General features: G+C 47.4%; 46 protein-coding genes (2 of these 46 only partly in view). 33 read left to right on the forward strand and 13 right to left on the reverse strand.

Translation table 11 applies throughout. The features are described from left to right. On the forward strand, positions 1-228 hold the end of the coding sequence (locus ACXAFQ_RS08575; RefSeq protein ID WP_474820062.1) for a mechanosensitive ion channel family protein. The gene continues 663 nt to the left of window position 1, outside the view; the window shows 228 of its 891 coding nt (coding positions 664-891); its start codon lies off the left edge, out of view; it ends in the stop codon at positions 226-228. Between the two features lie 15 nt (positions 229-243). Here ACXAFQ_RS08575 and ACXAFQ_RS08580 read toward each other — a convergent pair whose 3' ends face one another. Further along, positions 244-789, reverse strand: a complete 546-nt coding sequence (locus tag ACXAFQ_RS08580; RefSeq protein ID WP_474820067.1) for an HNH endonuclease — start codon at positions 787-789, stop codon at positions 244-246. 250 nt (positions 790-1,039) lie between these two features. Between ACXAFQ_RS08580 and pnp the strand changes: the two genes are divergently transcribed. Beyond that, positions 1,040-3,160: a polyribonucleotide nucleotidyltransferase gene (gene pnp, locus ACXAFQ_RS08585; RefSeq protein ID WP_474820071.1), complete on the forward strand. Its 2,121-nt coding sequence runs from the start codon at positions 1,040-1,042 to the stop codon at positions 3,158-3,160. Positions 3,161-3,235: 75 nt separating this feature from the next. Next, positions 3,236-3,526: a DUF1244 domain-containing protein gene (locus ACXAFQ_RS08590; protein WP_474820073.1), complete on the forward strand. Its 291-nt coding sequence runs from the start codon at positions 3,236-3,238 to the stop codon at positions 3,524-3,526. 53 nt (positions 3,527-3,579) lie between these two features. On the opposite strand, the gene cdd is transcribed toward ACXAFQ_RS08590, so the two are convergent. Continuing rightward, positions 3,580-4,023: a cytidine deaminase gene (gene cdd, locus ACXAFQ_RS08595; RefSeq protein WP_474820371.1), complete on the reverse strand. Its 444-nt coding sequence runs from the start codon at positions 4,021-4,023 to the stop codon at positions 3,580-3,582. 107 nt (positions 4,024-4,130) lie between these two features. On the opposite strand from cdd, the gene nlpI reads away from it, so the two are divergent. Together nlpI and ACXAFQ_RS08605 are read left to right on the forward strand one after the other, a co-directional pair. Continuing rightward, the gene (gene nlpI / locus ACXAFQ_RS08600; protein WP_474820076.1) at positions 4,131-5,021 is read left to right on the forward strand and encodes a lipoprotein NlpI; all 891 of its coding nucleotides are present in this window, start codon (positions 4,131-4,133) and stop codon (positions 5,019-5,021) included. Between the two features lie 12 nt (positions 5,022-5,033). Then, complete coding sequence (locus ACXAFQ_RS08605) at positions 5,034-6,521, forward strand: tetratricopeptide repeat protein (RefSeq protein ID WP_474820078.1); 1,488 nt, start codon at positions 5,034-5,036, stop codon at positions 6,519-6,521. A gap of 21 nt (positions 6,522-6,542) precedes the next feature. On the opposite strand, the gene cysZ is transcribed toward ACXAFQ_RS08605, so the two are convergent. Then, positions 6,543-7,286 carry a sulfate transporter CysZ gene (gene cysZ / locus ACXAFQ_RS08610; protein ID WP_474820081.1) on the reverse strand — a complete coding sequence of 248 codons (744 nt, stop codon included), beginning with the start codon at positions 7,284-7,286 and terminating at the stop codon, positions 6,543-6,545. Positions 7,287-7,560: 274 nt separating this feature from the next. Here cysZ and smc point away from each other — a divergent pair, with 274 nt between their 5' ends. Genes smc through ligA form a run of 3 tightly spaced genes read left to right on the forward strand, consistent with a single transcriptional unit; the run spans position 7,561 to position 14,341 of the window. Continuing rightward, positions 7,561-11,031, forward strand: coding sequence for a chromosome segregation protein SMC (smc, locus tag ACXAFQ_RS08615; protein WP_474820083.1), 3,471 nt, complete (start codon positions 7,561-7,563; stop codon positions 11,029-11,031). A gap of 21 nt (positions 11,032-11,052) precedes the next feature. Next, positions 11,053-12,249, forward strand: coding sequence for a cell division protein ZipA (gene zipA, locus ACXAFQ_RS08620; RefSeq protein WP_474820087.1), 1,197 nt, complete (start codon positions 11,053-11,055; stop codon positions 12,247-12,249). A gap of 49 nt (positions 12,250-12,298) precedes the next feature. Continuing rightward, complete coding sequence (gene ligA / locus ACXAFQ_RS08625; protein WP_474820091.1) at positions 12,299-14,341, forward strand: NAD-dependent DNA ligase LigA; 2,043 nt, start codon at positions 12,299-12,301, stop codon at positions 14,339-14,341. A gap of 30 nt (positions 14,342-14,371) precedes the next feature. On the opposite strand, the gene ACXAFQ_RS08630 is transcribed toward ligA, so the two are convergent. Then, a complete protein-coding gene (locus ACXAFQ_RS08630; protein ID WP_070124098.1) occupies positions 14,372-14,899 on the reverse strand; it encodes a DUF2062 domain-containing protein in 528 nt (175 codons plus the stop codon). A 33-nt stretch (positions 14,900-14,932) separates the two neighbouring features. Here ACXAFQ_RS08630 and ACXAFQ_RS08635 point away from each other — a divergent pair, with 33 nt between their 5' ends. The 6 genes from ACXAFQ_RS08635 to ACXAFQ_RS08660 all read left to right on the forward strand — a co-directional run bounded on the left by ACXAFQ_RS08635 (position 14,933) and on the right by ACXAFQ_RS08660 (position 22,201). Beyond that, positions 14,933-17,317: a DNA internalization-related competence protein ComEC/Rec2 gene (locus tag ACXAFQ_RS08635; protein ID WP_474820096.1), complete on the forward strand. Its 2,385-nt coding sequence runs from the start codon at positions 14,933-14,935 to the stop codon at positions 17,315-17,317. Positions 17,318-17,459: 142 nt separating this feature from the next. After that, complete coding sequence (msbA, locus tag ACXAFQ_RS08640) at positions 17,460-19,208, forward strand: lipid A export permease/ATP-binding protein MsbA (protein ID WP_474820098.1); 1,749 nt, start codon at positions 17,460-17,462, stop codon at positions 19,206-19,208. A gap of 8 nt (positions 19,209-19,216) precedes the next feature. After that, a complete protein-coding gene (gene lpxK, locus ACXAFQ_RS08645) occupies positions 19,217-20,215 on the forward strand; it encodes a tetraacyldisaccharide 4'-kinase (protein WP_474820375.1) in 999 nt (332 codons plus the stop codon). Further along, complete coding sequence (locus ACXAFQ_RS08650; protein WP_474820102.1) at positions 20,215-20,409, forward strand: Trm112 family protein; 195 nt, start codon at positions 20,215-20,217, stop codon at positions 20,407-20,409. The genes lpxK and ACXAFQ_RS08650 overlap by 1 nt, the downstream gene beginning before the upstream one ends. Next, entirely contained in the window at positions 20,406-21,167 is a 762-nt protein-coding gene (gene kdsB, locus ACXAFQ_RS08655; protein WP_474820106.1) for a 3-deoxy-manno-octulosonate cytidylyltransferase, read from the forward strand. Before ACXAFQ_RS08650 ends, kdsB begins: the two co-directional genes overlap by 4 nt. Before the next feature lie 2 nt (positions 21,168-21,169). Then, a complete protein-coding gene (locus tag ACXAFQ_RS08660; RefSeq protein WP_474820108.1) occupies positions 21,170-22,201 on the forward strand; it encodes a Kelch repeat-containing protein in 1,032 nt (343 codons plus the stop codon). Here the strand turns inward: ACXAFQ_RS08660 and rimO are convergent. Next, positions 22,191-23,645: a 30S ribosomal protein S12 methylthiotransferase RimO gene (gene rimO, locus ACXAFQ_RS08665; RefSeq protein ID WP_474820110.1), complete on the reverse strand. Its 1,455-nt coding sequence runs from the start codon at positions 23,643-23,645 to the stop codon at positions 22,191-22,193. The genes ACXAFQ_RS08660 and rimO overlap by 11 nt on opposite strands. A gap of 155 nt (positions 23,646-23,800) precedes the next feature. On the opposite strand from rimO, the gene ACXAFQ_RS08670 reads away from it, so the two are divergent. Further along, positions 23,801-24,343 (forward strand): DUF2919 family protein, encoded by a 543-nt coding sequence (locus tag ACXAFQ_RS08670; RefSeq protein WP_474820114.1) that lies wholly within the window; start codon positions 23,801-23,803, stop codon positions 24,341-24,343. On the opposite strand, the gene ACXAFQ_RS08675 is transcribed toward ACXAFQ_RS08670, so the two are convergent. Both ACXAFQ_RS08675 and tcdA read right to left on the reverse strand, forming a co-directional pair. Then, a complete protein-coding gene (locus ACXAFQ_RS08675; protein WP_070124090.1) occupies positions 24,294-24,701 on the reverse strand; it encodes a hypothetical protein in 408 nt (135 codons plus the stop codon). The two genes, ACXAFQ_RS08670 and ACXAFQ_RS08675, sit on opposite strands and share 50 nt — an antisense overlap. A 45-nt stretch (positions 24,702-24,746) precedes the next feature. Next, positions 24,747-25,520, reverse strand: a complete 774-nt coding sequence (gene tcdA, locus ACXAFQ_RS08680; protein WP_474820118.1) for a tRNA cyclic N6-threonylcarbamoyladenosine(37) synthase TcdA — start codon at positions 25,518-25,520, stop codon at positions 24,747-24,749. A 224-nt stretch (positions 25,521-25,744) separates the two neighbouring features. Here tcdA and ACXAFQ_RS08685 point away from each other — a divergent pair, with 224 nt between their 5' ends. The 4 genes from ACXAFQ_RS08685 (at position 25,745) to ACXAFQ_RS08700 (ending at position 30,567) form a co-directional block, all read left to right on the forward strand. Then, on the forward strand, positions 25,745-26,710 hold the full coding sequence (locus tag ACXAFQ_RS08685) for a glutathione S-transferase family protein (protein WP_474820120.1): 966 nt from the start codon (positions 25,745-25,747) through the stop codon (positions 26,708-26,710). Beyond that, on the forward strand, positions 26,703-27,533 hold the full coding sequence (locus ACXAFQ_RS08690) for a pirin family protein (protein ID WP_474820124.1): 831 nt from the start codon (positions 26,703-26,705) through the stop codon (positions 27,531-27,533). The genes ACXAFQ_RS08685 and ACXAFQ_RS08690 overlap by 8 nt, the downstream gene beginning before the upstream one ends. Positions 27,534-27,688: 155 nt before the next feature. Further along, positions 27,689-29,110 (forward strand): mannose-1-phosphate guanylyltransferase/mannose-6-phosphate isomerase, encoded by a 1,422-nt coding sequence (locus ACXAFQ_RS08695; RefSeq protein WP_474820129.1) that lies wholly within the window; start codon positions 27,689-27,691, stop codon positions 29,108-29,110. After that, the gene (locus tag ACXAFQ_RS08700) at positions 29,107-30,567 is read left to right on the forward strand and encodes a phosphohexomutase domain-containing protein (protein ID WP_474820134.1); all 1,461 of its coding nucleotides are present in this window, start codon (positions 29,107-29,109) and stop codon (positions 30,565-30,567) included. The genes ACXAFQ_RS08695 and ACXAFQ_RS08700 overlap by 4 nt, the downstream gene beginning before the upstream one ends. Before the next feature lie 53 nt (positions 30,568-30,620). Here ACXAFQ_RS08700 and ACXAFQ_RS08705 read toward each other — a convergent pair whose 3' ends face one another. Both ACXAFQ_RS08705 and ACXAFQ_RS08710 read right to left on the reverse strand, forming a co-directional pair. Then, positions 30,621-31,040 (reverse strand): DUF3429 domain-containing protein, encoded by a 420-nt coding sequence (locus ACXAFQ_RS08705; protein ID WP_474820137.1) that lies wholly within the window; start codon positions 31,038-31,040, stop codon positions 30,621-30,623. Positions 31,041-31,102: 62 nt separating this feature from the next. Continuing rightward, the gene (locus tag ACXAFQ_RS08710; protein ID WP_070124084.1) at positions 31,103-32,383 is read right to left on the reverse strand and encodes a citrate synthase; all 1,281 of its coding nucleotides are present in this window, start codon (positions 32,381-32,383) and stop codon (positions 31,103-31,105) included. A 666-nt stretch (positions 32,384-33,049) separates the two neighbouring features. Here ACXAFQ_RS08710 and sdhC point away from each other — a divergent pair. The 9 genes from sdhC to ACXAFQ_RS08755 all read left to right on the forward strand — a co-directional run bounded on the left by sdhC (position 33,050) and on the right by ACXAFQ_RS08755 (position 45,127). After that, a complete protein-coding gene (sdhC, locus tag ACXAFQ_RS08715) occupies positions 33,050-33,424 on the forward strand; it encodes a succinate dehydrogenase, cytochrome b556 subunit (protein ID WP_070124083.1) in 375 nt (124 codons plus the stop codon). Next, positions 33,418-33,765, forward strand: coding sequence for a succinate dehydrogenase, hydrophobic membrane anchor protein (gene sdhD, locus ACXAFQ_RS08720; RefSeq protein ID WP_070124082.1), 348 nt, complete (start codon positions 33,418-33,420; stop codon positions 33,763-33,765). The genes sdhC and sdhD overlap by 7 nt, the downstream gene beginning before the upstream one ends. A gap of 1 nt (position 33,766) precedes the next feature. Next, positions 33,767-35,539, forward strand: a complete 1,773-nt coding sequence (gene sdhA, locus ACXAFQ_RS08725) for a succinate dehydrogenase flavoprotein subunit (protein ID WP_474820142.1) — start codon at positions 33,767-33,769, stop codon at positions 35,537-35,539. 14 nt (positions 35,540-35,553) lie between these two features. Further along, complete coding sequence (locus ACXAFQ_RS08730; RefSeq protein ID WP_070124080.1) at positions 35,554-36,264, forward strand: succinate dehydrogenase iron-sulfur subunit; 711 nt, start codon at positions 35,554-35,556, stop codon at positions 36,262-36,264. Positions 36,265-36,467: 203 nt separating this feature from the next. After that, complete coding sequence (locus tag ACXAFQ_RS08735; protein WP_474820144.1) at positions 36,468-39,290, forward strand: 2-oxoglutarate dehydrogenase E1 component; 2,823 nt, start codon at positions 36,468-36,470, stop codon at positions 39,288-39,290. 10 nt (positions 39,291-39,300) lie between these two features. After that, complete coding sequence (gene odhB / locus ACXAFQ_RS08740) at positions 39,301-40,818, forward strand: 2-oxoglutarate dehydrogenase complex dihydrolipoyllysine-residue succinyltransferase (protein WP_474820148.1); 1,518 nt, start codon at positions 39,301-39,303, stop codon at positions 40,816-40,818. A gap of 136 nt (positions 40,819-40,954) precedes the next feature. After that, positions 40,955-42,121: an ADP-forming succinate--CoA ligase subunit beta gene (gene sucC, locus ACXAFQ_RS08745; protein ID WP_070124077.1), complete on the forward strand. Its 1,167-nt coding sequence runs from the start codon at positions 40,955-40,957 to the stop codon at positions 42,119-42,121. Continuing rightward, complete coding sequence (gene sucD / locus ACXAFQ_RS08750; RefSeq protein ID WP_070124076.1) at positions 42,121-42,993, forward strand: succinate--CoA ligase subunit alpha; 873 nt, start codon at positions 42,121-42,123, stop codon at positions 42,991-42,993. Before sucC ends, sucD begins: the two co-directional genes overlap by 1 nt. A gap of 247 nt (positions 42,994-43,240) precedes the next feature. Continuing rightward, positions 43,241-45,127 carry a methyl-accepting chemotaxis protein gene (locus tag ACXAFQ_RS08755; RefSeq protein ID WP_474820379.1) on the forward strand — a complete coding sequence of 629 codons (1,887 nt, stop codon included), beginning with the start codon at positions 43,241-43,243 and terminating at the stop codon, positions 45,125-45,127. A gap of 261 nt (positions 45,128-45,388) precedes the next feature. Here the strand turns inward: ACXAFQ_RS08755 and ACXAFQ_RS08760 are convergent, their stop codons facing one another. After that, a complete protein-coding gene (locus tag ACXAFQ_RS08760; protein WP_139138954.1) occupies positions 45,389-45,589 on the reverse strand; it encodes a hypothetical protein in 201 nt (66 codons plus the stop codon). Between ACXAFQ_RS08760 and ACXAFQ_RS08765 the strand changes: the two genes are divergently transcribed. The 5 genes from ACXAFQ_RS08765 (at position 45,583) to ACXAFQ_RS08785 (ending at position 53,536) form a co-directional block, all read left to right on the forward strand. Next, positions 45,583-48,387 carry a TonB-dependent receptor gene (locus tag ACXAFQ_RS08765; protein WP_474820159.1) on the forward strand — a complete coding sequence of 935 codons (2,805 nt, stop codon included), beginning with the start codon at positions 45,583-45,585 and terminating at the stop codon, positions 48,385-48,387. The genes ACXAFQ_RS08760 and ACXAFQ_RS08765 overlap by 7 nt on opposite strands. 276 nt (positions 48,388-48,663) lie before the next feature. After that, positions 48,664-49,482 (forward strand): patatin-like phospholipase family protein, encoded by an 819-nt coding sequence (locus ACXAFQ_RS08770; protein WP_474820164.1) that lies wholly within the window; start codon positions 48,664-48,666, stop codon positions 49,480-49,482. An 84-nt stretch (positions 49,483-49,566) separates the two neighbouring features. Then, entirely contained in the window at positions 49,567-50,076 is a 510-nt protein-coding gene (locus ACXAFQ_RS08775) for an RNA methyltransferase (RefSeq protein ID WP_474820168.1), read from the forward strand. 592 nt (positions 50,077-50,668) lie between these two features. Beyond that, on the forward strand, positions 50,669-51,562 hold the full coding sequence (locus ACXAFQ_RS08780) for a PEP-CTERM/exosortase system-associated acyltransferase (RefSeq protein ID WP_474820172.1): 894 nt from the start codon (positions 50,669-50,671) through the stop codon (positions 51,560-51,562). An 84-nt stretch (positions 51,563-51,646) separates the two neighbouring features. Then, positions 51,647-53,536, forward strand: coding sequence for an alpha-amylase family protein (locus tag ACXAFQ_RS08785; protein WP_474820175.1), 1,890 nt, complete (start codon positions 51,647-51,649; stop codon positions 53,534-53,536). 124 nt (positions 53,537-53,660) lie between these two features. Here the strand turns inward: ACXAFQ_RS08785 and ACXAFQ_RS08790 are convergent, their stop codons facing one another. The 3 genes from ACXAFQ_RS08790 to ACXAFQ_RS08800 form a co-directional block, all read right to left on the reverse strand. Then, positions 53,661-55,148, reverse strand: coding sequence for a tryptophan halogenase family protein (locus tag ACXAFQ_RS08790; RefSeq protein ID WP_474820178.1), 1,488 nt, complete (start codon positions 55,146-55,148; stop codon positions 53,661-53,663). Next, complete coding sequence (locus ACXAFQ_RS08795) at positions 55,148-56,635, reverse strand: tryptophan halogenase family protein (RefSeq protein ID WP_474820182.1); 1,488 nt, start codon at positions 56,633-56,635, stop codon at positions 55,148-55,150. The genes ACXAFQ_RS08790 and ACXAFQ_RS08795 overlap by 1 nt, the downstream gene beginning before the upstream one ends. Before the next feature lie 154 nt (positions 56,636-56,789). Next, positions 56,790-57,671 carry the end of a TonB-dependent receptor gene (locus ACXAFQ_RS08800; protein ID WP_070124066.1) on the reverse strand. 2,022 nt of this gene lie beyond the right edge of the window, so only the last 882 of its 2,904 coding nucleotides appear in the window; its start codon lies off the right edge, out of view; the stop codon is at positions 56,790-56,792.

Raw genomic sequence — 57,671 nt, forward strand, 5'->3', positions numbered from 1 at the left:
AAAAGCCTTATCGAGCGCCATATGGAAGCCGAGTTTATTGATATCGACCCGGATATTGCCATTGAAACCAATCAGTTTGCTAAGTTACGTATCACCGTGTCGTTGTTTTGTCCCATCGAGGAAGCACATAAATTGCAGCAACAGATTTCAGAGGATTGGATGAGTCTGTGGCACGTGGCGGTTGGTCACAACAGCAAGCCTGCGCTAAAAGCAGGCTTTGATGAGTAATCTCGGAAGCTTAAGCTAATCCCACTCCCGTTGGTGAGTGAAATAATTGCTTAGGAATGCCATCTGGTCGGCAAGTATCCGACGGTTCATTAAGTAAAAACGCTCGTAGAGGTTTGGTCTAAAAGGCACGGCCAACAGCGGCATATTGGCTTCTTCCGGCGTGAGCGCGCCTTTAGCATGGTTGCAACGCTGGCAAGCAGTAGCCACATTTGTCCACTTGTCCTCGCCACCACGGGAGCGGGGAATGATGTGGTCGCGGGTGAGCTGGCTGGGACTAAAATGCTGTCCGCAATAGAGACAAAGGTGATTGTCACGTCTAAAAAGGTAGCGGTTGTTTAATGCAACTTTACCGTTTACATCGGTAACCTTACCGTCGCAGGCGATAATGCTGGACAGGCTAAGGGTGCTTTGTAAACCGGCATTGTTCCAACCACCGTGGAGTGTACAGGCAGTGGCTCCCAATTCGAATAAGACTTTATTTTGGCAATACAGCCTGGCTGCTTCCTCGGGCTGAACCCATTCCTGAGGCATACCGGCTTTATTCAGTCGAAGTACCAGCATTAAGACATCTCCTAATCTGTAACACTATTCAAGCTTACGGATTTATATGTCAATATGATGAAAAAACGAACAAAAGCCAAGGTTTTTCGTAGAAAACCCCGTTGGATTCGATGTGATAACACATTAATGTCATTAAATTCGTTGTGACAACAGTTTACACATTTGATAATGGCATTAGATGGACTTCGCGGCTATACTATGCGCCGCGTTTAAAAGCGAATATATATCTAAAGAAAATAAAGGACATATAGTGACTCCTATTACTCATTCTTTTCAGTATGGTCAGCATACTGTAACTCTGGAAACTGGCGTAATCGCACGTCAGGCAACTGCAGCAGTCATCGCCAGCATGGACGACACCTCCGTAATGGTAACTGTAGTTGGTAAAAAAGAAGCGAAAGCGGATCAGGATTTCTTTCCGCTGACAGTTAATTATCAAGAAAAAGCCTACGCAGCCGGTAAAATCCCGGGTGGCTTTTTCAAACGTGAAGGTCGTCCGTCAGAGGGTGAAACCCTGACTGCACGTCTGATCGACCGTCCAATCCGTCCACTGTTCCCAGAAGGTTTCTTCAACGAAGTACAAGTTGTTGTTACCGTTCTGTCTGCAAACCCGGAAATCCCAACTGATATCATTTCTTTGATTGGTACTTCTGCGGCGCTGGCAATCTCTGGTATTCCTTTTAACGGTCCTGTTGGTGCAGCCCGTGTAGGTCACAAAGACGGCGAATATATTCTGAATCCTCGATTCTCAGAGCAGCCTGAAAGTGAGCTTGACCTGGTTGTTGCCGGTACTGAAAGTGCAGTACTGATGGTTGAATCGGAAGCCAGCGTACTGTCTGAAGACGTCATGCTGGGTGCGGTAATGTTCGGTCACGAACAGTCGCAAGCTGTTGTTGAAGCGGTTAAAGCATTTGCTGCTGAAGTGAACACCCCTGCATGGGACTGGGCACCGAAAGCTGAAAACACTGAGCTGAAAGCGAAAGTGAAAGAACTGGCAGAAGGCGGCATGACGGCGGCTTACCAGATCTCTGACAAGCTTGAGCGTAAAGATGCAGTCACCAAGGTGACTGAAGAAGCGCTGGCGCAAATTCTTGAAGCGAACCCAGAACAAGATGCGAAAGAAGCCTCTGATCTGCTGCACGACCTGGAAAGTGACGTAGTACGTTCACGCATCCTGGCTGGTGAGCCGCGTATCGATGGTCGTGATCCGGCTATGGTTCGTGCTCTTGACGTTGCGACTGGCGTACTGCCACGTACGCATGGTTCTGCTGTTTTCACCCGTGGTGAAACCCAAGCACTGGTTGTTGCTACGCTGGGTACAGAACGTGACGCACAGATGATTGACGAACTGCAGGGCAAGCGTGACAGCAAGTTCATGCTGCACTACAACTTCCCTCCATACTGTGTGGGTGAAACCGGCATGATCGGTTCACCAAAGCGTCGTGAAATCGGCCACGGTCGTCTGGCGAAGCGCGGTATTCAGGCGGTTATGCCTTCTGAAGAAGAATTCCCGTATGTAGTGCGTGTGGTTTCTGAAATCACTGAATCTAACGGTTCGTCTTCTATGGCGTCTGTATGTGGTACCTCTCTGGCCCTGATGGACGCGGGTGTACCTATTAAGTCGTCTGTTGCGGGTATCGCGATGGGTCTGGTGAAGAGCGACGAAAACTTCGTGGTTCTGTCTGACATTCTGGGTGACGAAGATCACCTGGGTGACATGGACTTTAAAGTAGCCGGAACTACCGAAGGTATCACTGCGCTGCAGATGGATATCAAGATCGAAGGTATCACCAAAGAAATTATGCAGATTGCCCTTAAGCAGGCTAAAGAAGCCCGTTTACACATTCTGAGCGTAATGGATAAGGCGATCACCGGTCACCGTGAAGAGCTGAGCGAATTCGCTCCGCGCATCTACACCATGAAGATTGATCAGGACAAGATCCGTGACGTCATCGGTAAAGGTGGTGCGATGATTCGTTCTATCACTGAAGCGTCTGACACCAACATCGAAATCGAAGATGATGGTACTATTAAGATCTTCGCAACTGAGCGTGCTAAAGCAGATATCGCTATCGGCATGATTGAAGGCGTAACGGCTGAAATCGAAGTAGGCAAAACCTACAACGGTAAGATCACCCGTATCGTAGACTTCGGTGCATTCGTAGAAGTATTGCCTGGTAAGGAAGGTCTGGTTCACATTTCACAAATCGCTCACGAGCGTGTGAACAAAGTAACCGACTACCTGAAAGAAGGCGAAATGGTTGACGTGAAAGTAATGGAAATCGACCGTCAGAACCGCGTACGTCTGAGCATCAAAGAGCTGCTTGAAAAGCCAGCTCCACAGGCTAAAGAAGAAGACAAAGGCGAGTAATATCGTCAGTCTTCTAGCTGAAAGTATCATGATGTAAGGGCGCTGTTATAGCGCCCTTTTTTATTGGAGAAGAATATGACCAACGAGCAACAAACCCGCATTGAGGCGGCTACATTTCGTCGTTTACTGGAACATTTGGACGACAACAAGCAGGTACAGAATATTGAGCTGATGATTCTGGCGGATTTTTGTCGAAACTGTCTGGCGAAGTGGTACGCAAAGGCGGCAGCTGATGAAGGGATTGAGATGGACTACGATACCGCCCGCGAGGTTATTTATAAAATGCCTTACAGCGAGTGGAAAGAAAACCATCAACTGCCCGCCACTGAAGAGCAACTTGCGGCACTGAATGCGAAAAGCAAATAGCCGGTATTATTCGAACGCCACAAATCGATTATCAAAAGCCTGACAATGCACTGTCAGGCTTTTTCTTTGCCAGCGCTTAAATTGCTGAACCGAAAAGCGTGAGGTAATAGTTCGCCAACGGTAAAGGTTTCCTGTTGACCACCGTCGGTGACCATAATAACCGGGGTCTCATCATCGGCAAACTCAGCAATTTTCTGGCGACAGCCCCCACAGGGAAAACATAAGCTCTCGTTGGGACTGGATATAACAATCGCTGTTATTTTTTTAGCGCCGCCAGCCACCATTGCACCAATAGCGGTGGCTTCTGCGCACTGGCCTAGGGGATAAGCTGCATTTTCCACATTACAGCCTGAAAAGATGTTGTCGCCGGTGGTAAGAACCGCTGCGCCGACATGAAAGCCGGAGTAGGGGGCGTGGGCGTTCTCCCGGGCGGTTTGGGCAGATTCTATTAGTTGTGTTATTCTTTTATTTTCCATGACATTTCTCTTGTGACGCAGGCTTTACTTTTTAATGTAAATCAGCGATGGTGTCAGCCATCGTTTGCTGTCAGGAAGACAGTCTCCCGCATCCTTGTTTTTTTATAGTGAGTAGACACATTTTTAACATGCGTAAAGTCATTAGTCTCATCTTTTTTTCTTCTCTTACTGTCGCTCTATCTGGTTGTGCCAGCCAGCCTGTGCCGGAACAGAAAGCTGAAATGGGTAACTTATTGCTGGCAGAACCCGCGCCGGTAAATCCGCGCTCACAAATGGCCATTGCCCGTTATAACCAAATTCTGGCTAATGCATCAATTCCTGAAGAAGACAGAGCCGAGTTGCTTTATCAACGCGGCATGCTTTACGACAGTGTAGGGTTAGGCGGCTTAGCGCAGTACGATTATTCTCAGGCGCTGCAGCTGAAACCCGATATGGCAGAAGCCTACAATTCCATGGGGATTCACTTCGTTCAGCAACTAGACTTCATTCAGGCTTATGAAGCGTTCGACTCAACGTTAGATATTGATCCGGAATACGATTTTGCTTTTCTGAATCGGGGCATTGCGCTTTATTATGGTGGTCGTGCCGATTTAGCGGTTGATGATCTGGCAAAGTTCCAGGTTAAGGACCAAAGCGACCCGTTTCGCGTATTGTGGACCTATTTTGCCAAGCATGATGTGAATGCTGAAGAAGCGCAGGCGTATTTACTCAAAGCAAGCAGCCAATTAAACCAAAATCACTGGGCGGTGAAGTTGGTCGAATTGTTCCTCGGTTCGGCCTCAGAAAACGACCTGCTCAACTCTCTCATTGAAGGTATTTCGAGTCAAAAAGAATTGACCGACCGCTTATGTGAAGCCTATTTCTATTTAGGGAAGTATCACTCGGCGCTAGGAAATAAAGGCATTGCTTCCAATTACTTCAAACTGGCACTTAGCACTAACGTATACGATTATGTAGAGCATCGTTATGCCAGAATTGAACTCAACCGCCTTCGCCAGTCTACCGACGCTGCGGAATAACAACGTTCTTTTATGCGTGGATTCATTGTTGCCCTGCTGGCAATTCTGTTAGTAGCGGCTGACACCAGTCACGACAGTAAACAGCTCCTGCTTAATGCCGAATATGCCGAGAAGCCTGCGCCCATTTTGTGGGAAGCCGCGCGAAACGGCAGTGAGGTTGCTGAGACTCGTTTGGTTGCCTGGGCGTCGCTGAATAATTCTGAATATTGGTTGAACAAGCTCGTTGCACTGGATAATGCCGACGCGGCCTGGGCGTTGTATCAGCTTATAGGTGATGATGAGAAAAGCGACCGGTTAATGGGACTCGCTGCCATCGGCAATGTGCCCGAAGCACAGTTGGCCTACGGCATGGCCACCGAAGATCCGCAAAAGCGGGAAACCTGGCTTAAACGGGCCGCGAAGCAGGGCTACCTGCCTGCACAGGCTGCATTAGCGGATTGGTATATGCTCAATGAGCAGCCTGAAGAAGCCCGAGCCTGGCTCAGGATCACGGCGAATGATTATCCGCAAAGTGCGTTTCAGTATGGTCGTTTGTTGTGGGACGATGGAAATCGCGATGCAGCCCGGAACTGGATAGAGCAGGCTGCAGATGGTGGCCACGTTATGGCGGAAAAAGTAAAACGAGTGCTGGCAGACTATGCGCCGTTTAAAGCCGGAAATGTCCGGGCCCGTAACTGGCAGAATACAGATTGTGCGCAGCGAGTAGGGGTGTTCGCCACCTCGCTTTCCACTATTGTTAAAGCCGATGAGCTGGTCGGGGCATTTCGTAAAGATCGGCGTTTTAATAATTTAGCGGTGTGCTTAGATACTCCCGTTTGGCTCGAAAAAGGCAGTCTGGATTGCCAGGCTGAATATAAAGGTCAGCCCCGCCTTGGCTGCGATGTACGGCCTTTGGCAAATGCCGTTGAAAAACGTCAGCTCACCCATGCAATCGTGGTGTCTGAACAAGGCAAGGCCAATGTGAATAATGGCGTAATGTTCCTTGATCTTATCGATTCGTACGCGGTATTAGTGCACGAGTTGGCGCACTTTGCCGGTTTCGTTGACGAGTATGCACTGGGGAAAAACGCGGCTGAGCGCTACTGTGGCAGCGGCGATGCACCTAATTTAATATTTGATGGCAAGCTCACCTACGCGCCGTTGTCTACCCTCGATAATTGGCAAAAACTGCAACCGGGAGTAGGAATTTGGCCAGCACAAAGTTGTGCTCGCAGCGACATACGTGCTTATAAGCCCTCAGGCCATATCACGTTTCTTGAACATCACGATAGTGGCGATATCCCTCCCATTTACATGGCCTTGTGGCGGCAACAGCTCACACGACCAGCGGCACAGCGCCCAATATTCATGAATTTATTTCAGGCATTTCAAAAGGCAGGGCAGACGCCTCAGGCCAGTAAATGGCTTAACCGATATAATGGGTTTCTTGGGGCGTCAAATGATGAAGAAAGCAGCCAAAAAACAGATATTGAGCAGGAAGATCTTCCGGCTCAATTCTGATAGCAAATTTAGTGTTAATAATTAACGTTGGTCGAAGTCTGGTTTAAGGTGGTCAACCCACATGGCGGTGGCACCACAGATGGCAACCGGCATAACAACGAAATTAAGCAGCGGTACCAGAGAAAACAGGCTCACACCTACGCCAAACGAAAAACACTTGGTCTTGTGTTGCCCGAGATGGTATCGCATCACGCGAAAAGGCACTTTGTGGTTATCGTAAGGGTAATCACAATATTGAATTGCCATCATCCAGGCATTAAAAGCAAACCACAACAATTGTCCAATTACTGGCAGTAACAGAAACAAAAACAGAAATACGATGGCGCGGGGCAGGTACCAAACCAGTTTAGCGAGCTCTCTTCCTAACATGCGAGGCACGTCTTTAATCAACGACCAAACGCCTTCGTCGCCAATTGATTTTCCAGACAAATGCCGTTCTACTTTTTCTGAAAGAATGCCATTGAATGGGGCGGCTATCCAATTCGCTAAGGTGCCGAAAATGAGTGCGAAAATCAGTAATACCGAGACCACGGCAACAGGCCAAAGAATAAAAGTAATAAAGCTTTTTAGCCAGCCAAGCCACTCGGGGATCAGGCTCATTAACCAGGTGATCCCTTCACCAATTTGCCCATAAAGAAAGTAAAACGCCACTGAAAAAAGCAGCAAATTCACAATCAGGGGAATAAATACAAATCGCTTGAGGCCTTTGGTTGTGATCAGGCTGAAGCCGGAAAGAAAGTAACTGAAACCACTTTTACTCTGCATCTTAACTCCTGTAGAGGTTTAGGGGGTATTAAACGGGCACCACCGAACAAGTGATAACTAAGCCAACATATTATACCTGCCTGATTTTACAAAGCTAAAACCCAATTGTTACAGCGTGTTAGTTTTGGTAGAGTCAGGGCATAATAATAATGTGAGCTTTCTCATACCGTGAGTTTTCACGATAATTGGGTGAAAAAACGTCGATGCTGATTTTTCCGGCATGTTTCTATCGCAATGATGTTTCTCTTGGGTGTCATTTAACCCGGGAGCATGCATGCGTCTGAAGAAAATCAAACTCGCTGGTTTTAAATCTTTCGTCGATCCTACCACTATTCCTTTTCCCGGCGACATGACCGCCATTGTTGGCCCTAATGGCTGCGGAAAATCAAACGTTATCGATGCAGTACGTTGGGTTCTCGGAGAAAGTTCTGCGAAAAATCTCCGTGGCGACGCCATGACCGATGTTATTTTTAATGGCTCATCGGCGCGAAAGCCGGTAGGGCAATGCTCTGTGGAGCTGGTGTTCGATAACAGTTCTGGTCGGATAGGCGGCGAATATGCTCAGTATAACGAACTGGCGGTACGCAGGTTGGTTACCCGGGAAGCACAGTCACATTATTTTCTAAACGGGACGAAGTGCCGTCGTCGTGATATTACTGATTTATTTCTAGGTACCGGACTCGGGCCCCGTAGTTACGCGATTATCGAGCAAGGAATGATTTCCCGTTTAATCGAGTCTAAACCACAGGAATTGCGCGTCTTTATTGAAGAAGCAGCAGGGATTTCAAAATACAAAGAACGCCGTCGGGAGACTGAAAACCGCATTCGTCATACCCAAGACAACCTGGAACGCCTTGAAGATGTGCGTGGTGAACTGGGCAGGCAACTGGAGAAACTGCAACGACAGGCTGCCGCAGCCCAACGATATAAGGCACTTAAAGCGTCGGAGCGTAAATTAAAAAGTGAGCTTTCTGCACTTCGCTGGTTAAAGCACAGTGATCACATTGAAAAAGTGGAAGGTGAAAAGGCCCAACTACAAAATGAACTCGACGCCCTGATTGCGCAGCAGCGTGGCGACGAAGCCGGTATCGAAACCTATCGCACCCAGGCCGAAGAGATAAAAGCGACGCTGGATGATTTGCAGCAAAATTTGTTCACCGTGTCTACACAAATCACCCGTATTGAACAAAACGCGTTGCACAGTCAGCAGCGTGAAACACAAATTGATGCGGAACTTGAAGGACTGAAAGAACGCCGTGCGCTGTTAGCCGTTTCCTTACAAGAGGCCAGAAATGCTCTCGCTATGGCCACGCAAACACTGGAAGCTTCAGAGCCTGAGCTATTGATGCTAGAAGAAACCATTGATCAAGCCGCGGAGCAGGAATCGCTGGCTGAATCTGCGCTTCGGGAGTTTAACCAAAAACGCCGCGAGCAAGAAAATCTTTATCACGGTTTAAAGCAGAAAGTGCAGGGGCTACACAGCCAAATTCAGTCTACAACCACCATGCAACTTCGCACCACTCAACGTATTGGTGAGTTAAACGAAGAACTATCAGCCTTGCAAGACGACACCCTGGATGCAAAACAGGATGAAGCCCAACGTGGCCTGGCTATTTATGAAGAGCGGCTTGCCATAGCCGAGGATGAAATCAATCTGGCTCAGGAAGCGCACCAAACTGCTAGAGATACGCACCAACAAGCGCAGGCACAGTTCACCGATGCTCAGCGATATTTGCATCAACTTGAATCGCGGTTTGCTGCTTTGGAAAGTTTACAAGAGTTGGCGGCGTCAGAAGCGGCTGCATTGCCCGCTGGTGTGGCTAAGCTTTGGCAGTCTGTTAAAGTAAAACCCGGCTATGAGCCGTTGATGGAGCAAGTTTCCGTATGGCTTAACGATCCACTGGTTGCAGAAGAATATTCACTGGAAACGATCATTGCCTCGGTGGATTACTTTCCTACCGGCCATCGTTTGTTCGCACTTTCCCTACAGGATACAACCCGCACTGGTACCCTGGCTGAAATTATCGACGGAGATTATGTACCTGCCTGTTTTTATCGCATTCGGCTGGTTGAAACGCTTTCCCAAGGCCGCGATCTGTTACCGTCTCTTGAACCTCACGACTCGGTAATATGCGCAGACGGCAGTTGGTTGGGGAAAGACTGGCTTATTCATAAAACGGCGCAGGAAGAGACCGCAGGCGCGATACAGCGATTGGCTCAAATGCGTATGCTGGAAAACGATATTGCGTTGTCTACGGATAAAGTCACCGCTTGTAAACAGGCGCTTGAGATTGCTGAGGAGCGGTTAACGACCCTGGCGCGGCAAGTCGATGAGAACCGTCAACAACACGTACAACTGCAACAACAATTACAACAGCAACGTCACCAACTCGATTTATTTATTCAACAAGCTGAGCAACTGGCTTACCAGCAGTCAAAAACGAACGAAGAACTCGCCCGTCAGCAGCTTAATTTGGCGCGGGATGATGAACAGCTCGAAACGTTCACAGAACAACTTGAAGATCTCGAAATGCAGTTGATGGATGCCGAAGAAGAAGAGCAGTCGGCACGATACAACCGGGAGTCGTTGGAGCAACGTCTACGGGATAGCCGTCAAAGTGCTGAGCAGCAGAAATCCCGTAAACATCAGCTCGAGCTCACCGTTCAGCAACAGCGAAATCAGCAGGAAATGTATCGCCAACAGGTTACGCGTAACGATGCTCAACTGGTTGAGTATCAGCAGCGAGAAGTGGAATTGGATAGGGAAAAACAATCACTTAGTCAACCTTTGGCGTTGCAAGAAGAGCAACTGCAACAACTGCTCATTCAGCGTGAAGATATCGAAGCTGCGCGGATTGAAAAACAAGAATCGTTAACTGAGATGGAAGGCCTGCTACGAGAGGCACAGCAAGGTCACCAAGGGCTGGCAATTAAAATTCAACAGCGTCAGTCTGTCATCGATGGTTTGAATATTGAAATTGAAGGTGCCCGGGTAAGAGCGATGTCTGTGCTCGAGCAACTGCAGGAAACGGGGCAGTCGTTAAAAGAAATATTGCCAGAATTAAGCGACGATGCCGATGAGCAAAGCTGGCAGCAGGAGCTCGATAAAACGTCTGCTGCAATTAGCCGTTTAGGGGCTGTGAACCTTGCCGCGGTGGAAGAGTATGAAACGCAGGCTGAACGTAAACAGCACCTCGACACGCAATTTGATGATTTGGTCTCGGCGCTGGATACATTACAAACGGCAATCCGCAAGATAGATAAAGAAACCAAAACCCGATTCTCAGCGACCTTTGAACAGGTTAATGACGACTTGAAACAACTGTTCCCGAAGGTATTCGGCGGTGGTTCTGCGTATTTGGCGCTAACCGATGACGATTTGCTTGAAACAGGCGTCACTATCATGGCCCGTCCACCGGGCAAGAAAAATAGTACAATTCACCTGTTAAGCGGTGGAGAAAAAGCCTTAACCGCTTTATCATTGGTGTTTGCAATTTTCCGGCTTAATCCGGCGCCCTTCTGTTTACTCGACGAAGTGGATGCGCCGCTGGATGACGCCAACGTGGGGCGTTTCTGTAAACTGGTATCAGAAATGTCGAAATCGGTGCAATTTATCTATATCACCCACAATAAGATTGCGATGGAAATGGCAACCCACTTAACCGGTGTTACCATGGCTGAGCCAGGTGTATCACGTATGGTAGCAGTGGATGTTGATGAAGCCATGGCCTTCGTCGAAGCATAAAAAAAAGGGCGAACGAATTAAATGGATGAACTACGTTTATCACTCCTTATCTTTGGTACTTGCTTTATCATTGCTGTGCTTGCGCACGGTATTTGGAAAATTCGCAAGAATAAGACTCAAACCCGTAAAGAGCGAATTGAACCCCGTCAATGGCATGATGATTCTCATCAGCGTTCTCGCGATGTTCAGGAAGAGTGGCCGGAACAAGACGATACCAATGAAGAGCAAAAAAATTACGATGACTTAGGTCTTGGCGAGGTACGTGTGGTGTCCTCTACAAAGCCCGCGCCAACGAATTCAGACATCACTGCGGATGAAGATTTTCTCGACATCAATCCGCAGGATACGTCAGAAGATGCTTCTGAGGAACCCGTAAAGCTTTACGGTTCTGTTGTCACAAATCCTAAGCCGCACATAAAGTCAGGTCGCCCGGTTAATGGTGAAGATTTGACTGATGAAGGGATACCTGAGCCACCAGGATTCCTTATTCGCAAAGATGCGTCGGCAGAGAACCACACAGGTACAACGACTGCGGAAACTGAGCAACAAAATTCGGTGCCTGCTGACGATTTTCAGCTCGACCCTCAGTCAGTGCCAGACGATGGTGCTGATGCCGACGAGCAGTACGACAGCGATGCAAAGCGTTCATCACGTAAACGTGGCACAGTTCGCCGTCGCCAGGAGCCGAATTTCGGCGATGATCAGATGAACATTGATTTTGATGAAACCCAGGTCGCCGGCGCGGCGTCACAGCCTGCCGCTGATGAAGCACCGCTGAGTGAATCTGAGCAGGAAGTACTTGTGATCAATGTTCGCGCGCCGGAAGAGTCGACAATTTCCGGTGCTACACTGTTGCCATTGTTGCTCACGCTGGGCTTTAAATTTGGTGATCAGGATATTTTTCATCGCCACGTGAATTCTAATGGTAAGGGCCCTGTATTATTTAGCTTAGCCAATATGTTCAAGCCGGGTGTGTTCGATATCGATAATCTGGAAACGTTCTCCACCCAAGGCGTGTCGCTGTTTATGATTTTGCCCATTGAAGGGGATGCCCATCAGGTCTTTAACATGATGCACAATGCAGCACGCAAAATTGCCGATGAATTTAACGCACAAATCCTCGATGGGCGGCGAAGTGTACTAACGAAACAAGGGTTACAGCAGTACATGGAGAAAATCCGCGAATTTGAACGTCGGCGAATGATTACCCGCACATGATTTACCCGCTGCCGCATTATTGCGGCAGCTTTTTTTGTAAGAGATCTTTATGTCTGAAAACCCATCTGTTGATAGTCGTATTGCTAACCTTCGCGATACGATTAACGAATATAACACCCAATATTATGTGCAGGATGCGCCTTCAGTGCCTGACGCTGAATATGACCGCCTGTTCAAAGAATTAAAAGCCCTCGAAGCTGAACATCCCGATCTCATCACCCCGGATTCTCCCACCCAGAAGGTAGGAGGTGCACCGCTTTCTGCTTTCGATCAGGTCACCCATGAAGTGCCTATGCTGTCTTTGGATAACGCATTTGATGAGGCATCTTTAAATGCGTTCGAAAAGCGTATTGGCGATAGACTTAAAGATCATAAAAAATTGATTTATAGCTGTGAGCCAAAACTCGACGGCTTAGCGGTAAGCATATTGTATGAAGACGGCTTATTGGTACAGGCCGCGACCCGTGGTGACGGGCAGGTGGGCGAGAACATTACCCAGAATGTTAAAACCATTGGAAACGTACCGCTGCGTCTGAAGGGGGATAATATCCCGGCTCGCATTGAGGTACGGGGTGAAGTGTTCATGCCTAAGGCGGGCTTTGATAAATTGAATGAGCGCCAGCGTGCCGAAGGGGGAAAGGTGTTTGCCAACCCGCGTAATGCCGCTGCCGGCAGCCTTCGACAGCTTGACAGTCGCATTACTGCAAAGCGCCCGCTCATGTTCTATTGCTATTCATTAGGTGTCGTGACGCCAGATGATTTTGCCCTGGCAGAGCTGCATAGTGAACGATTGAAATCGCTGGGCGAGTGGGGGTTACCTTTGTGCCCGGAAGTGTCTGTGGCTGAGGGGGCATCGGGTTGTCTGGATTACTATCATCAAATCTTGGAAAAGCGTGACGCTTTACCTTACGACATCGACGGTGTGGTGTTTAAAGTCGACAACATTGAACTGCAACAAACTCTAGGCTTTGTTGCCCGCGCACCGCGCTGGGCTATCGCCCAGAAGTTTCCTGCACAGGAAGAAATCACACGTTTAATTGATGTGGAGTTCCAAGTAGGCAGAACCGGTGCAATTACGCCTGTTGCGCGTCTGGAGCCCGTTTTCGTTGGTGGGGTGACGGTATCAAACGCCACCTTGCATAATCAGGATGAAATTGCCCGTCTCGGCGTGCGTATTGGTGACTTTGTTACCATTCGACGGGCTGGCGATGTGATCCCGCAGGTTGTGTCTGTGGTGGAAAATAAGCGCCCAGACGATACCCGGGAAGTGTCGTTTCCACAAACCTGTCCGGTGTGTGACTCACAGGTAGAAAAACTGGAAGATGAGGCCGTGGCACGTTGCACTGGCGGTCTTGTTTGTGGTGCACAGCGAAAGCAAGCTCTGAAGCATTTTGCTTCACGCAAAGCGTTTGACGTTGATGGCTTAGGGGATAAGTTGGTAGATCAATTGGTTGATGCGGAACTGGTAAAAAGTCCCGCAGATTTTTTCAATCTTTCATTGGGCGAGTTGGTGAGCCTGGAGCGGATGGCGGAGAAATCGGCTTCAAACCTGCTGACCTCACTTGAAAAAGCGAAAACGACCACGCTCCCGCGTTTTCTCTATGCCTTAGGTATTCGTGAAGTAGGTGAAGCCACAGCGGCCAATCTTGCAAATCACTTCTACACGCTCGATAACTTATACGCTGCCGACATTGAGGCTCTCAAAGCGGTTTCAGATGTGGGGGAAGTGGTAGCAACCCATGTGTATAATTTTATTCATGAAGCGCATAACCGTGAAATTATCGATAACCTGTTATCGGCGGGCATCAATTGGCCTGAGATTAAACAAGTGGATTCTGCAGAATTGCCCTTTGACGGTCAGACTTGCGTGCTGACTGGCACACTGACGGCCATGGGGCGTAATGAGGCCAAAGCGCTACTGCAGCAACTTGGTGCTAAAGTGGCGGGTTCCGTATCGGCAAAAACAGACTTTCTAGTTGCTGGTGAAAAGGCCGGTTCTAAACTGACCAAAGCTCAGGATTTAGGTGTTGCGGTTTGGGATGAAGAAAAGTTACTCGCCGTATTATCAGAACACGGTTTGTATGAAGGTTAACCGCAATGGTTAACCTTTAAAATGAAGTACTCAGGAAGCGCGATGGCGTCGGGCTTCCTGCCTTGCCCGCCAGCTTTTCTTCACAGAAAAGCGCCAAAGGAAATTCAGGCCAACGTAGCCTAATAAGCCAAACACCACAGAGCAAATTCCACATCCCACCAGAAAAGCAGGACCAATGGTTTCAATGCTTTCTATGATCCATTTCCAACTGAACTGTAATTCAAAGTGTTGCGGTTGCGTGCCGAGTACGGTGGTACCCACTTTATATGCAGCATAAAAAATGGGTGGCATGGTGAATGGGTTTGTTATCCAGACCGTTGCTACAGAAAGCGGCAAATTTGCCCGGAAGGGTATGGCTGTCGCAGCAGAAAGCCACATTTGAAATGGCACTGGCCAAAACGCGAAAAATAAGCCGATGCCAAAAGCGTGGCTGGCCGAACGTCGGTTCAGGTGCCATAGGTTCGGCTCATGCAAGACGGTACCAAAGATCCGTAGCGCTCGGTTATGCTTTATTGTCTGATGATCTGGTAAAAAACGTCTTATAAATTTTTTTGGCATACATTCATTCAGTTAAAAACAAGCACTTCTCAGATGTACCAATATCTCACCGTTTGGACCACGGGATTCAGTCTTTCCGCCATGTCTGCTCGATACTGGCCATTCCTGCCGGGCAAACGCTGGATTGTGCTAACAGCCTGTATTGTGATCATTATCCATATTGCGATACATCGCGATGTATTTAACAAGCACCTTGTCAGGCTTATCAAAAAAAATAGTCGTGTCGCTAATTGGTACGGGCAAACGACGAAACCGTTTACTGTCGTCTCATTTATGATTAGCGGGATAATGTCAGGAATGATTTGGATGGCAAGTGTAGGGCATTGGTACTTGGCTTGGCAACTCCCTGAAAGCAAAATTCAACAAGATGTCATAGTTTCGGGGCGGATAACTCAGACCCGCGATATTGGGCACGATCAGCAATTGATTTTGGCTGTGCATCAATTCGGCGACGATGCGGTTTTCCCGTCCCCCTCATTGCTACTATTTGTAGAAAAGGCAATCGGACGATTCCAGCTTCACCAGCACGTTACCCTGAGTGTCAAACTTAAACCTGTATCGGGTATGCTCAATCCTGGCGGCGATAAGCGTAGTTGGTATGTGAGCAAAGCCATTGTGGCTTCTGGTACGGTAAACGCGTCTTACGCCAATCGCATTACAGAACCTGCGTCTAGCTTTCATCACTTTGCCGCTGCAAGAAGTCGTGAGGTTGGTTACTCACGTTGGCTAGTCGCACTGTTAACCGGCGACCGAAGGGGATTACAGCAAGCGGATTGGCAGTTAATGCGAGAAACGGGAACAGGACATCTGTTTTCAATTTCCGGGCTTCACGTTGGCATGGTAGCACTTTGGGCATCAGTGTTAGCGAGCGCGATGTATGGCGTGATTTTTTGGTTATGGGGTTTACCGCACAATCGCTGCAATGTGCGTGGTTTTACCTTTATTGTTGTGGTGTTGCTGACCGCGCTTTACGCCACATTAGCTAATTGGCAGGTGCCGGTAGCGCGAGCCTGGTTGTTAGTGTTGTTGCTAACCGGTTTGTTCTTTAGCAGGGCTGTCTGGTCGTGGCTGCAGCGCTTCTTATTAATGATTGTTGCGTGTATTTTACTTTTTCCGTTCGGGATTTTTGGCAGTAGCTTTTACTTAAGTGCAGGGGCGCTGGCGTTGTTGCTATTCATCGGCAGTCGGTACTCGGCTACAGGCGAAAACCGGCTGAGCAAACTAAAAGGGCTCATCGTGTCGCAATGTGCGCTGTCGTTTCTTTTGCTCCCGGTTACGGTGGGCTTTTTCGATGCTGCGTCTTTATTAACGGCGCCGGTTAATCTTCTCGCCATTCCTGTTGTTACTGCCATCGTACCTCTAGGAATGGTGGGGCTGGTAATGAATTACTTTACTTCGCAGCCAAACTGGCTGTTAGATATCGCTGATTTCGTGATGAGTATACTGGTGAGTGGCCTTACTTTTGTACAACCCTGGATGCTTTCAATGAGCCAGCTCAACATTCAGCCTATGGTCGCCATCCTGACCCTATGTGCCATGCTGTTGTTGCTTATGCCGCCGTTCCGCTTTCGATGGCTGTGTATTGTATTACTTAGCATGCCATTGAGTCTTTCTTTTCTAAAACAGAATCCGGACCCTTGGATAGTGCATGTTTTTGATGTGGGTCACGGTTCCGCTATCGTCATTTCCCGTGGAGAGAGGGCAGTGTTAATCGATTCAGGTCCTTCTTTTGAACAGGGCAATATGTTGCGCACAGTTGTCATTCCCACACTCAGGCATCTGAATATTAAGCGGGTCGACCACGTTATTTTCACCCATGGCGACGATGACCATGCTGGCGGTAGAAAGGATATTGGTTTACTGTCGCAATTAAGTCATGAACCCGTAGCCACTGACGTTCGAGATAACCTCAAGGGTTGTCAGCGAGGCGATGCCTGGCAATGGCAGAACATCTCATTTTCGGTGCTATGGCCCAGGCCGGGCAATACCTTAGATAACAACGCCCAATCCTGTGTACTTCGTATAAGCGAAAACGGGCGCTCATTGCTTATTGCTGGCGACATCCCCAAATCGTCTGAATATGATTTGCTATATTTACTCGAAAAAGAACCGGGCATGAAGTTGCAGTCTGATTTACTTATCGCCCCTCATCATGGCAGCGACACGTCGTCGTCTCGCGCATTTGTCACTGCTGTCTCACCCAAAGTAACGGTGTTTACCACAGGCGCATTTCATCGATGGCAGTTGCCCGATGAGGAGGTGCAGGCGCGATATGTTAACGTGGGAAGCGAAGTGTACGACACTGGACAGCACGGATACGTGCGGCTCACCATAACAACGGATAACGTGATAGCACAGCCGTTTAACCGAGAAATCAGTCCACGTTGGTTCGATAATCGTGTGCAACATCAAGATTGAATTGTTACTGGTTCAGCCCCATTTCCACGAGCTGGTTGAATAATGCATCGCTCCGTTATATTGGCTAAAACAGTGTCATCATTGGGAATTCTTCCATTTCCAGTTACAATAGCGACGAGCGATAATTAAGTGATGAGAATACATGCAAAATCCCGATCCAGCGGCAAGTAATCAACGCCGTTTCTTCAGCTATCTGCAACCCTACAAACTGGCCTTTTTCGTTGCAGTCATCGGCATGATTGGCTATTCCGCGGTAGATACTTTTGTCATCTCAAATACGAAAACCCTGATTGATGAATCCCTTGGTGCCGGAGACAGTGATTTCCTGCGCCTTGCTGCTATTTGCATCGTGCCGCTTTTCATTTTGCGCGGGTTGTTTAATTTTCTTGGTACCTACACGCTAAGCTGGATTGGCTCCCGGGTTGTTATGACCATGCGACAGCAATTATTTGAAAAATACATGCATTTGCCGGTGTCATTTCATGATCAGCAAGCGGTGGGCACGCTGATCAGTAAAGTGACCTATGATACCGAGCAGGTTGCCAATGCTGCCAGTAAAGCGTTACTTACCATTGTACGTGAAGGCGCGTTCATCATTGGCGTACTTGGCTTTATGCTGTATTACTCCTGGCAGCTGTCGGCGATATTTCTGGTTATTGGCCCGGTGGTTGCTGTTATAGCGTCTTTTGTCAGTAAGCGTTTTCGCAAGGTCAGCCGCAACATTCAAAAATCCATGGGGAGTGTGACTGAATCCGTGGAGCAGGCCGTGAAGGGCCATAAAGTGATTTTGATGTTCGGCGGCCAGGACTTCGAACGTGAACGCTTTGCTCAGAAAAACAATCATAACCGCCAGCAGACCATGAAGCTGGCGGTAACCCAAATCCTGAGCGTTTCCTCCATTCAGGTTATTGCTTCAATTGCGCTTGCTGTAGTGTTATTTATGGCCAGTTTGCCAGAAATTCTTGATGAACTTACTCCCGGTACTTTTATCAATGTGGTGATTTACATGGTGATGTTGCTTAAACCACTTAAGCAACTGACCACCGTAAACAATGAGTATCAGCGGGGTATGGCCGCCTGTAACAGTATATTTGAAACGCTCGATGAAGAAATTGAAGTCAATACGGGAACAAAAGTGATCGACAGGGCCGAAGGTAATATCGCTTTTGATGAGGTCACATTCTGCTATCCGGGTAAAGAACGTCCAGCGTTAACCAATATCAGTTTTCAGGCTAAACCCGGCGAAACTATCGCGCTGGTGGGTAAATCTGGTAGCGGTAAATCAACCATTTCTTCACTCTTAACCCGATTTTATATTCCGCAGCAGGGCCAGGTGCTGCTTGATGGTGAGAACATCAATAATATTGAATTGCGAGCCCTTCGAAAGCAGTTTGCTTCGGTGTCGCAACATGTCACGTTGTTTAACGATACCATTGCAAATAACATCGCCTACGGTGTAACCGACAAAGTCAGTCGTGACGAAATTGAACAAGCGGCTGATATGGCTCATGTTACTGAGTTTGTCGGCATGTTGGATGACGGCCTCGAAACGGTTATTGGTGAAAACGGTCTGATGTTGTCGGGCGGACAACGCCAGCGTATTGCAATTGCCCGGGCTATTCTGGCCAAAGCGCCGGTACTCATTCTCGATGAAGCCACCTCGGCACTGGATACCGAGTCAGAAAAACTCATTCAGGATGCTCTGGAGAAACTGCAGCAATCCTGTACGTCGTTGGTGGTGGCGCATCGCTTGTCTACCATCGAAAAAGCGGACCAAATCATCGTTGTGGATCAAGGGCGAATTCTCGAGCAAGGCCGACACGACGAACTGCTGGCGAAAAAAGGCCATTATGCACAACTTCATGCACTGCAGTTTGGTGAGACCCAATAGTGAGCGCTGTGCAGGAGCTTTGGTACAAGAAGTCACTAGTAGCTTGGCTGCTGTGGCCGTTTTCTGCCTTATTTTGTTTAATAAGTGGCGTACGTCGAGGCCTGTTTCGCACTGGTATAAAAACCAGATCGAAACCCGATGCGTTTATTATCGTGGTAGGAAATATCACGGTAGGGGGCAACGGAAAAACACCGGTTGTGTTGGCAGTGGTCGAGCATTTTAAAACCCAGGGTGTGCCGGTTGGAGTTCTCAGTCGCGGTTACGGGGGCACAATGACAGCGCATCCTCACCTTGTTTCACCAAACGACGAGGCCAGTGTGGTTGGCGATGAACCAAGTTTGATTGCCCGCCGTGCCGGTGTGCCTGTGGTGATAGATCCGATTCGAGCCCGCGGCGCGGCGAAACTCGCCGATGAGCTGGGTTGCAAAGTGATTGTCTGTGATGATGGCTTACAGCACTATGCGCTGAAACGTGATCTCGAACTTGTGGTAATGGATCAGCGTTTGCTGGGGAACGGTCATTTGTTACCCATGGGCCCCTTAAGAGAGAAACCCAATCGACTTGCTTCTGCTGACGCGCTTATTTTGAATGGTGATGTTGATTTAACAGCACTGAATCAAACGGTGAATCTTCCCCAGGACTTTGGTTTTACGCTAGTTGGTAACGGTTTCGTCAATGTGCGTAACAATGAGTTGAAGCGCATTAGCACGGATTTTACCGGTAAAAGTGTCACTGCTTTGGCAGGAATAGGCCATCCGAAACGCTTCTTTAAACAGCTTTCCGACATGGGAGTAAACCCCGCTCATTGTCGTGCGTTCGCTGACCACCATCATTTTCAGCCCGAAGATCTGCCTGATGGCACTGTGCTAATGACCGAGAAAGACGCGGTTAAAGTACATGAATTTGCCCACGATGACTGTTGGTATTTGCCTGTTGAGGCAAGTTTTCCAACAACGTTCTATGCATTTCTCCATCGGCATTATGTTAATTACAGTAAGGAAAAATAATGAGCTTCGATGTTAAATTATTAGATGTACTGGCTTGCCCGGTATGTAAAGGCAAGCTGGCAGTGGCTCAGGATAAACAAGCATTGCTGTGTCGTTTTGATCGCCTCAGTTATCCAGTCATCGATGGTATTCCTGTGCTGATTGAGGCAAAAGCGAGCCAGTTGTCCTCTGATGAGTTGGAAGCGGCAAGATGAACGACTTTACCGTCATTATTCCCGCCCGTTTTGGTTCTTCCCGCTTTCCGGGAAAACCCCTTGCTGATATCAACGGTAAACCCATGATTCAACATGTGGTGGAACGGGCAGAGGAAGCCGGTGCATCCTCTGTTATCGTTGCTACTGACGACCAGCGTATTGCTGATGTTGCTTCTGCGTTCAGTAAGGTGGTGATGACGTCGCCCGATCACGAATCTGGTACCGAACGGCTTTCTGAAGTTATTCGGTTACAGGGGATCTCTGACGATACCTTAATTGTAAACGTGCAGGGTGATGAACCCTTTGTGCCAGCCGCCAATATTCGCCAGGTGGTAGAGAACCTTTCCCGTCGCGAAGATGTGGCAATAACCACGCTCGCCACAGAAATGCAGTCATCTGAAGATGTGCTTAACCCTAATATGGTTAAAGTGGTTCGTAACGAAAAGGGAGAAGCGCTATATTTCTCTCGATCAGCCATTCCCTTTGCGCGAAGTTCGATGCTGAGCAATCCGCTCAATAATGATCCTGCAGGCTTCCTTCGCCATATTGGCTTATATGCTTATCGTGCCGGTTATGTGTGTCAGTATGTGGATTACACGCCCAGTGCCCTCGAGCACATTGAATCACTAGAGCAGCTACGGGCGCTATGGTACGGCGATAAAATACATGTAGATGTGGCAGTTGAACCACCCCCCGTAGGTATCGATACGCCGGAAGATCTCGACCGATTACTTGCTCACTTGAACCAAGGAAGCTAAATATGACCTTTAAAGGTCTCGTTGCCCGAATTACGCTGACATTCATTGGTGTGACAGGGGTAAGTGGCACATTTTCACATGCCCATGCGACAAGTGAATTTCATTGGTCACTGGGGCCGTCATTGCCTTTATCGGTACAGGAAATTTATCCTGCCGTGCATAATAACCAGATTTATGTGGCTGGTGGGCTAACTGCCGGGAAAGATAAGTTCTCGGTTTCTGACCAGGTTTTCAGCATTAGCGCCGATGCAAATGATTGGCAGACGTTGCCGTCTTTTCCTGCGCCTACGCACCATGCTATGTTGGCTTCTGCTGGCGGGAGCTTGTGGGCGTTTGGTGGATTTACCGAAAGTGAAGACGGGCAGTGGAATAATTCTTCCGCCGTTTATCAGTTTGATGAAAAGCAAGCAGAATGGGTTAAACGAAACCCTATGCCGGTACGGCTTTCAGAAAGTATCTCCGCGGTAATCAATGGCAAAGTTCACCTCGCTGGTGGACGCACTTCAAAAGATGACAATTACCGCTGGCAACATCATCTCGACTCCGATTGGCACGGTATTTTCGATCCTGACTCGAAAGTTTGGCAGACAGGAGCCCCGTTACCTACACCTAGAAACAGTGCTTGCAGTGTTGTGTACGACAACAAATGGCATGTCATTGGTGGGCGAACTGTAGAGGGCGGAAATACCAATGTGCATGAAGTTTTCGATGTGAGCACTGATGAATGGAAAACTGAAAAACCGATGCCTGAAGCGGCAGCAGGGATTGCTTGTGCTGTTCTCGATGACAGCATTTTTGTGTTTGGCGGTGAGTACTTTGACGACCAGGGCGGCGGTGTTTTTTATAAAGTATGGCGCTATGAGCTAAAGAGAAAACGTTGGTCGGAAGCTGCGGTTATGCCAGTTCCGAGGCATGGTTTGGGTGCGGTGACGTTTGACAATGCTATTTGGTTAATAGGTGGCGCCGCAGAGGCGGGACCTCATGATACCCGCCATACTGTAAGTAAATTTACGTTGATGAAGGCTACGCAGTAGCCTCATCATCCAACGCTTCCTCATCTTCTGGGCTGATAACTCCCCAAACGTCATGCTGATCAGCGTGAATGATTTCTGCCCATACCCGATCACCCGGCTTCACATCGTGGACACCATTCAAATGCACCACGCCGTCAACTTCTGGCGCATCTGCATAAGTGCGGCCAACCGCACCTTCGGCGTCTACACTGTCGATGACCACCAGATATTCTTTGCCTATGCGCTGTTTGAGGCGCGCAGCGCTGATTTCACTTTGCACTTCCATAAAACGTGCTAGGCGTTCTTGTTTGATATGTTCAGGCACTGGATCGGGTAAGTCGTTCGCTTTTGCGCCTTCTACCGGGCTGTAAGCAAAGCAGCCAACGCGATCGAGTTGCGCTTCACGAATAAAATCGAGTAATTCTTCAAATTCTTCTTCGGTTTCACCAGGGAAACCAACAATGAACGTCGAGCGGATGATGAGTTCCGGACATGCCTCCCGCCAAGCTTTTACCCGTTCAATGGTACGCTCGGCGCTGCCAGGACGCTTCATTAAACGCAGTATGCGTTTGTTGGCATGCTGGAATGGAATATCCAGGTATGGCAGAACGCGACCTTCATTCATCAGTGGGATCAGATCATCTACGTGAGGGTAGGGATACACATAGTGCAGACGAACCCACATATCCAGCTCGCCCAACTTCTCGCAAAGTTGCTGCATGTGAGCTTTAACCGGCATGCCGTTCCAGAATCCTGTACGGTGTTTAACATCTACACCGTAAGCACTGGTATCTTGTGAAATCACCAGTAGCTCACTTACGCCTGCTGCTTTGAGTCGTTTCGCTTCGTCAAGTACTTCACCCACGGGACGACTAACTAAATCACCACGCATGGAAGGAATAATACAGAACGTGCAACGGTGGTTGCAGCCTTCGGAAATTTTCAAATACGCGTAGTGACGAGGCGTCAGCTTTATGCCGTGATCGGGTACTAAGTGTTCGAAAGGATTATGAACTGGCTTAGGAAGATGCTCGTGCACTTGCTCAACCACCGATTCATAGGCGTGAGGGCCTGTGATAGCTAAAACGTTCGGGTGAACTTCGCGAATTTCGTCTTCTTTGATGCCCAAACAACCGGTAACGATAACTTTGCCGTTTTCAGCCAGTGCTTCACCAATGGTGTCGAGAGATTCCTGCACTGCGGAGTCAATAAAACCGCAGGTGTTAACAATGACTAATTCGGCATCGTTATAGGTGGGAACAACATCGTAACCTTCAGTGCGTAACTGAGTAAGAATGCGTTCAGAATCCACCAGGTTTTTAGGACAGCCGAGGCTGACAAAGCCGATTTTCGCTGCGGGATTTGAAGAGGTATTTTCGCCAGCCTGCTGACGGCCTGCTTCAAGGACTTTTACCGGTGTTTCCAGCGTGGTGGTCTGGTTCGGTATAAACTTTTCTACGGTCATTTTTTCACATCACAAAACACAATGGAGGGATTATATCATTTTTACAGCGCAGCGCCGTTAAAAACGGCAGCCTGGTTTAAAAACCTGTCTTTGCTACACCGGCAACTGATAGACTAGGTCTCTTTTTTAATGCAACACACTTAAATAAACATTCCATGCTTCTTCCACTTCACTGCTATGACGAAGCGGGCAGGGTAAAACCGCCGCTCTGGCTTTATTGGATGCTAATTCTGTTGTGTTCAGATTGGCTGGCCCTAGTATTCTCGTTGCTTACTTTTGGCAAAACCTCGGAATTGCTGTCTTTATTCTATCCTGACCGTTCGCAATTAGGCATGCGATTACTGGCTACGCTGCCTTTTGTTGTTACCTTGTTACTGCTTGGCAATCGAGAGCGATTATGGAAACGAGGGTGGACGGAATGGAGGAAACTAATTTACCCATTGCTGATGATGGGTGTGGTGATGAGCATACTGGCGCAAGTGCTACCCATGGGGCACGATCACTGGGCTTTTCACTGGACACCGGCCGCATTCTTACTGGCTAATCTTATTTTGGCGTTAACCGCATTGCAGAGCATTCATCTAAAAACACTGTATGCTGACTGGCGATATCGGGAGCCAGAATCTGCGAAACTGGCTCAAGCCGATGTTACTGAACCTGCTGGCCAAGGGCCTGTTCAAAATAGAGCGCAGCGCTGATATTGCTGTTATTCACTAAACGTTCATAGCAAATACCTGCGAAAGCATAAGAGCGATCAGCCACATCCAGCACCACGAAAGGGGCTTCAGGATCGGTGTCGTCATAGCGCCAGTGCCCACCTGCAAGCTTTCTGTAGCATTCACCCAAGTATGCGCCGTAAATATTGCAAATAGTGAAGACGGCAGAATCTTCCAGGGCACGATCCTGATATTTATCCAGAAAGGAAAGCAGAATGTCGTCTACTTTGCTGACACTTTCTTTGCTGAAATCCAGCGTAACGTCAAATTCTTGCTCAGCAGTTCGCACAGCATCAACGGAACATTCTTCCATCAGTGTGGCAAGTTCGGCCTGTTTCATTGTGTTCTCCTTTTTCTTTATTGTGCGCGTTATCCGGCGATCTGTCTATTTTGATGTCAAACGATTGATAACAGAAGCGGCTGCAAACATACCAAATGTTGCGGTAACGGTGACAACCGCACCAAATCCGCCGGCGCAATCGAGTCTGGTACCGCCCTCTAAGGCTGACTTGTTATGACAGACAGAGCCATCTGGTTGTGGGTAGCGCAGCTGCTCAGTTGAGTAAATGCATTCCACACCGAAGCGGCGTTTAGGATTTTTACTGAAATTATAAAATCGGCGTAAATCGCTTCTCACTTTAGCCGCTAACGGGTCCTGAATGGTTTTCGCGAGGTCGCCGCGGGTAATTTGAGTTGGGTCAATCTGCCCACCGGCACCGCCAATGGTTACCACATGGATTTTGTTGCGCTTACAGTGTGCGATGATCGCAGCCTTGGCTTTCACGCTGTCAGTGGCTTCAATCACACTGTGCATATCGGCCGTGATTAATTCCCTTACGTTCTCAACGGTAACGAAATCTTCAATGGCATTAACGCGACATTCAGGGTTTATTAAAGCTATACGCTGCGCCAGCACATCAACTTTTGGCTGTCCGACTGTGTTATCGAGAGCGTGAATTTGGCGGTTAATATTGGTTGTACAGACATCGTCCAGATCAATCAGGGTGATTTCAGCCACCCCTGAGCGAGCGAGTGCTTCAGCGCTCCATGCACCAACCCCACCAACGCCGATAACACAGACGTGGGCATTGGTTAAAGCGTGAAGTCCATCATTGCCATATAGCCGGGTGATACCACCGAAACGTTGTTTATCGCTCATAACTTGCCATTCGTTTTTGCCAGAATAACAGCGGCGCAGACTGTGCCGCTGCAGGGGGGCGCATAGTACCTTTTCTTGGTGTTATTTGCAGTAGTTGCGCTGCAACAAGGCTATTTATTCCGTCATTGTCCTATTAAAACGAATAATGAATCCGTCATTTGCCAAAATACGTTCAATAACAGGTGTGGTCTAATGAATCTAAGATAAAGTTTAAGGAGTGTCTGATGGGATTACTGGTAGACGGTAAGTGGCAAGATAAGTGGTATGACACCGACAGTAACGACGGTAAATTTCAACGTCAGAAGTCAGTGTTTAGACATTGGGTAAAAGATGAAGCGGATGCTGATTTTTCACCAGAGAGTGGGCGCTATCATTTGTATGTGTCCTTGGCATGTCCATGGGCACATCGCACCCTTATTTTTCGCGAATTGAAAGGTTTAACCGATCATATTGATGTCTCGGTGGTGTCGCCTGAAATGCTGAGTAATGGGTGGTCGTTTGATGAACAATCCGGCAGCACGGGTGATCACTTGTACGGCTTTAAGTTCATGCATCAACTGTATACCAAAGTGGACGATGGGATCACGTCCCGTGTAACAGTGCCTGTTTTATGGGACAAAAAAACGGAGACTATCGTCAGTAATGAATCGGCAGACATCATTCGTATGTTCAATTCTGCTTTTAATGCGCTAACGAATAATACACTAGATTTCTACCCAGAAACCTTACATGCAAAAATCGATGAGATTAATGCGTTGGTTTACGACAATATTAACAACGGCGTGTATAAGTGCGGGTTTGCTACCAGTCAGAAAGCGTATGAAGAGGAGTTCAGCAAACTGGTGAATGCCCTCGACATTGTGGAAGAGATGCTAAGTAAGCAACGTTATCTTTGCGGTGAAACGTTAACCGAAGCTGACTGGCGCTTGTTTACCACGCTGATCCGTTTTGACCCCGTGTATTACGGCCACTTCAAATGCAACCACAAACGCATTGTCGACTATCCGAACCTTTATGATTATATGCGGGAGCTGTATCAGTATCCCGGCATAGCTGAAACTACTGATTTTACCCATATTAAGCGGCATTACTATTTTAGCCATACGATGATTAATCCTACTCAGGTGGTACCTGTTGGGCCGTTTCAGGATTTATCAGCACCACACACAAGAGATAAAGATTATGAGTAATCGCACGGTTGTGACACTGCATCAGGGCAAAGCCACTCAAGACGGGGCCGGCGTTTCATTAACCCGGATTATTGGTCAGCCTACATTGCCGCGACTAGATCCGTTTCTGATGTTGGATTTCTTCGGTTCAGATAACCCCGGAGAATACATAGCGGGCTTTCCTCCTCATCCGCATCGCGGGTTTCAAACCGTGACGTACATGTTAGCGGGCAAAATGCGACATCGTGATTCCGTTGGTAACGAAGGTGTCATTGATGCAGGTGGAATTCAGTGGATGAACGCGGGGCGCGGGCTGATCCATGAAGAGATGCCAGAGCAGGAATCGGGTTTACTGCAAGGATTTCAACTGTGGGTAAATCTTCCCGCGGCCGACAAGATGTCAGCGCCAGGCTACGAAGACATTAAGCCAGACCAGGTGCCATCTGTTGCGATTGGGCAACACAGTATTGCCAAGATATTGGCCGGTGAGCTGAAGGGGCAAAGCGGACCAGTAAAAAGCCATGCCGTTGCGCCGCGATTCCTTGACCTACAAAGCCAAGAAACCGACCGTGTTAGTGTAGAATGTGAGTCTGAACACAATGCTTTCCTGTATTGCTATCAGGGTGGCGCAGAGATTGCTGGTACTTATATTGAAGCAGGAAAGTTAGCCGTGCTGAGTCAGGGTGACAATATTGATATTTCGCTGGATGCGAATTCAAAGTGCATCTTGGTTTCTGGGCAGCCGATAAACGAGCCTATCGCACAATACGGGCCATTTGTAATGAATACTGAGGCCGAGATCCATCGGGCGATTCAAGATTATCAGCGTGGTGAACTCGCCTGATAAATAGGCACTTTTGCGGGGTTTTGTTTCATTTCTGTTAAAAATGCCCGTTTTATCCACTTTCCTGCATCCTGTAATTGAACCGAAAAAGGTCCTGCCTTAGTATGAGCTAAGGCAGGAAAAAGAATCTAGCTGTAAAACAAACAGGAAAGTCAATGAAACCAGTTATCTTAGCCGGTGGGACAGGAAGCCGTTTATGGCCGAAGTCACGTGCCGCACTTCCAAAACAATTTCTCGCGTTAACTTCTGAGCAGACCATGTTACAAGAAACGGTAACTCGGCTGAAAGGCACGGACTCAGAGGCACCCGTTTTCATTTGTAATGAAGCTCACCGGTTTCTGGTTGCAGAACAGTTGCGTGTTCAGAACATAGCGCACGACGGTATTTTACTCGAACCCGTGGGCCGAAACACGGCACCGGCTATTGCACTGGCCGCGTTGCATGCGACACAGGGCGGGGAAGACCCAATCTTACTGGTGCTGGCTGCTGACCACCTGATTAAAGATACCCATGCTTTCCACACCGCCATTGATAAAGCTGAAAAGCTGGCGAAAACCGGCAAACTGGTCACGTTTGGTATTGTACCGGACCAGCCACATACCGGTTACGGTTACATTAAAGCCGGCGACGGCATCGACCATGGCTACGTGGTAGATGAGTTTGTTGAAAAGCCTAATATGGATACGGCAGAGAAGTATGTCGCTTCAGGTAAATATTTCTGGAACAGCGGTATGTTTATGTTTAAAGCCAGCCGCTATCTGGAAGAAGTGGAAAAATACAATCCTGAGATTCTTGCTGTGTGTAAACAGGCCATTGAAACGGAATCACCGGATTTAGATTTTATCCGTGTTGACGCCGACGTATTTGCCGGTTGCCCGGACGATTCTATCGATTATGCCGTGATGGAGAAAACCGACAGTGCTGCCATGGTGCCACTGGATGCAGGTTGGTCTGATGTAGGGAGTTGGTCATCGCTGTGGGAAACCGCTGAAAAAGACACCCGCGGTAACGTGGTAGTGGGTGATGCGATTTTAGAGGGCGTAAACAACAGCTACATCAACGCCGAACAGCGTTTGATTTCCGTTATTGGCCTGGATGACGTGGTGGTGGTAGAAACCAAAGACGCCATCATGGTTGCGCACAAAGATAAAGTGCAGGACATCAAGAACGTAGTTAACCGCCTGAAAGCGGAACAACGTCCTGAATTTGAATTCCACCGCGAAGTATTCCGTCCGTGGGGCAGTTACGATTCCATCGATAATGGTGCCCGTTTCCAGGTGAAACGCATTACGGTGAAGCCGGGTGAAAAACTGTCGGTGCAGATGCACCACCACCGCGCTGAACATTGGATTGTGGTAAGCGGTAGCGCCAATGTCACCATTGGCGAAGAAACCCATTTTGTTACCGAAAACCAGTCTAAATACATTCCAATTGGTGAAGTTCACGCATTAGAAAACCCGGGTAAAATTCCATTAGAGCTGATTGAAGTACAATCTGGTGGTTATTTGGGTGAAGACGATATCGTCCGCTTCTCCGACCGTTACGGCCGTACTGAGAACAAAGGTGGCAAAGCGTGAGTCAGCCGATTACCTGCTTTAAAGCCTACGACATTCGCGGAGAACTGAATACCCAGCTCTCCGAAGACGTTGCGTACCGTATCGGGCGTGGCTTCGCCACCGAACTGAATGCAAAAACCGTGGTGGTAGGGGGCGATGTGCGTCTTACCTCCACACCATTGAAACTGGCTTTAGCGGCTGGCCTCATTGATGGTGGCGCCACGGTGTTGGATTTGGGTGATACGGGTACCGAAGAGATTTACTTCGCCACTAAGCACCTTGGTGTCGATGGCGGTATTGAAGTAACAGCAAGCCATAACCCGATTAACTACAATGGCATGAAAATGGTGAAAGCCGGTTCGGTGCCCATCAGTGGTGATACGGGCTTAAATGCCATTAAAGATGCCGCGGAAGCGCTGGATGCTAGCCTTGTCGCCGAACGATTGGCGTTTTACTGCAATGGAGAAACCATTGATGCTGACGCGTTCTTCAACGGCAAAGCCCATGTCTCGAGAGACAAACTCAAAGCCAGTGGCCAGTATGAACTGAAAGACTGTCTGCCGGATTATGCCGAACATGTGGTGTCGTATATCGACACAGCAAACCTGACGCCGCTTAAAATTGTGGCAAACTCCGGTAATGGTGCAGCAGGTAAAGCGCTGGATGCAATCGAAGCGTTGTTTAAGGCAAAAGGGGTACCGGTAGAATTTATCAAGGTACACCATCAGCCCGATGGCACTTTCCCTAATGGCATTCCTAATCCACTGTTACCAGAAAACCGCGACGATACTGCGCAAGCTGTCATCGACAGCAAAGCCGATTTCGGTATTGCCTGGGACGGCGACTTCGACCGCTGCTTCCTGTTCGATGCAAACGGCGTATTTATCGAAGGCTATTACATCGTGGGTTTACTTGCACAGGCGTTCATCGATAAAGAAGCGGATGCAAAAATCATCTACGACCCGCGGGTGTTCTGGAATACCGAAGATATCGTGAAGTCAGCAGGTGGTATTCCGATTAAATCGAAAACCGGCCATGCGTTCATTAAAGAAAGAATGCGCAAAGAAGATGCGGTATATGGCGGCGAAATGAGCGCCCACCATTACTTCCGTGATTTTGCGTATTGTGATTCAGGGATGATTCCGTGGTTGCTGGTGGCAGAATTGCTGTGTACCAAGCAAATGAGCCTGGCAGATATGGTAAAAGCCCGTATTGAAGCGTTCCCGTCGTCGGGTGAAATCAACAGCAAATTGAAAGATGCTGATGCGGCACTTGCACGTATTAAACAGAAATACGAAGCCGACGCCCTGGTGATTGATGATACCGACGGTATTGGCTATGAATTTGCTGAATGGCGATTCAATTTGCGTAAATCCAATACAGAGCCGGTTATCAGGCTGAATGTGGAATCGAAAGGTGACATTCCACTGATGGAAGCAAAGACCGAAGAATTGATTACGCTTATACGAAGTGAGTAATTGATATATTCAATGGATATAAGCCTCGCCTGTTTGCGAGGCTTTTTTGTTAATTAAAGAATAAAAATCATCCAGCCGTGGCAAAGCACCACAACCGTTGTCAGTATCATTCTCAGCGATATGTAGCTGACGATGGCTTCTTTATCCAGGCTCAACGATTGTTTGTCATACATTAACACTGCCAAGTAGGTAACAGATAATACGCTTAATATCATGCTTGAACCTGCAAAGACCAGGCATAACCATCCAATAATGGTTGGCAACATTGCGATATAAACTTGCGGGCCAAAATCTTTTTTAGACAGCGCATCCCACCAGTAAATCCCTCCAAAAAAGGAAAGCAGTACGGCTGAATACTGCGTGAAATAGCGTGCACCTTCCGGTAAAGGAAGAAGATTCATCACTACAGTTAGCGGTAGCAGCAAGAAGGGGAGTAAGCCTGCTGCTCCCAAAATAACAACGGAATAGGGCATAGCGGTCCTTATTTCAGATAAAAAAATAGCGCCTTAAGGCGCTATTTTAGTGATAAGCGGTCTTACTTTTCCAGCGGGTTATATTTGCGCTGGCTATAACCGGTATAAAGCTGACGAGGACGACCAATTTTTTGACCTTTGTCGCTCATCATTTCATGCCAGTGTGAGATCCAACCAACTGTACGAGACAGAGCGAAAATACACGTGAACATGTTGGTAGGAATACCAATTGCTTTCAGTACGATACCTGAGTAGAAATCTACGTTAGGGAAGAGTTTCTTCTCTGCGAAGTACGGGTCGCTCAGTGCAATACGCTCAAGTTCCATTGCAACATCAAGCAGTGGATCTTGTACGTTCAGCTCTTTAAGCACTTCGTGACAACTTTCACGCATTACTGTTGCACGAGGATCGTAGTTCTTGTACACACGGTGACCGAAGCCCATCAGACGGAACGGGTCGTTCTTGTCTTTAGCACGCTCGATAAACTCAGGAATACGATCTACGCTGCCAATTTCTTCCAGCATGTTCAAACACGCTTCGTTTGCACCGCCGTGAGCAGGTCCCCACAGTGATGCAACACCAGCAGCAATACATGCATAAGGGTTGGCACCAGACGAACCTGCCAGACGTACAGTAGACGTAGAAGCGTTTTGCTCGTGGTCTGCGTGCAGTGTGAAAATACGGTCCATTGCGCGTTCAACCGCAGGGCTGATTTTATATTCTTCAGCAGGTACTGAGAACATCATGTTCAGGAAGTTACCTGCGTAGCTCAGGTCGTTACGTGGATAAACGAACGGCTGACCAACGTTGTACTTGTAGCACATTGCAACCAGAGTAGGCATCTTCGCAATCAAGCGATGTGCACTGCGCATGCGCTCTTCAGGGTTAGATACATCCAGGTCGCTGTGGTAGAAAGAAGACATCGCACCTACAGTACCGCACAGCATCGCCATAGGGTGGGCGTCGTTGCGGAAACCATGGAAGAACATGTTAATTTGCTCATGAACCATGGTATGACGGGTGATAGTTGCACTGAAATCGTCGTACTGTTCTGCGTCTGGTGCTTCACCGTTCAGCAGCATGTAACATACTTCGAGGTATGAAGCATCGCGTGCAAGCTCTTCGATAGGATAACCGCGGTGTAACAATACACCCTTTGCGCCGTCGATATACGTGATGGATGACTCGCAAGAGCCAGTAGCCATGAAGCCAGGGTCAAACGTAAAGTAACCGTTTGCGCCCAGTGAACGTACATCAATTACATCTTGACCTTCGGTTCCGGATAAAATCGGTAGCTCGATTTCTTTATCACCGGCTTTCAGAATGGCCTTCTGATCTGCCATAAATGCTCTCCTCAGAATGGTTCTTTGGCAACGTACTCGCTTAAGAATTAAACGAGTTGGTTGGAAAAAGTGGCGTATTTGTACTTTATTATGCAGCTAAAAGTCAATTTAATTGCAAATTTGTATAATAAATATTCCAACTTATTAAAACTTATATCGAAATTGTATTACAACTTTAATGCTAGTTAAAAATGCCACAAATGCTGATAAACCGTCTGTTAAAAGAGAAAGCGTCGATTAACATGTTTATCAAAAAAAATAAATTGAACAGATAATTACATCTGTGTCATCTCTGCATACTGTACTTATGAATGTGGTATATTTTGATGTGACGTTAAAGACTTTAACCGGCACACAGCAATAAAGTACATAGCGATGTGTAATGACTGACGTTAGCCTATCATATATCTCATCGCGCTGTGTTCAGAAGTTATACGACTAAAGTCCTAATAGGGTACAAAAAATTGTAATTGTACAATGCCGTCGATATACTCAGGCGTGCTTGAAAACGAGGCCATAGTGCATTGTTAATAAAGCAATAAACACTTCACAAATTGTTAACAGCTCAACGGATGAGACAATTAACAGGTAAATAACCGAATTACTCAGTCAGGACATAAAAACAACGAGTAATTCATATCCCTACGGATTAAACAGGCATAAATTGTGAAAAAGCAAAGACCAGTAAATTTAGATCTCAATACAATTAAATTTCCTCCCTCTGCTGTTTCTTCAATTCTCCACCGCGTCACCGGCGTCGCCATGTTCTTTGCACTCTTATTTGTTATCTGGGCATGGGCCGTTTCCGTGTCATCTCCAGATGGCTTTGCCAGCGTGCAGTCAATCATGGATGGAGTAATTGGAAAACTGATTGCTATCGGTACAGCTTCAGCGCTGACCTACCACATTCTAGGTGGCGTGCGTCACGTTATTATGGATATGGGTCACCTGGAAGAACTGGAATCTGGTAACAACAGCGCTCGCGCTATCATCGCGCTTTGGGTTGTTCTTACTGTCGTATTGGGAGTTGCACTATGGTAACTAATCACGCATCCATCAAGCGCAATGGTGTTCAAGACTTCGTAACACTGCGCACTACCGCTGCTATTATTACAGCATTTTCTTTGTTCATGGCTTGGTTCTTCATCACCACCGATGAACTGACTTATGAAGTATGGCGTGGCCTATTTACTGGTCTGGGCATGAAAGTGTTCACCTTTGCTACTCTAGTAGCAATTATGTTTCACGTGCGTGTTGGCCTCTGGCAGGTTCTGACAGACTACGTTAAAGCAACCGGTCTACGCGCTGTGATCCAGTTTGTACTGAACCTCGTTGCGTTCGTATACGTTCTGGTTGGTCTGTTTGTTTTGTGGGGTATTTAATATGAGTTTACCAGTTCATGAATTTGACGCCGTCGTAATTGGCGCCGGCGGTGCAGGTATGCGCGCAGCCCTGCAGATTTCTCAATCTGGAAAATCTTGCGCACTATTATCAAAAGTATTTCCTACCCGTTCTCACACTGTATCTGCGCAGGGCGGTATTACCGTAGCGCTGGGTAACTCCCACGAAGATAACTGGGAATGGCACATGTACGATACCGTTAAAGGTTCCGATTATATTGGTGACCAGGACGCTATCGAATATATGTGTAAAACAGGTCCTGAAGCCATTATTGAAATGGAAAATATGGGTCTGCCTTTCTCACGTTTTGAGAATGGTAAAATTTATCAGCGTCCTTTCGGTGGTCAGTCAAGAAACTTCGGTGGCGAGCAGGGTGCTCGTACGGCTGCTGCAGCCGATCGTACCGGCCACGCGCTGCTTCACCTTCTGTATCAACAGAACGTGAAAAACAAAACTAAAGTTTTCTCTGAGTGGTACGCACTGGATCTGGTTAAGAACCAAGACGGCGATGTAGTAGGTTGTACTGCTATCGATATCGAAACCGGTGAAGTGGTTTACTTTAAATCACGCGCAGTTGTGCTGGCGACCGGTGGTGCAGGCCGTATTTACGCGTCTACAACTAACGCGCACATCAACACTGGTGACGGTGTTGGTATGGCACTGCGTGCAGGCGTTTCTGTACAAGATATGGAAATGTGGCAATTCCACCCAACAGGTATTGCCGGTGCCGGTACGCTGGTAACGGAAGGTTGTCGTGGTGAAGGTGGTTACCTGCTCAATAAAGACGGCGAACGTTTCATGGAACGTTATGCACCAAACGCGAAAGACCTTGCTGGTCGTGACGTTGTTGCCCGTTCAATGATGACTGAAATCCGTGAAGGGCGTGGCTGTGAAGGCCCTTGGGGTACACACATTAAACTGAAACTTGATCACCTGGGTAAAGACGTACTGGAGTCTCGTCTGCCTGGTATTCTTGAGCTGTCACGTACATTTGCTCACGTTGATCCAGTTAAAGAACCTATTCCGGTTATTCCAACCTGTCACTACATGATGGGTGGTATTCCTACTAACGTTCACGGTCAGTGTTTGACTGTAGACGAAAACGGTAACGACTCTGTGGTCAACGGTCTGTTCGCCTGTGGTGAGATTGCCTGTGTATCTGTACACGGTGCGAACCGTCTGGGTGGTAACTCGCTGCTTGACCTGGTGGTATTCGGTCGTGCGACTGGTCTGCACCTGGGTGAAAAACTGGCTGAAATCGCGCCTACTCGCGATGCCTCTGAATCTGACCTTGAAGCGGCAATGTCGCGCTTCAACCGTTGGGAATCTTCAGAGAAAGGCAAGGGTGAAGATCCGGTTCAAATTAAAAAGGACCTGCAGGAATGCATGCAGCTTAACTTCTCGGTATTCCGTGAAGGTGATGCAATGGCTGAAGGTTTACAACAACTTAAAGAAATTAGAGAACGCCTGCAATACGCACGTCTTGATGATAAGAGCTCAGACTTCAACACCCAGCGTATTGAGTGTCTTGAACTTGATAACCTCATGGAGACAGCTTTCAGCACTGCGGTGGCTGCGAACTTCCGTACGGAAAGTCGTGGCGCACACAGCCGTTTCGACTTCCCAGATCGTGACGATGAGAACTGGTTATGCCACAGCATCTATCGTCCACAAACTGAGTCTATGTTGAAACGTGACGTCAATATGGCGCCTAAGTTACGGGAAGCATTCCCGCCTAAAGTGCGTTCGTATTAAGAGAGGCAAGTATAATGAAAGTTAATTTTTCAATTTATCGTTACAACCCAGAAGTAGACGACGCGCCTAAAATGCAAGACTACTCACTGGAAGTGGAAGAAGGCCGTGACATGATGGTGCTGGATGCGCTGCTGCTGATTAAAGAGCAGGATCCAACATTGTCTCTGCGTCGCTCATGCCGTGAAGGTGTGTGTGGTTCAGACGGTATGAACATGAACGGCAAGAATGGCCTTGCATGTATCACACCGCTGTCTTCTCTAGGTAAAGGTAAAATCGTTATTCGCCCACTACCAGGTCTTCCTGTAGTGCGTGACCTGGTTGTAGACATGACTCAGTTCTATAATCAGTACGAAAAGATTAAACCGTTCCTGATTAACGACAGTAAGCAACCCCCAGCACGTGAACATCTGCAATCTCCTGAAGATCGCGCGAAGCTTGATGGCCTGTACGAATGTATACTTTGTGCATGTTGTTCAACGTCTTGCCCGTCTTTCTGGTGGAACCCAGACAAGTTTATCGGCCCAGCTGGTCTGCTTCATGCTTACCGTTTCCTTATCGACAGTCGTGACACTGCTACAGAAGAACGACTCAGCGATTTGGATGATGCATTCAGCGTCTTCCGTTGTCACGGTATCATGAACTGTGTCAGTGTATGTCCTAAAGGGTTGAACCCGACGAAAGCTATCGGCCAGATTAAGTCGATGCTTCTGCAGCGGGCTGTTTAGTACTAAAATTTGTCGCTTTTTTAAGCAGCAAGTTCTATTAAGCTAGATAGCCATCCCAAAAGGATGGCTATTTTTTTATCAATACGGGATAAATGGTTGGTTTTTATTCACAATATGATCATAACTATTGGTTCTTATGAAAATAACCGTCATAATATAACACCGTGTTAAAAAATATTTCCTAAACGTAGCAAGGCACAATAATGCAAGAAAGCGTGATGAAAGCGTGGTGGGACTCCTCGCATATGGCAGGCGCCAATGCTGCCTATGTGGAAGAGCAGTACGAGATGTACCTCGACAACCCACAAAGCGTTTCCGATTCATGGCGTCAGGTCTTCGAAACCTTACCGAAAGTTGACGGCGTAGAACTGGAAACTAACCATACAGCTATTCGTAACCAATTCCGACAGCTTGCCGCTCTCGGTCCTACAGCTAGAATGTCCTCATCGGCCGGCAAAGATGGCGCAGCGCCTTCTGATGACCGCCAGGTAAAAGTTCTGCAGTTAATCAACGCCTACCGTTTCCGTGGACACCAGAATGCTAATCTTGATCCGCTGGGTCTCTGGAAACAGCCAAAAGCCCGCGATTTAGATTTATCTCACCATAGTCTTACCGAATCTGACATGGACGCTGTGTTTAACGTTGGCTCTTACGCCATCGGTCAGGACACAATGTCTCTTCGTGACCTGTTCAAATCACTCAACCGCACCTATTGTGAATCTGTTGGTGCAGAGTATATGCATATCACTGATACTGAACAGAAGCGCTGGTTACAGCAACGTATTGAGTCAGTAGAAGCTAGCCCGCAAATCTCTAAAGAAGAGAAAGTGTCTATCTTAAAAGCACTGACTGCGGCAGACGGCATGGAAAAGTATCTGGGCGCAAAATTTCCGGGTGCTAAACGCTTCTCTCTAGAAGGTGGCGATGCGCTTATTCCAATGCTGAAGGGACTGATTACAGAAGCTGGTACGGTAGGCACGAAAGAAGTGGTTATCGGTATGGCTCACCGTGGTCGTCTGAATGTACTGATAAACGTACTGGGTAAAAACCCGTCAGTGCTGTTTGACGAATTCTCTGGAAAGCATGACAACACGCTAGGTTCTGGTGACGTTAAGTACCACGCTGGTTTTTCTTCAGACTTTGCGACGCCAGGTGGTAATGTTCACCTTGCATTGGCATTTAACCCGTCTCACCTTGAAATTGTTAATCCGGTGGTTATGGGTTCTGTACGTGCTCGTATCGATCGCCGTAATGACGATTTCAATAAAGTACTGCCAATTACTATTCACGGTGACTCTGCGATTGCAGGTCAGGGTGTTGTGCAGGAAACATTTAACATGTCTCAAACCCGCGGCTTTGCAGTGGGTGGTACAGTACGTATCGTAATCAACAACCAGGTTGGTTTCACAACGTCTAAGACAGAAGATACACGTTCAACGCAATATTGTACTGACATCGCGAAGATGGTTCAGGCACCTATTTTCCACGTTAATTCTGACGATCCTGAAGCGGTTATGTTTGTGACTAAACTGGCGCTTGAGTATCGTAATAAGTTCAAGAAAGACGTGGTTATCGATTTGGTTTGTTATCGTCGTCATGGACACAACGAATCTGACGAGCCAAATGCCACGCAGCCGTTGATGTACCAAAAAATCAAAAAGCACCCTGTTCCTCGTCAACTGTATGCTGACCAATTGGTTGCAGAAGGCAGTTTGGAACAACGCGACGTAGACCGCTTTATCGAAGAATATCGTGCGGCGTTAGATCACGGCGCGTGTGTTGTTGAAGAATGGCGTCCAATGACAGAGCACTCTGTTGACTGGTCTCCTTTCATTGGCCACGATTGGGACACGCCTTACGATGGCGCGATTGCCATTGATAAGCTGAAGCAACTGGCAGAGTCTGTAAGTAGCTATCCAGAAGATTTCAAACTTCATTCTCGAGTAAATAAGGTTTATCAAGACCGAAAAGCTATGGCTGCCGGTGAGAAATTACTCGACTGGGGTATGGCTGAGAACCTCGCGTATGCGTCTATCGTAGATAGCGGTAGCAGCATCCGTATGACTGGTCAGGATTCAGGTCGTGGTACCTTCTTCCACCGTCATGCTGTTCTGCACAACCAAACTGATGCAAGCACCTTTATGCCGCTGCAAAACATCAGCAAAGACCAGGGCGAAATTGAAATTTTTGACTCTGTATTGTCTGAAGAAGCGGTAATGGCGTTTGAATACGGTTTCGCAACAGCAGAACCTACGACGATGACCATTTGGGAAGCCCAGTTTGGTGACTTCGCCAACGGTGCGCAGGTTGTGTTCGATCAGTTCTTGAGTTCTGGTGAAGCTAAGTGGGGCCGCCTGTGTGGACTGACTGTACTGTTACCACACGGTTACGAAGGTCAGGGCCCGGAACATAGTTCTGCGCGTCTTGAGCGTTTCCTGCAGCTTTGCGCTGATCACAACTGGCAGGTATGTGTGCCTTCTACGCCAGCACAGGTATTCAACATGCTGCGTCGTCAGATGGTTCGTCCAATGCGTAAACCACTGATTGTGATGTCACCTAAATCTCTGCTGCGTCACCCAATGGCGGTTTCTTCACTGGAAGAACTGTCTGAAGGTGTGTTTAAAAACGTTATCGGTGAGATTGATGACATCGATCCGGCCGGCGTGAAGCGCGTGGTGATGTGTTCAGGCAAAGTTTATTACGATCTGCTTGACCAGCGTCGTAAGAATGAACAGTCCGATGTGGCAATTATCCGTCTTGAACAGCTGTATCCATTCCCTCAGGAAGAAGCGGCGAAAATCGTTGCTGAGTACAGCCACGTGAAAGACTGGGTATGGTGTCAGGAAGAGCCTCAGAATCAGGGCGCCTGGTACAGCAGCCAGCATCATTTCTGGCAAGCCATTCCTGATGGCGCAAAATTAACATATGCGGGACGCGAAGCATCGGCTTCACCTGCTGTAGGCTATCTATCCGTTCACAACCAGCAACAGAAAGCCCTGGTTGAAGACGCACTCACGATCAAATAAAGGAACAGTGATGACAATTGAGATAAAAGTTCCGGTTCTGCCTGAATCAGTTGCCGATGCGACCATTGCAACTTGGCATGTAAAAGCCGGTGATGCAGTAAAGCGCGACCAAAATCTGGTTGATATTGAAACCGATAAAGTGGTTCTGGAAGTGGTAGCACCGGCTGACGGTACTATCGGCGAAATCCTGAACGAGGAAGGCGCGACTGTATTAGGCGAGCAAGTGATTGCGAAGCTGAGCGAAGGCGGTGAAGCACCGGCTAAGTCAGAGAGCAAATCAGAAAGCAAATCTTCTGACGCCAAAGCAGAAAAGAAAGAAGAAGCACCAGCGGCTTCTGGTAAATCAAGCGACGTTAAAGTACCTGTACTGCCTGAGTCAGTAGCAGATGCGACTATCGCCACCTGGCACGTAGCTGTGGGTGAGCAGGTAAGCCGCGATCAGAATCTGGTTGATATCGAAACCGATAAAGTGGTTCTGGAAGTGGTTGCACCGGCTGACGGTTCTCTGGCAGAAATTCTGGCAGAAGAAGGTGCAACGGTCACGGCTGAAGAAGTGATTGCTAAGTTTGTTGAAGGTGCGTCATCCGGTGCATCTGCGCCAGCGGCGGCTGAAGAAGCTGATGACAGTGATGATGGCGATGCATTAAGCCCGTCTGTTCGTCGTTTACTTGCTGAAAAAGGCGTTGATGCGCCTAAAGTGAAAGGCACCGGTAAAAACGGTCGCATCACTAAAGAAGATGTTGAACAGTATCTGAAAGGTGGCAGCAGCGAATCTAAGTCTGCACCAGCGAAATCTGCTGAATCTGCACCTGCAGCGCCTACCGGCGACCGAAGCGAAAAACGTGTTCCTATGACGCGTCTGCGTAAGACTATCGCAACGCGTCTGCTGGAAGCGAAAAATTCTACCGCCATGCTGACTACGTTCAACGAAGTGAACATGAAGCCAATCATGGATCTGCGTAAGCAGTACCAGGAAGGCTTTGAGAAGCGTCACGGTATTCGTCTTGGTTTCATGTCTTTCTATGTGAAAGCGGTTACTGAAGCACTGAAACGCTTCCCGGAAGTTAATGCATCTCTTGACGGTGATGACATTTGCTACCACAACTATTTCGATATCTCTATCGCGGTTTCTACCCCGCGTGGTCTGGTAACGCCAGTGCTGAAAGACACTGACAACCTGGGCATGGCAGGTATCGAAAAAGGCATCAAAGAGCTGGCTCTGAAAGGTCGTGACGGTAAACTGTCTATGGCTGACCTGCAGGGTGGTAACTTCACTATCACTAACGGTGGTGTGTTCGGTTCTCTGCTGTCTACGCCAATCATTAACCCGCCACAAAGCGCGATCCTGGGTATGCATAAAATCCAGGAACGTCCTATGGCAGTGAATGGCAAAGTAGAAATTCTTCCTATGATGTACCTGGCCCTGTCTTATGACCACCGCATTATCGATGGTAAAGAGTCAGTTGGCTTCCTGGTTACTGTGAAGGAAATGCTTGAAGATCCAACACGTCTGTTACTGGACGTTTAAGTTTTCAGGTAGTCATTGTGTGCAGGCAGCAATTCGTTGTTGCCTGTCACAGCGCTGGTTTCGAAGAATGAGGCCGGTCATACTAATCAAGTCGCATAAGCGACTTTTGTCTTACTAAAAATCGGATAGAAACACCATGAATTTGCATGAATACCAAGGTAAGCAGCTATTCAAAGAATACGGTTTACCTGTTTCTGAAGGATACGCATCAGACACCCCAGAAGGTGCTGTAGAAGCGGCCGACCGCATCGGCGGTGACGAGTGGGTTGTGAAATGTCAGGTACATGCCGGTGGTCGCGGTAAAGCGGGCGGCGTTAAACTTGTAAAAGATAAAGAAGACATTCGCGCATTTGCAGAGAAGTGGCTTGGCAAGAACCTGGTAACTTTCCAAACTGATGAGAAAGGTCAGCCAGTAAGCAAAATCTTAGTTGAATCTTGCACTGATATCGCAAACGAATTGTACTTAGGCGCGGTTGTTGACCGTGGTACACGTCGCGTTGTTTTCATGGCATCAACTGAAGGCGGTGTTGAAATTGAAACCGTTGCAGAAGAAACGCCTGAGAAAATCCTGAAAGCTGAAATCGACCCAATTGTTGGTCCTCAGCCTTATCAGGCACGCGAAATGGCATTTAAACTGGGTCTGGAAGGCGTACAAGTAAAACAGTTTACGCAAATCTTCCTGGGTCTGGCGAAGATGTTCGAAGATCTTGACCTGGCGCTGATCGAAATCAACCCGCTGGTAATCAAAACTGACGGTAACCTGCACTGCCTTGATGCCAAACTGGGCGTAGACGGCAATGCACTGTATCGTCAGAAGAAAGTTAAAGAAATGCACGATCCTTCACAGGAAGATGCCCGTGAAGCACACGCTGCGTCTTTCGAGCTGAACTATGTTGCACTTGACGGTAACGTAGGCTGTATGGTTAACGGTGCAGGTCTGGCCATGGGTACCATGGACATCGTAAACCTGCACGGCGGTAAGCCTGCAAACTTCCTGGATGTTGGTGGCGGCGCGACGAAAGAGCGTGTAGCTGAAGCATTCAAAATCATTCTGTCTGACAGCAATGTTAAAGCAGTACTGGTAAACATCTTTGGTGGTATCGTGCGTTGTGACATGATCGCTGAAGGTATCATCGGCGCAGTGAAAGAAGTTGGCGTTGAAGTACCAGTTGTTGTACGTCTTGAAGGTACAAATGCTGATCTTGGCCGTGACGTTCTGGCGAACTCAGGTCTGGATATCATCGCTGCTGAATCGCTGACTGATGCAGCAGAAAAAGTTGTTGCTGCAGCGGAGGGCAAATAATGTCAGTTTTAATTAATAAAGATACCAAAGTAATCTGTCAGGGTTTCACTGGCGGTCAGGGTACTTTCCACTCTGAACAGGCAATTGCATACGGTACGCAAATGGTTGGCGGTGTAACGCCAGGCAAAGGTGGTACTGAGCACTTAGGTCTGCCAGTATTCAACACTGTACGTGACGCGGTAGAAGCGACAGGCGCAACGGCATCTGTTATCTACGTACCAGCACCTTTCTGTAAAGATTCAATCGTTGAAGCGGCTGATGCTGGCATCGAGCTGATCGTTTGTATCACTGAAGGTATCCCTACGCTTGATATGCTTTACGTTAAAGAATACGTAAATGCAAAAGGCGTTCGTATGATCGGTCCTAACTGTCCGGGTGTTATCACTCCGGGTGAGTGTAAGATCGGTATCATGCCTGGTCACATCCACAAGCCTGGTAAAGTAGGTATCGTTTCTCGCTCTGGTACACTGACGTACGAAGCGGTTAAACAAACTACTGACGAAGGTTTCGGCCAGTCTACCTGTGTAGGTATCGGTGGTGACCCAATCCCAGGTTCTAACTTCATCGACATCCTGAAAATGTTCCAGGACGACCCACAGACTGAAGCGATTGTTATGATCGGTGAAATCGGTGGTACTGCCGAAGAAGAAGCGGCTGCGTTTATTAAAGAAAACGTGACCAAGCCGGTTGTTTCTTACATCGCAGGTGTTACTGCTCCTCCAGGTAAGCGCATGGGCCACGCCGGTGCAATTATCGCAGGTGGTAAAGGTACTGCAGACGATAAATTCGCAGCCCTTGAAGCAGCAGGCGTTAAGACTGTTCGTTCACTGGCTGACATCGGTAAAGCACTGCGCGAGCAGACTGGCTGGTAAGCCTCGCTTTTTGATAATTATAAAGCCCGCTGATAGCGGGCTTTTTTATTCGAAATTATTGTTTTTACGCGTAATCCTGTTTAGTGAACTATAGTTAATTGCAGACAGTTCCTAATACAAAACTATAAAAGGATTGCGAATGTTCTTTGGTAAGAAAAAAGCCCGGGCCGAAACCCAGTTCACTGATCGGCTGACACTCTCCAAAAGTCTTTCAAGTAGTCAGATTTCCACTGAGAATCTGGCCGAGATGCACTTCTCATCCGGTACGGCACTGGTCATCGCGTTCGTATCACCTCACCTAGATATTAATCGCATTAGCCAACAACTTACCGCCGCCATCCCTTATTGTAAGCATATTATTTCGATTATGACGTCAGGTGAACTAGGGGGTCAGGTAAACCTTTATCATCCAACATCAGAGAGTTGGGATAATATCGTTATCCATGCTTTTTCAGCTGCCATGATTAAAGAGGTATCCGTGTCTGCTGTCCCCTTGTTTAGCGAAGACATAAAAAGTGGTTCACCCAAACTTTCGCCGGAAGAGCGGGTAAACAGGATTTCCCGTGAGCTTGAAAACGTTCGAGTGCCTTTTGATATCGGTAGCCGAGATACTTTTGCGCTAACTTACTTTGATGGAATAACGGCGAGCGAGGATTTCTTTACTCAAGCATTATACAAAGCGAAGAAATTTCCTTGTTTCTTTGTCGGCGGTAGTGCTGGCGGAAAGTTAGATTTTCAACGGGCAGATGTGGCCTATAATGGTGAAGTAAAATCTAATCAGGTTTTGCTGGCATTCTGCAAAATGGATCGTCGCTATCGTTATGGATTACTTAAAAGCCATAACTTTGTTGCCACGGGTACTGGGTTCACCGTAGCGAAATTCGATCCGCTATCCCGTACGCTTCATTCTGTATTAAACAGCAATATGGAATTGGAAACGCCGGTGTCTGCATTAAGCCAACATTTTAATTGTCAGCCCTCAGAACTTGAACAAAAACTCACTAGTCATTCTTTCGGTATCACCATAGAAGGCAGTATTTACGTGCGTTCTGTGGCTGCCATCAATGATGATGGTACTATTCGTTTTTTCAGCGACATGTCATTTGGTGAATACCTTGAACTGGTTAAAGCGACGGATTTCAAACAGTCACTTCAACGCGATTTCGATGCCTTCCTCAGAGGGAAGTCCGGTAAGCCAGTGGCACTCATTGCCAATGACTGCATATTGCGGCGTTTGAACAATCCTAACAGTCTTAGTGGGATCGGTACCTTCGATAATGTGATGGTGTCGGGGTTTTCAACCTTTGGGGAGTACCTCGGTCTTCATCAAAATCAAACTGTTACCGCAATAGGTTTTTTTGAGCATGATGACAAGCAATCCTATCACGATGAGTATGTGACCAATTTCCCATTTCATCTGGCATCATTTACCAATTACCATCTGCAAGCGAAGCTCATTAGTATGGGCAATATTAAAGAGCTGCAAAGTCGGTTAATAGAACAAACTGAGAAATTTCATCCCTTGCTTAAAGAATCTACCGAGCAGTTAAAATATGTGGCATCGCAAGCCAGTGATTCTGCGGGGCGACAAATCGATTTGGGCAAGCAATTTGAGTCATTCCTTCAACAAATTGCACGTCAGGAAAAGCAAAGAGGGGAATTGTCTGATGGCATGGCGCGGTTAAAAGAAAGTGCTGAGCGTATTGTCAGTATCATACAGTCTATTAGTGGCATTGCTGAGCAAACCAATTTGCTGGCCTTAAATGCCGCGATTGAGGCTGCGAGAGCAGGGGAAGCAGGTAGAGGTTTTGCCGTTGTGGCTGACGAGGTGAGGGCTCTCAGTCAACGCACGCAATCGAGTTTGCAGGAAACCGGTGACACAATTAACGAAGTATCGGCATCCATTGATGGAATTTCTTCTGCCATCGACAGTATTAATGGCCTACTGCAAGAAATCGAATCGGGTTCGGTAAGCTTGAGCGCTGAGCTTAGCGAATTATCTACCGCCTCCAGCGATGCCAGTCAGCGGGCTGAGCAGGGCATTAGTCGAGCCGATCATGCTTTTGTTCAGATGCAGGAAATCGAGAAAGAAACCTTAATCATAGAAAAGCTTAATCAACTCGCTAAATCTTAAGTAGTTCCAACATGCTGGTAGTGTTTTGCTACCAGCATCATTCCGTTTTTACGCCATTTTTACGCCGTTTGGCCCTTTAACAGTTTATTAAATTTCCTTCTTATTCTTTGTTAACTTAGCGTTACTTTTACGCATGTCACTTCTTTGATTTTCTTAACGAAACTCTAGCCAGGGCTTGTTGAATAACAAGTTTAAAGCAAAGCGGATTTTCTCCTGCGTGTTAACTGATTGTTTTATTTGTTTTATGAATACGTATGCAGATCATTGAGCAAATTTTACCAACTGGTTAGGATGCTCGCGACGATAAACATTGTCATTAAACAGCAATAAAAATATTGATGACAACTCATCAAAGCTGCCTCTGGATGCGCCCCATTTCAGCAAACCGATTAGTCCCATTCTTCGGTGCGCACCATCCAGAGGAGCAGCTTCTCGGTTCACATTAGGGAATATTAATGACACATTTCAAACCGAACTTAATCAAGATGGCTTTTATCGCGACAGGATTTGCCATCACCGCTGTACCCGCTTTCGCACAATCCGATGAAACTGAGTCTGCAGACGACGTTGAAGTTATTCAAGTCTCCGGTATTCGAGGTAGTTTACAACGGGCACAAGCCATTAAGATGGACAGCACATCTATTGTTGAGGCGTTGTCTGCAGAAGACATCGGAAAATTACCCGACACCAGTATTGCAGAATCACTTTCCCGTCTTCCAGGTCTGGCCGGTGAGCGACGTAATGGCCGCACGAGTGGTATTTCTGTTCGCGGATTTAACGAAAACTACGTAGGCACCACGCTGAACGGCCGTGAATTGCTCGGTATGGGTGACAACCGCGGCGTCGAATTCGACTTATATCCAACGGAAATAATCTCTAATATTCTGGTTTACAAAACGCCTGAAGCTGGCATGACCACACAGAACATTGGTGGTTCTATTGATTTGCAAACAGTGAAACCACTGACTGCTGAATCTACCATGACCATCAATGGTACGCTGGAAAAAAACAAAGAAGATGCGGCCAACCCTGATTTTGATAATCAAGGGCATCGTCTTTCATTCAACTTTGTCGATCAATTTCTTGACGACACCTTAGGGGTTGCGCTGACCATTGCAACCATGGAATCGCCGCGTCAGGAAAATCAATTCCGCGGTTGGGGTTATGCTACAGCAAATCCTGACAACGCTGCTGAAGGTGTGACGGTTCCTGAAGATACACTGATTCTGGGTGGTCACGACTCATTCGCCCGTTCAGCAATGATGAACCGAGATTCCGTGGCCACGGTTGTCCAGTGGGCACCGACAGATAAGCTGAATTTGCAATTCGATGCGCTTTATATTGACTTCCTTGAAGATGACGCCCGACGCGGTGTTGAAGAAGGTGGAGCTGAATGGGGTACTGGCGACTACACGATTACCGGCGTAGAAGATGGCCTGGTAACGTCAGGCTACTATGACGGCTTTTATAGTGTGGTACGCAATGACGTTCGCCGTCAGGATGCAGAACTGAAAACGTTTGGCCTGAACGTAGAATACATTCTCAACAATGACTGGAGCGTTACGGCTGACGTTTCAACCGGTAAAGTGGATAAAACCATCACCGATATTGAAAGTTACTCAGGTGTTGGCCGGGCCGGCACAGATGGTCGCCCGTTGACAGCACGTTCATGGGAAATGACCTCTACCGGCGCGATTTACACATCGCATCCGTCTATGGCCGATGTGGATCTTACTGATCCAAGCCTGATTCGTCTTGCTGGGCCGCAAACATGGGGAGCGCCTATTGTTGGTGGTGATGCACAAGACGGTTTCGTAAACCAACCCATCTTTGAGGAAAGTCTCGATTCTTTCCGTTTGCAGACGGAAGGATTTGTTGAATGGGGCGTATTCAGTGGTGTAGAAATTGGGGTTATTTACTCCGATCGCGAAAAAAGCAAAATCAATAATGGTGCTTATCTGACTGCACCGACTTATCCAGGTGATGATGCAATTCCTGACGTGCTTGGTGTTGTGCCGTTGGACTTCGTGGGTATTGGTGGAGTACTGGCTTACGATGCTCTTGGGCTTTATAACAGTGGATACTATCAGGCTACCGACGCGCAGTTGGTTGATGCTGGACGCTTAGGCGATACCTATGTAGTAAATGAAAAGCTGACGACCCTATACGGAAAACTCGACATAGATACCGCTATTGATGATATTTACATTCGCGGTAATCTGGGTCTGCAAGTGGTACATGCTGATCAAAGTTCAACCGGATTTAGCACCGCCATGACCTCTGATGGCTTTGTTGAGGCAATTCCTGTAGCCGGTGGCACAGATTACACTGATATACTGCCCACATTGAACTTGAGTGCGGAGTTTGCAGAAGGCCAATTTTTCCGCCTTGGTTTAAGCAAAGTGCTGAGCCGTCCACGCATGGATGATATGCGCCCGAATAATCAGGTCACGTTCTCATTTAACAATACCAACATTCTTTCGAACAGTTTGGAAAATGGCCCATGGGGTGGAAGCTCAGGTAACCCTGACTTGAAGCCTTATGAAGCGAATCAACTTGATTTGGCTTATGAAAACTACTTTGCTGATACCGGTTACATTGCGCTGTCTTACTTCTTTAAAGACATTAAGAACTGGCACCGTGAAAATGGCTTGTTAGCTGACTTTACACCGTACTACTTGCCAGAAATTCACCACACTCAAGACGATGCTGCATTACCACCAGTGTTGTTCGAAGGGTATAACACGGCGCCACAGGATGGATTCGAAGGATTTGTACGTGGTTACGAAATTCAAGCGAGTCTGCCAGGTGAACTGATTGCTGACGCGCTGCAAGGTTTCGGTGTGTTTGCTAGCGCGACCTTCATGGACGGCAGCGCTGATGCGGCTGCAGAGGGCGGAGAAACGCGTATTCCAGGTCTTTCTGATGAAAACTACAGTTTAACCGTGTTTTATGAAAGTCATGGTTTTGAAATTCGTATTGCTGGTACTAAGCGTTCTTCATACCTTACTGAGGCACGTGGCCTCAGTCTGGCACTGTCTGATACCACCAACCAAGGCGGCACCTTCTGGGACGCGCAGCTTGGTTATGACTTCAGTGAGTCTGGTATCGACTATCTCGAAGGACTTCGCGTAACGCTGCAAGCACAGAATATTACCGACCAAGACGATGTACAAACCTCTGGCACCGATAGCCGTCAGGTATTGCTCTATCAATCTTACGGCGCAAACTATCTGCTTGGCTTTAATTACGCATTCTAATAGCGTCAAGCAAATCAGTAGTTGAAAGGTAAAATTTTCATTAGCCTGTAAAAACCGCCCCAGTGCAGGACGCGCTGGGGCGGTTTTTTATGCACTAAGCACTATCATTGTGCTTATTTTTCACATGAACACTCGTCCTTGTCCCGCGTTTATCACGGTCTATATTGCCTTTACCGTAAAATCGTAGCTCAGCCACACTGCCATTTCATTTTGGTACAAAATATGCTGGTCTTACCAGATATAGATTAGAACCAGGCAACGTTAAGGACAGGCGATATGAAATCTGCGTTGGTAGTTGAGGGCGGTGCAATGCGAGGTATTTTTGCCGCCGGTGTGCTAGATAAATTTATGGAAGAGGACTATTACCCCTTCGATTTCGCTATTGGCGTGTCTGCAGGCGCAACAAATTTATCGACGTACGTTTGTGGGGCCCATGGTTTGAGTAAAACCATCATTACTGATTTTGCGACCCGTAGCGAATTTTTCAGCCCGCTGCGGTTTATCAAGGGTGGGCATATGACAGATGTGCATTGGTTGTGGCATCAGGCAAAGGTAATTCTGAAGGCACCTGACGCGAGTATTCCTCTATATGTTGGCATTACGAACACACAAAGTGGTGACAGTGAGTATCATCGCGTTACCCGAGATACGGTTGACCAATTAATGGTCGCATCCTGTGCGATCCCCACAGCCTATCGTACCCAGCCTATCATTAATGGTGTGCCTTATGTTGATGGTGGAGTAGGGGATTCTATTCCTGTTCGCCAAGCTTATGAGATGGGCGCGCGGGATATTACCGTGATTCTTTCCCAGGCCCGTGGCTTTACTAAACCAGAATTGAAAAGCAATTGGTTGTTACACAGGATGTATGGTCAACAGCCTGGTCTATTAAATGCCATGCTTCGTCGGGCGGCCACTTACAACAAAACGTTGGAATTTTTAAACTCCCCGCCTTCTGATTGCAAGCTAACGGTGATTGCACCCGATCAGGCGTTCTGTGTTAAACGTCTCACTATGGACAAATACAAGTTACTTAAAGGGTATGCGCAAGGGCGAAGAATGGCACGGCGTGCGCTTTATGCAAATGCGGCATAATCTGCAGAAAGGATTTGGCTATTAATTTCAGATTTGCGATACTGCCGCCCCTTTTTTAAGCAGCAGTAGAAGTACTCTTGTAAAATGGTACACACGCAATCAGCAATAGGTTTAGTTAACCCTAAAAACCCCGTTAACGTTGCATCTGTTTTGCGCGCCGCAGGATGCTACCAGGCATCTGCAGTATTCTATACTGGCGAGCGCTACGAGCGGGCGAAGGAATTTTATGCAGACACCAAAGCAATGCATAAAGTGATTAACACGTCTGCTGTTACCGATTTGCAACAGGCTGTGCCTGCTGGTGCTAAAACCGTTGTGATTGAACTCGTAGAAGGGGCGACACCCTTGCCCGATTTCGTCCATCCGGACAATGCATTTTACGTGTTTGGACCAGAGGACGGTTCTGTGCCAGCATCAGTGCTGGCGTGGGCTGACGAGGTTGTATATATTCCAACCAAAGGCTGTATGAATCTCGCTGCCACCGTAAATGTGGTGCTTTACGACCGAATGGCGAAAGGGGATTTTGATCGCAGTGATGACGTGATTAGGGCTTCCCGAGACACCAATAATCAGCATCGTATACCTAAAAAATAACAGTTCGTCTTAAACCTGTTCCCGTTTTGCAACACCAGCAAGAAGAATAGTAAAAAAGTGTCAGGATATTTTACGATCTTAAATAGCGATCGGATTGTGATCATTGAACGATCGTAATTATTTTTCGAAAAATTTGAATTTATACTAAAGTATGCTACTTAGATTTCTGCCAATAATTCATGTAGTTAGCGCAATTTATGAGCACTGAGTAGGCTGTTAAATTCAAATTAAATCAGTAAGTTATACTTTCTTGTACGTCAAATGACGTATTCGTTATCATATATTTTTAGTATTTCTTCAACTTTCATAAAGCCATACTTCATTTTATCTTTTCAATTATCTTCAGATCCGCACAAAGTTGGTCTGATTATTGTTTACTATTATTGGAAAAGTACGCTTAATAAAAATTAAAATGTAGTAACGCTGTAAGAATGCATTTGAGTTGTGGCATTTGTTTAAATCCGTTATTCAAACTGATCTCGCAGGGTGACTCCCACATCGTAAGGTGTGGGCTGTTTGGTAAGTCACGGAAGCACCAAGTAAGACTCATTAATAGAATAAAAAATCCTCTTTCGAATCGTTGGGAGTCAGAGTGAAACGTCGCTTGTTAAATGCTTTTAAAAAAGTCCATCAGGTCCCTGGTGTTAAGCACATCGTAAAACCGCTAGTAAAGCGGAAAATGAACAAAGCCATTGATGCGGCTGCCAGTCATTTTTTCGAACACTTTACGCTTGTTGTCGCCCACGAAGAGAAAGACCAACGTGCGTGTTTCCGAACCCGACATCAAGTGTATTGTGAAGAGATGGCCTTCGAAGACATAAGGCCAAACAAAATGGAAGTCGATGAATTCGACGAGTATGCAATCAGTTGTTATATAAAGCACAAAGCCACAGGTGACTGTGCAGGCACCATCCGCGTGGTTATGCCGCAACATAATGGTCAAATGCTCCCCATCGAGCAAAATTGTGCAGAGGCTATTCGTATGGATGAAAACAGCCCGGCGCGACTTCCTCGACATTCTGTTTGTGAAATTTCCCGTCTCGCTATACCAAAACGTTTTCGCCGTCGCGAAACAGACACAAACCTTTCTCCAGTGACTGGCAAATCACTCGACAAAGGTTTCAAGAAAACCAAACCAGACCGAAATTTCCCGTATCTCACTTTAGCGCTGTATTTCTTTGCGGCAACAATCTGCGTATTGCGCGATGTAGAAAATGTCTATGTGATGATGGAGCCTAAGCTCGCCAGAAGCCTACGTATGCTCGGTATTGAGTTTAACCAGTTAGGGCAGGTGATTGAATATCATGGTAAGCGTGCTGCTTATCAGCTGTCTCCAGAAGAGTTCTTCCATCAAATATCACCCTCTCTTCACCGTTTTTATCGCAAGATCATGAAAGAACTGGAAGATGTGCCTAATTTCGGCTCAATTCACAAGCCGAATCCATCAATGCTAACGACAAAAGATCAGAAAACACGCGCAGCATAATACTGAATACGTATGTTTATTGTTTAAAGGAACCGAGCCTGTATGCTCGGTTTTTTTACAACAAAAATAATCAACGGAAGGTCTATGCTTACCAGGCAAATACACCGCATCGTTTCCCTCTCTATGATGATAGTGATGGTTATGGGATGTCAGCAATCACCGGAGCAGAATGTGACAGCGCCTACTCGTGATGCAGAACAAAACGCGCAGCAGAATAAGGTAATTATTTATCAAGTGTTCACCCGTCTGTTTGGCAACACTAATACAACCAATAAGCCTTGGGGCGCCATTGAAGAGAATGGTGTAGGTAAGTTTGCAGATTTTTCGCCAAAAGCATTGAATGAAATCCGCAAATTGGGCGTATCGCATGTGTGGTATACCGGTGTACCTCATCATGCTTCCGTCACAGACTATAGTGCGTTTGGTATTCAGCCTGATGATCCTGATGTGGTAAAGGGGCGTGCGGGTTCACCGTATGCAGTACGAGACTATTATAATGTTGACCCAGACTTAGCCGTAGATCCTACTCAACGATTGGCGGAATTTGAGGCTCTTATTCAACGTACTCATAATGCTGGCCTGAAAGTGATCATTGATATTGTGCCAAATCACGTTGCCCGCCGATATGAGTCTCTTACTCGTCCGGAAACGACGTTTGGAATGCATGACGACACTACCGTAATTTATCAAAAGAACAATAATTTCTACTACCTTCCGGGTGAAAAATTTGAAGTCCCGGATTTTACTTCACAAACCGTGCCCTTGGGTGGTGAAGCCCATCCACTTGTTGATGGTGAATTCGATGAATTTCCTGCACGTTGGACGGGTAACGGTGCGAGCAAGGCTAAGCCTGACGTCAACGATTGGTATGAAACCGTAAAAATAAATTATGGCGTGTCACCCGATGGCGTAAACGCATTTCCCGCGTTTCCCGACTCACTTTCTTCTGACGCTACATTGCAGCAGCACGCCAATTTCTGGCGTGGAAAAACAGTGCCTGATTCTTGGGTTAAGTTTCGCGATATTGCGCTGTACTGGCTGGAAAAAGGCGTAGATGGCTTCCGATACGATATGGCAGAAATGGTGCCTGTGGCCTTCTGGTCTTATCTTAATAGCGCGATAAAACAGGCAAATTCAGACGCATTGCTGTTGGCAGAAGTCTATCAACCTGCGCTGTACCGAGATTACATTCACTTGGGCAAAATGGACTATTTGTATGACAAGGTAGATTTTTATGATTCATTAAAACGCATCATGCAGGGAAACGGGAATGTATCTGCACTTGATAATATTCAGCAGCAGTATGCCGATATCGCTCCCCACATGTTGCACTTTCTTGAGAACCACGATGAACAGCGTATTGCGAGTCCGGAATTTGCTGGCGACCCGTTGAAAGGGAAGCCGGCTCTGGTGGTATCAGCGCTTATTAGCGCATCGCCCATGCTTATTTATTTTGGTCAGGAAGTCGGCGAAGACGGCAGTGAAGCGCTAGGTTTTGGGCAGCCAACCCGAACCTCTATTTTCGATTACGGTGGTGTGCCCGCCCATCAGCGTTGGATGAACAATGGGGCATTCGATGGCGGCGCGTTGTCGGAAGATGAAGCTGCATTGCGAGACTACTATTTCCGCGTATTGAATATCGCGAGAACACATCCTGCGGCCAGCTCGGGTGAATATCGTTCTTTGCAACGTACTATGTTGGTTGATGGTATGAGCGATGACCCATTTGTTTTTGCTTTTCAGCGCCACACAGAATCAGCGCAGCTTATAAGTGTCAGTAATTTTTACAGTGAAAAAGCTGTTGAGGTTACGCTTACCGTTCCTGATATCGCGCAGGTAGATGACAGCCAACGAGGAGCTGCCATCTTCTCGGATTTATTGTCTAACACCACTTACACATCAAATAGCATTGATGGCAAACGGATAATTCAACTAAAAATCAAACCACTTCAATCAGTTATATTATCGAGGTAACGAGCTTTACTGGGTTATGCGTAACTCAGTTAGGTGATTTACTACTACTTCGACTCGGTGGAGAGCGCAGCAAAATGCAAGGCTGCGAAATTGTTGAATTGCGTATGTGTTACATCCAGAGATATTACCGTTGTAGGTAATCTTGTTGAGTAGGAAAATTAAGCAGACAGCCACGGAAAAACGTATCGAGATTTTTCTCAACGAATAAATCGCCTAATCCAGGTTGATTCTTGGCTAGCGGGGGAAAGCAGCCATAGCCAGCGAGCAAACAGTGCCATGATGTGGTGCCGAAGTGGTGATGCAGATTTTGCCGTTGGATCTCGGCGGGAAAATCTCCCTTTCGATACCACACATCAAGGAGTTGAAGCAGCGACTCCGACAGCGCCATGTTATTGCGGTTTTGCCGCCAATAGTCAGTGTCGTCTCGGGTATTCAGTTTGTAGTGGGCCACAATATAGTCGCGAACCCGATTAAATCGCTCACAAATGGTAGTGTTGAAGCTCTCTTGGTGTGCGGAACCGAAGTTGCCTTTCTCATAATGCTCAATAAAGAATTCTGTGGAAAGTTGAACCAGGTGTAGCGCAGTGGCTTCCAGGGGCTCGATGAATCCCTGCGCCAGACCCAGCGCAAGACAATTTCGATGCCAGTGCTTGGGAACTTGTCCGACTTTCATAGATAGAAAGCGGGCCTCACCTTCATTATCAGCTAAACCGAGGTGCTGCCGTAGTTCTGTTTCTGCCTGATCGTGCCTGATATGCGCTGACGAAAAGACATAGCCATTTCCGGAGCGGTGGCTAAGCGGAATAGACCAGGCCCAGCCTGCGGATAACGCAGTTGAAACGGTTTCAACAGGAAGCTGCTCTGCAGCGGGTGTAGGCAAGACAACGGCACTGTCATTGAATAGATTGTCACTGAAAGGCGTAAAACCTACCTCGAGTGCCTGTTGTAATAATAGAGAGCGGAAACCGGTGCAGTCGATAAAAAAGTCACCTTCGACAAAACTGCCGTCTTCCATTTGAAGCCCGCGAATATCGCCATTTGCATGTTTTAGAACCTGCGCAATATTACCTTCTTTACGCATGACACCTAATGCCATCGCATGCTTGGTAAGAAAGCGGCCAAGCAGGGCTGAATCAAAGTGATATCCATACTCGATTCTGAAGGGAAAATTTGGCGGTGTTTTTGGGGCTCGGTGCGCTTTTGCAAGCCAGCCGTTGAGCAGAAAGTCGTCTGGCTGGGTGTTCACATCAAGACCTAAACGGCGAGTATGGCAGTTTACATGAAATGCCCGTTCTGTGAATGTATCAGGCTGACTAATGAACGGGTGTGAATATTCGCTAATGCCCGAACCGGGACTCCAATCGCGAAAGCGAATATTGACTTTATAGGTCGCATTGCAGGCTGGCATCCAGTCTTGCTCAGCAATACCGAGATCACTGAAAAAGCGTTTTAATGTCGGCGTCGATCCTTCACCCACACCCACGGTAGGAATATCTGCGGATTCAACCAGGGTGACCGAAACGGGTTTATCCCGCCAGGCATGAGCGATAAGGTTAGCGGCCATCCAACCTGCTGTACCACCTCCTGCGATAACGATGTTATGCAAACGCATCAGTTCGCCGTGATCTTGCGAAGAAAATCATCATGTGCCACAAGACTCCCCAAAGGTTGCAGTTTGGCTGCCTCTATTTTCTGCATGATCGCGAGGATCTCTTGATCAGAGAAGTTATTGGCAGAAGGATGGTAGCTTTGTGGAATTATCCCTTGTCCGAGCATCACCTCAACCCATGAAGCATCGCGAAATATATCGTTCTGTTCATTATGCAGCGTCGCGGTGTCGCGAAAGGCATCTATCTTGGTGGCAAGTCTTTCAGGAAGTGCGAGTTTTTGCATGTCTCGCCAGAACTCAGAATCATCACGTTCAGTCACGTTATAGTGCAAAATGATAAAGTCTCGAATCGTTTCAAATTCTTCTTTTGATTCGGCGTTGTACAGCGCTTCCATACTGGGGTTGATGGCATGGTTTGGAAACATTTTAAGCAGGCGGACAATACCACTTTGAATAAGATGTATGCTGGTGGACTCCAGGGGTTCCAGAAATCCGCTGGAAAGCCCGATACCAATAACATTCTTGTGCCATTGTTTAACGGTACGTCCGGTTCGAAAGGTGATCTTTCGCGGCGTATCTAAGGGGGCGGTGTCCAGATTCGACATTAGGGTTTGTTCAGCGGTGTCGTCATCCATATAACGGGAACTGTAAACCAGCCCATTGCCATTTCGATGTGTTAGCGGAATTCGCCACTGCCAGCCACTTTCGTGGGCGATGCTGCGAGTGAACGGAGCGGTTTTCTCATGGCGCTGGGAAGGTACGGCAAGGGCTGAATCTGCACACAACCACTTTGACCAGTCTTCGTATTCGACGCCGAGTGATTTTTGTAGCAGCAGACCACGCATACCGGTGCAGTCGAGAAACAGGTCGCCATGGATTTGTTTACCGCTCGTAAGTTGCAACGCCTCCACAAACCCGGTTTCTGGGTTTGTTTTTACATGTTCAATTTTACCTTCGGTTCTCACCACGCCTGATTTTTCAGCCAATCGTCTTAAAAATTGACCATACAGAGTGGCATCAAAATGGTAAGCGTAGGGGAGTTGATATACTGGATTGTCTGTTTGGATTTTATTGAATGTGCCTGCTTTGCACGCCAAATAATTGAGGTCGTAATCCCAGAATGATTTGTTCAGGCCCGCTTTCATTGCCCGTAACCAATAATGCTGGAAGCCAACAAAGCCGACCGTCGCACCCGGGGCACCGAAAGTGTGGTAATAGCTGCTGCCTTTTTGTTTCCAGTTTTCGAAGCGAATAGCGAGTTTGATTGACGCGTTGGTTTCGCTTAGGAAAGCTTTTTCATCCAAACCAAGGAATTGGTTGTATGTTTGAATAGGTGGAATGGTGGCTTCACCTACGCCAACGATGCCAATATCTTGAGATTCAACCAGCTCGATTTCCAAGTGACCAAGTACTTTTTTTAGCAGTGCGGCTGCCATCCAGCCAGCGGTGCCGCCGCCAGCGACAACAAGTTTGCGAATGTGAGCGCTCATACGCGAATCCATTTATTAGCTACGTAAAAAAGTATATTAAGAGTTTTTGCAAGTGAGTAAATGAAAGAAGGGGAATTTGCCTGCGCAATATGGAAAGTAAATTCCCCGACAATGAACCAGGCACCGGTTAAAACCGGTGCCAATAGTTAACTACTTAGTAGAAAGAATAGTTGAAGTTCAGCATGTATGAAGGACCAAATTCACGACGCAGGGTTACGATACCGTTGCTGTCACGGGTTTCCTCTTTTTCATCGGTCAGGTTGGTACCTTGCAAAGAAACGCGTAAACCTTCTAGATACTGAATGCCACTGTCTTCGAAGTCGTAGCTGATTTGTGCATCGACCTGAGTGATACCGTCACGGGTAGCGGCTTCAATTTTGTTTGAGCCCCCACGTTGATAAGTCAGGAACTCGCCACGGTCTGTTGCAGCAACACGTACTTCAAAGCCGTTCTTTTCATAATAAGCGGTGAGAGACATGGTTCTGTCAGACTGTCCCGGAATGGCGGTACCGTCGTTTAACTCAGCATCGATGTAGGTGTAAGAGGCAGCCACACCAAAACCATCTAATACGTCAGTAACCATGCGCAGTGGAACTTGCGCCGTTACTTCAGCACCTTTCACGCTTCCTGTCAGGCCATCTTCGAAGAACGAGAATGTACCTGTGTCAGGGGGCGTTAAAATTGTACCCTGAGCGTAGAAAGTACCATCAGGACCCACCAAGCCTTCTTCGGCGATCACTTCCTTATTGTGGAAGCTTGGAATGTAATAATTCGCGCCACCGTTTGTTTCATCGTTGGTGAAGTCGATAGTCAGGTTACCGTCACGTGTCCAGTTAACAAGATCTTTGTAGAACATGGCTACAGCAATATAACCTTCGTCTTCGAAGTAATTCTCGAACGAAATATCAAAGTTGTTCGCTTCCAGCGGACGTAATCGCGGATTACCCTGGAATTTAGACCATGGTGTACCGTACTGGTCTACTGCAGCCTGGTTGTTAGGGATCGCGACCAGGTTAAGGTTTTGATCGTACTTCAC

Source organism: Alteromonas sp. ABH2_165, assembly GCF_056159945.1.

Bases quoted from the DNA above. Each gene is read 5' to 3' on its own strand.
- ACXAFQ_RS08605 (WP_474820078.1), top strand. From the start codon at position 5,034: ATGCGTGGATTCATTGTTGCCCTGCTGGCAATTCTGTTAGTAGCGGCT.
- ACXAFQ_RS08670 (WP_474820114.1), top strand. From the start codon at position 23,801: ATGCTTCTTCCACTTCACTGCTATGACGAAGCGGGCAGGGTAAAACCG.
- ACXAFQ_RS08790 (WP_474820178.1), bottom strand. From the start codon at position 55,148: ATGCGTTTGCATAACATCGTTATCGCAGGAGGTGGTACAGCAGGTTGG.
- ACXAFQ_RS08775 (WP_474820168.1), top strand. From the start codon at position 49,567: ATGGTACACACGCAATCAGCAATAGGTTTAGTTAACCCTAAAAACCCC.
- ACXAFQ_RS08685 (WP_474820120.1), top strand. From the start codon at position 25,745: ATGGGATTACTGGTAGACGGTAAGTGGCAAGATAAGTGGTATGACACC.
- nlpI (WP_474820076.1), top strand. From the start codon at position 4,131: ATGCGTAAAGTCATTAGTCTCATCTTTTTTTCTTCTCTTACTGTCGCT.
- ACXAFQ_RS08675 (WP_070124090.1), bottom strand. From the start codon at position 24,701: ATGAAACAGGCCGAACTTGCCACACTGATGGAAGAATGTTCCGTTGAT.
- ACXAFQ_RS08710 (WP_070124084.1), bottom strand. From the start codon at position 32,383: ATGGCAGATCAGAAGGCCATTCTGAAAGCCGGTGATAAAGAAATCGAG.
- ACXAFQ_RS08635 (WP_474820096.1), top strand. From the start codon at position 14,933: ATGTACCAATATCTCACCGTTTGGACCACGGGATTCAGTCTTTCCGCC.
- sucD (WP_070124076.1), top strand. From the start codon at position 42,121: ATGTCAGTTTTAATTAATAAAGATACCAAAGTAATCTGTCAGGGTTTC.
- sdhD (WP_070124082.1), top strand. From the start codon at position 33,418: ATGGTAACTAATCACGCATCCATCAAGCGCAATGGTGTTCAAGACTTC.
- ACXAFQ_RS08785 (WP_474820175.1), top strand. From the start codon at position 51,647: ATGCTTACCAGGCAAATACACCGCATCGTTTCCCTCTCTATGATGATA.
- ACXAFQ_RS08630 (WP_070124098.1), bottom strand. From the start codon at position 14,899: ATGCCAAAAAAATTTATAAGACGTTTTTTACCAGATCATCAGACAATA.
- zipA (WP_474820087.1), top strand. From the start codon at position 11,053: ATGGATGAACTACGTTTATCACTCCTTATCTTTGGTACTTGCTTTATC.
- ACXAFQ_RS08795 (WP_474820182.1), bottom strand. From the start codon at position 56,635: ATGAGCGCTCACATTCGCAAACTTGTTGTCGCTGGCGGCGGCACCGCT.
- ACXAFQ_RS08730 (WP_070124080.1), top strand. From the start codon at position 35,554: ATGAAAGTTAATTTTTCAATTTATCGTTACAACCCAGAAGTAGACGAC.
- ACXAFQ_RS08590 (WP_474820073.1), top strand. From the start codon at position 3,236: ATGACCAACGAGCAACAAACCCGCATTGAGGCGGCTACATTTCGTCGT.
- ACXAFQ_RS08580 (WP_474820067.1), bottom strand. From the start codon at position 789: ATGCTGGTACTTCGACTGAATAAAGCCGGTATGCCTCAGGAATGGGTT.
- ACXAFQ_RS08765 (WP_474820159.1), top strand. From the start codon at position 45,583: ATGACACATTTCAAACCGAACTTAATCAAGATGGCTTTTATCGCGACA.
- sdhA (WP_474820142.1), top strand. From the start codon at position 33,767: ATGAGTTTACCAGTTCATGAATTTGACGCCGTCGTAATTGGCGCCGGC.
- msbA (WP_474820098.1), top strand. From the start codon at position 17,460: ATGCAAAATCCCGATCCAGCGGCAAGTAATCAACGCCGTTTCTTCAGC.
- ACXAFQ_RS08770 (WP_474820164.1), top strand. From the start codon at position 48,664: ATGAAATCTGCGTTGGTAGTTGAGGGCGGTGCAATGCGAGGTATTTTT.
- odhB (WP_474820148.1), top strand. From the start codon at position 39,301: ATGACAATTGAGATAAAAGTTCCGGTTCTGCCTGAATCAGTTGCCGAT.
- ACXAFQ_RS08695 (WP_474820129.1), top strand. From the start codon at position 27,689: ATGAAACCAGTTATCTTAGCCGGTGGGACAGGAAGCCGTTTATGGCCG.
- ACXAFQ_RS08690 (WP_474820124.1), top strand. From the start codon at position 26,703: ATGAGTAATCGCACGGTTGTGACACTGCATCAGGGCAAAGCCACTCAA.
- ACXAFQ_RS08755 (WP_474820379.1), top strand. From the start codon at position 43,241: ATGCACTTCTCATCCGGTACGGCACTGGTCATCGCGTTCGTATCACCT.
- cysZ (WP_474820081.1), bottom strand. From the start codon at position 7,286: ATGCAGAGTAAAAGTGGTTTCAGTTACTTTCTTTCCGGCTTCAGCCTG.
- kdsB (WP_474820106.1), top strand. From the start codon at position 20,406: ATGAACGACTTTACCGTCATTATTCCCGCCCGTTTTGGTTCTTCCCGC.
- ACXAFQ_RS08650 (WP_474820102.1), top strand. From the start codon at position 20,215: ATGAGCTTCGATGTTAAATTATTAGATGTACTGGCTTGCCCGGTATGT.
- ACXAFQ_RS08660 (WP_474820108.1), top strand. From the start codon at position 21,170: ATGACCTTTAAAGGTCTCGTTGCCCGAATTACGCTGACATTCATTGGT.
- ligA (WP_474820091.1), top strand. From the start codon at position 12,299: ATGTCTGAAAACCCATCTGTTGATAGTCGTATTGCTAACCTTCGCGAT.
- sucC (WP_070124077.1), top strand. From the start codon at position 40,955: ATGAATTTGCATGAATACCAAGGTAAGCAGCTATTCAAAGAATACGGT.
- tcdA (WP_474820118.1), bottom strand. From the start codon at position 25,520: ATGAGCGATAAACAACGTTTCGGTGGTATCACCCGGCTATATGGCAAT.
- ACXAFQ_RS08705 (WP_474820137.1), bottom strand. From the start codon at position 31,040: ATGCCCTATTCCGTTGTTATTTTGGGAGCAGCAGGCTTACTCCCCTTC.
- smc (WP_474820083.1), top strand. From the start codon at position 7,561: ATGCGTCTGAAGAAAATCAAACTCGCTGGTTTTAAATCTTTCGTCGAT.
- ACXAFQ_RS08735 (WP_474820144.1), top strand. From the start codon at position 36,468: ATGCAAGAAAGCGTGATGAAAGCGTGGTGGGACTCCTCGCATATGGCA.
- rimO (WP_474820110.1), bottom strand. From the start codon at position 23,645: ATGACCGTAGAAAAGTTTATACCGAACCAGACCACCACGCTGGAAACA.